At 36.0% G+C, this 57,671-nt stretch carries 50 protein-coding genes, 1 tRNA gene and 1 pseudogene (2 of these 52 only partly in view); 17 read left to right on the top strand and 35 right to left on the bottom strand.

The window, feature by feature from the left end:
* The 7 genes from AC52CF_RS12620 to holA form a co-directional block, all read right to left on the bottom strand.
* A protein-coding gene (locus tag AC52CF_RS12620; RefSeq protein WP_214589405.1) for a SusC/RagA family TonB-linked outer membrane protein crosses the window boundary here: on the bottom strand, positions 1–700 show its 5' end (the start). The gene continues 2,180 nt to the left of window position 1, outside the view; the window shows 700 of its 2,880 coding nt (coding positions 1–700); it begins with the start codon at positions 698–700; its stop codon lies off the left edge, out of view.
* Between the two features lie 94 nt (positions 701–794).
* Entirely contained in the window at positions 795–2,123 is a 1,329-nt protein-coding gene (gene xylA / locus AC52CF_RS12625) for a xylose isomerase (protein WP_076396190.1), read from the bottom strand.
* A 108-nt stretch (positions 2,124–2,231) separates the two neighbouring features.
* Positions 2,232–3,716, bottom strand: coding sequence for a xylulokinase (locus AC52CF_RS12630; protein ID WP_496517228.1), 1,485 nt, complete (start codon positions 3,714–3,716; stop codon positions 2,232–2,234).
* A 17-nt stretch (positions 3,717–3,733) separates the two neighbouring features.
* The gene (locus AC52CF_RS12635; protein ID WP_214589402.1) at positions 3,734–4,450 is read right to left on the bottom strand and encodes an NUDIX hydrolase; all 717 of its coding nucleotides are present in this window, start codon (positions 4,448–4,450) and stop codon (positions 3,734–3,736) included.
* Positions 4,451–5,371: 921 nt separating this feature from the next.
* Positions 5,372–5,456 (bottom strand) — tRNA-Ser (locus tag AC52CF_RS12640).
* 229 nt (positions 5,457–5,685) lie between these two features.
* A complete protein-coding gene (gene trxB, locus AC52CF_RS12645) occupies positions 5,686–6,627 on the bottom strand; it encodes a thioredoxin-disulfide reductase (protein ID WP_214589373.1) in 942 nt (313 codons plus the stop codon).
* A 184-nt stretch (positions 6,628–6,811) separates the two neighbouring features.
* Positions 6,812–7,849, bottom strand: coding sequence for a DNA polymerase III subunit delta (gene holA, locus AC52CF_RS12650; RefSeq protein ID WP_214589372.1), 1,038 nt, complete (start codon positions 7,847–7,849; stop codon positions 6,812–6,814).
* A gap of 7 nt (positions 7,850–7,856) precedes the next feature.
* Here holA and AC52CF_RS12655 point away from each other — a divergent pair, with 7 nt between their 5' ends.
* The gene (locus AC52CF_RS12655) at positions 7,857–8,288 is read left to right on the top strand and encodes a type I restriction enzyme HsdR N-terminal domain-containing protein (protein WP_214589371.1); all 432 of its coding nucleotides are present in this window, start codon (positions 7,857–7,859) and stop codon (positions 8,286–8,288) included.
* A gap of 839 nt (positions 8,289–9,127) precedes the next feature.
* The gene (locus AC52CF_RS12660) at positions 9,128–9,871 is read left to right on the top strand and encodes a dienelactone hydrolase family protein (RefSeq protein WP_214589370.1); all 744 of its coding nucleotides are present in this window, start codon (positions 9,128–9,130) and stop codon (positions 9,869–9,871) included.
* A gap of 48 nt (positions 9,872–9,919) precedes the next feature.
* On the opposite strand, the gene AC52CF_RS12665 is transcribed toward AC52CF_RS12660, so the two are convergent.
* The 16 genes and pseudogenes from AC52CF_RS12665 to AC52CF_RS12740 all read right to left on the bottom strand — a co-directional run bounded on the left by AC52CF_RS12665 (position 9,920) and on the right by AC52CF_RS12740 (position 27,692).
* Positions 9,920–10,150, bottom strand: coding sequence for a hypothetical protein (locus tag AC52CF_RS12665; protein WP_214589369.1), 231 nt, complete (start codon positions 10,148–10,150; stop codon positions 9,920–9,922).
* 11 nt (positions 10,151–10,161) lie between these two features.
* Positions 10,162–10,521, bottom strand: coding sequence for a cupin domain-containing protein (locus tag AC52CF_RS12670; protein ID WP_214589368.1), 360 nt, complete (start codon positions 10,519–10,521; stop codon positions 10,162–10,164).
* A 381-nt stretch (positions 10,522–10,902) separates the two neighbouring features.
* A pseudogene (locus AC52CF_RS12675) lies at positions 10,903–11,433 on the bottom strand (GNAT family N-acetyltransferase).
* 3 nt (positions 11,434–11,436) lie between these two features.
* Positions 11,437–12,042: a DUF2911 domain-containing protein gene (locus AC52CF_RS12680; RefSeq protein ID WP_214589366.1), complete on the bottom strand. Its 606-nt coding sequence runs from the start codon at positions 12,040–12,042 to the stop codon at positions 11,437–11,439.
* A 208-nt stretch (positions 12,043–12,250) separates the two neighbouring features.
* Positions 12,251–14,128, bottom strand: coding sequence for a hypothetical protein (locus AC52CF_RS12685; RefSeq protein WP_214589365.1), 1,878 nt, complete (start codon positions 14,126–14,128; stop codon positions 12,251–12,253).
* A gap of 21 nt (positions 14,129–14,149) precedes the next feature.
* Positions 14,150–15,301: an ABC transporter ATP-binding protein gene (locus AC52CF_RS12690; protein ID WP_214589364.1), complete on the bottom strand. Its 1,152-nt coding sequence runs from the start codon at positions 15,299–15,301 to the stop codon at positions 14,150–14,152.
* Between the two features lie 135 nt (positions 15,302–15,436).
* Entirely contained in the window at positions 15,437–16,327 is an 891-nt protein-coding gene (locus tag AC52CF_RS12695) for an XAC2610-related protein (RefSeq protein WP_214589363.1), read from the bottom strand.
* A 277-nt stretch (positions 16,328–16,604) separates the two neighbouring features.
* Entirely contained in the window at positions 16,605–17,036 is a 432-nt protein-coding gene (locus AC52CF_RS12700; protein ID WP_214589362.1) for an SRPBCC family protein, read from the bottom strand.
* A gap of 124 nt (positions 17,037–17,160) precedes the next feature.
* Positions 17,161–17,616, bottom strand: coding sequence for a hypothetical protein (locus AC52CF_RS12705; RefSeq protein WP_214589361.1), 456 nt, complete (start codon positions 17,614–17,616; stop codon positions 17,161–17,163).
* 39 nt (positions 17,617–17,655) lie between these two features.
* Positions 17,656–18,465 (bottom strand): tetratricopeptide repeat protein, encoded by an 810-nt coding sequence (locus tag AC52CF_RS12710; RefSeq protein WP_214589360.1) that lies wholly within the window; start codon positions 18,463–18,465, stop codon positions 17,656–17,658.
* A gap of 238 nt (positions 18,466–18,703) precedes the next feature.
* Entirely contained in the window at positions 18,704–21,883 is a 3,180-nt protein-coding gene (carB, locus tag AC52CF_RS12715; RefSeq protein WP_214589359.1) for a carbamoyl-phosphate synthase large subunit, read from the bottom strand.
* A gap of 15 nt (positions 21,884–21,898) precedes the next feature.
* Entirely contained in the window at positions 21,899–22,945 is a 1,047-nt protein-coding gene (locus tag AC52CF_RS12720) for a serine hydrolase domain-containing protein (RefSeq protein WP_214589358.1), read from the bottom strand.
* Positions 22,946–22,952: 7 nt separating this feature from the next.
* Positions 22,953–24,026 (bottom strand): carbamoyl phosphate synthase small subunit, encoded by a 1,074-nt coding sequence (locus tag AC52CF_RS12725; RefSeq protein ID WP_214589357.1) that lies wholly within the window; start codon positions 24,024–24,026, stop codon positions 22,953–22,955.
* A 240-nt stretch (positions 24,027–24,266) separates the two neighbouring features.
* Complete coding sequence (locus AC52CF_RS12730; protein WP_214589356.1) at positions 24,267–25,157, bottom strand: aspartate carbamoyltransferase catalytic subunit; 891 nt, start codon at positions 25,155–25,157, stop codon at positions 24,267–24,269.
* A gap of 345 nt (positions 25,158–25,502) precedes the next feature.
* Positions 25,503–26,684, bottom strand: a complete 1,182-nt coding sequence (gene egtB / locus AC52CF_RS12735) for an ergothioneine biosynthesis protein EgtB (protein ID WP_375181234.1) — start codon at positions 26,682–26,684, stop codon at positions 25,503–25,505.
* A 21-nt stretch (positions 26,685–26,705) separates the two neighbouring features.
* Entirely contained in the window at positions 26,706–27,692 is a 987-nt protein-coding gene (locus AC52CF_RS12740; RefSeq protein ID WP_214589354.1) for an L-histidine N(alpha)-methyltransferase, read from the bottom strand.
* Positions 27,693–27,852: 160 nt separating this feature from the next.
* Here AC52CF_RS12740 and AC52CF_RS12745 point away from each other — a divergent pair, with 160 nt between their 5' ends.
* Positions 27,853–28,314, top strand: a complete 462-nt coding sequence (locus tag AC52CF_RS12745) for an Lrp/AsnC family transcriptional regulator (protein ID WP_214589353.1) — start codon at positions 27,853–27,855, stop codon at positions 28,312–28,314.
* Between the two features lie 126 nt (positions 28,315–28,440).
* Here AC52CF_RS12745 and argH read toward each other — a convergent pair whose 3' ends face one another.
* The 8 genes from argH to AC52CF_RS12785 form a co-directional block, all read right to left on the bottom strand.
* Positions 28,441–29,745, bottom strand: a complete 1,305-nt coding sequence (gene argH, locus AC52CF_RS12750) for an argininosuccinate lyase (protein WP_214589352.1) — start codon at positions 29,743–29,745, stop codon at positions 28,441–28,443.
* 275 nt (positions 29,746–30,020) lie between these two features.
* Positions 30,021–31,103: a M20 family metallo-hydrolase gene (locus tag AC52CF_RS12755; protein ID WP_214589351.1), complete on the bottom strand. Its 1,083-nt coding sequence runs from the start codon at positions 31,101–31,103 to the stop codon at positions 30,021–30,023.
* Positions 31,078–31,872: an acetylglutamate kinase gene (argB, locus tag AC52CF_RS12760; protein ID WP_214589350.1), complete on the bottom strand. Its 795-nt coding sequence runs from the start codon at positions 31,870–31,872 to the stop codon at positions 31,078–31,080. Before argB ends, AC52CF_RS12755 begins: the two co-directional genes overlap by 26 nt.
* 55 nt (positions 31,873–31,927) lie before the next feature.
* The gene (locus tag AC52CF_RS12765) at positions 31,928–32,899 is read right to left on the bottom strand and encodes a Rossmann-fold NAD(P)-binding domain-containing protein (protein WP_290261401.1); all 972 of its coding nucleotides are present in this window, start codon (positions 32,897–32,899) and stop codon (positions 31,928–31,930) included.
* Between the two features lie 283 nt (positions 32,900–33,182).
* Positions 33,183–34,322 (bottom strand): aspartate aminotransferase family protein, encoded by a 1,140-nt coding sequence (locus AC52CF_RS12770; protein WP_214589348.1) that lies wholly within the window; start codon positions 34,320–34,322, stop codon positions 33,183–33,185.
* 307 nt (positions 34,323–34,629) lie between these two features.
* Positions 34,630–35,595 carry an N-acetyl-gamma-glutamyl-phosphate reductase gene (gene argC / locus AC52CF_RS12775; protein WP_214589347.1) on the bottom strand — a complete coding sequence of 322 codons (966 nt, stop codon included), beginning with the start codon at positions 35,593–35,595 and terminating at the stop codon, positions 34,630–34,632.
* Positions 35,596–35,848: 253 nt separating this feature from the next.
* The gene (argG, locus tag AC52CF_RS12780; protein ID WP_496517229.1) at positions 35,849–37,036 is read right to left on the bottom strand and encodes an argininosuccinate synthase; all 1,188 of its coding nucleotides are present in this window, start codon (positions 37,034–37,036) and stop codon (positions 35,849–35,851) included.
* A complete protein-coding gene (locus AC52CF_RS12785; RefSeq protein WP_185205749.1) occupies positions 37,008–37,604 on the bottom strand; it encodes a GNAT family N-acetyltransferase in 597 nt (198 codons plus the stop codon). Before AC52CF_RS12785 ends, argG begins: the two co-directional genes overlap by 29 nt.
* Positions 37,605–37,764: 160 nt before the next feature.
* Between AC52CF_RS12785 and AC52CF_RS12790 the strand changes: the two genes are divergently transcribed.
* The 13 genes from AC52CF_RS12790 (at position 37,765) to nhaA (ending at position 53,969) form a co-directional block, all read left to right on the top strand.
* On the top strand, positions 37,765–38,181 hold the full coding sequence (locus tag AC52CF_RS12790) for an IS1/IS1595 family N-terminal zinc-binding domain-containing protein (RefSeq protein ID WP_050379900.1): 417 nt from the start codon (positions 37,765–37,767) through the stop codon (positions 38,179–38,181).
* 191 nt (positions 38,182–38,372) lie between these two features.
* Entirely contained in the window at positions 38,373–39,752 is a 1,380-nt protein-coding gene (locus tag AC52CF_RS12795) for a porin (RefSeq protein WP_375181555.1), read from the top strand.
* Positions 39,753–39,989: 237 nt separating this feature from the next.
* Positions 39,990–41,570, top strand: coding sequence for an MFS transporter (locus AC52CF_RS12800; RefSeq protein WP_214589344.1), 1,581 nt, complete (start codon positions 39,990–39,992; stop codon positions 41,568–41,570).
* A 43-nt stretch (positions 41,571–41,613) separates the two neighbouring features.
* Positions 41,614–41,853, top strand: coding sequence for a DUF6814 family protein (locus tag AC52CF_RS12805; protein ID WP_214589343.1), 240 nt, complete (start codon positions 41,614–41,616; stop codon positions 41,851–41,853).
* Between the two features lie 78 nt (positions 41,854–41,931).
* Complete coding sequence (locus tag AC52CF_RS12810) at positions 41,932–42,126, top strand: hypothetical protein (RefSeq protein ID WP_214589342.1); 195 nt, start codon at positions 41,932–41,934, stop codon at positions 42,124–42,126.
* Positions 42,119–44,827 (top strand): ATP-binding protein, encoded by a 2,709-nt coding sequence (locus AC52CF_RS12815; RefSeq protein WP_214591062.1) that lies wholly within the window; start codon positions 42,119–42,121, stop codon positions 44,825–44,827. Before AC52CF_RS12810 ends, AC52CF_RS12815 begins: the two co-directional genes overlap by 8 nt.
* A 33-nt stretch (positions 44,828–44,860) precedes the next feature.
* Complete coding sequence (gene tnpA / locus AC52CF_RS12820) at positions 44,861–45,298, top strand: IS200/IS605 family transposase (RefSeq protein ID WP_214589341.1); 438 nt, start codon at positions 44,861–44,863, stop codon at positions 45,296–45,298.
* 139 nt (positions 45,299–45,437) lie between these two features.
* On the top strand, positions 45,438–45,797 hold the full coding sequence (locus AC52CF_RS12825) for a response regulator transcription factor (RefSeq protein ID WP_214589340.1): 360 nt from the start codon (positions 45,438–45,440) through the stop codon (positions 45,795–45,797).
* A 108-nt stretch (positions 45,798–45,905) separates the two neighbouring features.
* Complete coding sequence (locus tag AC52CF_RS12830; RefSeq protein WP_214589339.1) at positions 45,906–47,792, top strand: AMP-binding protein; 1,887 nt, start codon at positions 45,906–45,908, stop codon at positions 47,790–47,792.
* Positions 47,793–47,973: 181 nt separating this feature from the next.
* Positions 47,974–49,884 (top strand): acetate--CoA ligase, encoded by a 1,911-nt coding sequence (gene acs, locus AC52CF_RS12835; RefSeq protein ID WP_214589338.1) that lies wholly within the window; start codon positions 47,974–47,976, stop codon positions 49,882–49,884.
* Between the two features lie 212 nt (positions 49,885–50,096).
* Positions 50,097–50,462 (top strand): hypothetical protein, encoded by a 366-nt coding sequence (locus AC52CF_RS12840; protein WP_214589337.1) that lies wholly within the window; start codon positions 50,097–50,099, stop codon positions 50,460–50,462.
* A 112-nt stretch (positions 50,463–50,574) separates the two neighbouring features.
* A complete protein-coding gene (locus AC52CF_RS12845) occupies positions 50,575–52,785 on the top strand; it encodes a RelA/SpoT family protein (protein WP_214589336.1) in 2,211 nt (736 codons plus the stop codon).
* A 2-nt stretch (positions 52,786–52,787) separates the two neighbouring features.
* Positions 52,788–53,969, top strand: a complete 1,182-nt coding sequence (gene nhaA, locus AC52CF_RS12850; protein WP_375181553.1) for a Na+/H+ antiporter NhaA — start codon at positions 52,788–52,790, stop codon at positions 53,967–53,969.
* Here nhaA and AC52CF_RS12855 read toward each other — a convergent pair.
* Positions 53,966–54,985 carry a YihY/virulence factor BrkB family protein gene (locus AC52CF_RS12855; RefSeq protein ID WP_375181552.1) on the bottom strand — a complete coding sequence of 340 codons (1,020 nt, stop codon included), beginning with the start codon at positions 54,983–54,985 and terminating at the stop codon, positions 53,966–53,968. The genes nhaA and AC52CF_RS12855 overlap by 4 nt on opposite strands.
* A 133-nt stretch (positions 54,986–55,118) precedes the next feature.
* Between AC52CF_RS12855 and AC52CF_RS12860 the strand changes: the two genes are divergently transcribed.
* Positions 55,119–55,592 carry a 23S rRNA (pseudouridine(1915)-N(3))-methyltransferase RlmH gene (locus AC52CF_RS12860; protein ID WP_108411135.1) on the top strand — a complete coding sequence of 158 codons (474 nt, stop codon included), beginning with the start codon at positions 55,119–55,121 and terminating at the stop codon, positions 55,590–55,592.
* A gap of 25 nt (positions 55,593–55,617) precedes the next feature.
* On the opposite strand, the gene AC52CF_RS12865 is transcribed toward AC52CF_RS12860, so the two are convergent.
* The 3 genes from AC52CF_RS12865 to AC52CF_RS12875 form a co-directional block, all read right to left on the bottom strand.
* On the bottom strand, positions 55,618–56,073 hold the full coding sequence (locus AC52CF_RS12865) for a tRNA (cytidine(34)-2'-O)-methyltransferase (RefSeq protein WP_496517230.1): 456 nt from the start codon (positions 56,071–56,073) through the stop codon (positions 55,618–55,620).
* 455 nt (positions 56,074–56,528) lie between these two features.
* Positions 56,529–57,344, bottom strand: coding sequence for a tetratricopeptide repeat protein (locus tag AC52CF_RS12870; protein WP_496517231.1), 816 nt, complete (start codon positions 57,342–57,344; stop codon positions 56,529–56,531).
* Positions 57,341–57,671, bottom strand: partial view of a phosphatase PAP2 family protein gene (locus AC52CF_RS12875; protein WP_375181550.1) — the 3' portion only. It continues 236 nt past the right edge of the window; the window shows 331 of its 567 coding nt (coding positions 237–567); its start codon lies off the right edge, out of view; its stop codon occupies positions 57,341–57,343. Before AC52CF_RS12875 ends, AC52CF_RS12870 begins: the two co-directional genes overlap by 4 nt.

Raw genomic sequence — 57,671 nt, forward strand, 5'->3', positions numbered from 1 at the left:
CCGGTTTGTAATACAGCTTTTGCCAATCTGTATTGGTGTCTAATGTTTCATCTTTTCCTAATCCGTAAATATTTCCTGCATCAGCTCTTAATTTAGCCAATTTAGGACCGTCCATCATCGGAAACCTTGAAAACAAGGTCTGAACTCCTGTGAAAGAATTGTAAGTAAATCTCGGCTTCTGACCTTTGGAACCTCTGTTTGTTGTTACCAAAATAACTCCGTTCGCTCCTCTGGAACCATAAATCGCAGTTGCAGAAGCATCTTTCAGGATATCTATACTTTTAATGTCACTGGAACTGATGTCACCAAGTGATCCCACAAACGGAATTCCATCAAGAACAATTAACGGATCATTCGCATTGGGTGTTAAAGATCGTGTTCCTCTGATGCGAATCTGCATGCTGGCTCCGGGTTTTGTAGATGTCTGGCTAATATCTACCCCTGCGGTTCTTCCCTGCAATGCCTGAGTAATGTTAGCAGTAGGTACTTCTCTTAAAACATCTCCTTTTACAGATGCTACGGAGCCTGTTACGGCTTCCTTTCTTTGGGTTCCGTACCCGATTACCACTACTTCTTCTATTTTTTTCTCCTTAGCAACAGTATCTTTTTTACTCTGAGAATAGGCTAAACCGGAAGGTAATAAAGCCATTGCAAAAAAGAGCGCGGCTTTATTGGTTTTAGCTAAATAAGATCGATTCATAATTATTACGTTTAATATTAGGGTTGAATAAAAAGGCTATTAATAATTATCGTTTTGAGAAATCCTTAGTGTTTAGCAGCCTTTTTACGTTTATTTAGATATACATATTCACAATCGCTTCAAACAATTCCTGCTTTCCGCTTTTTGGCTGTGGTTCCCCAATTTCATGAGCTATCCTCTGAAGATCTTCCAAAGTAAGCGTTCCTGCTTCAAAAGCCTTTCCGTTTCCGTTATCGAAAGATGCGTAACGGTCTGTTCTCAGTTTTTTATAATCTGAATTTTCAAGAATATCTGCTGCGGCTAATAATCCTTTCGCGAAAACATCCATTCCCGAAATATGAGAAATAAACAAATCTTCAGGATCAATAGAGTTTCTTCTGATTTTAGCATCGAAGTTAACTCCTCCGTTTCCTAAACCTCCTGCAGGAAGTAACACCAGCCATGCCTGAACCATATCTAAATAATCTACCGGAAACTGATCTGTATCCCATCCGTTCTGATAGTCTCCTCTGTTTGCATCGATGCTTCCTAAAAGTCCTGCATCTACCGCCACCTGAAGCTCATGCTCGAAAGTATGACCTGCTAGTGTTGCGTGGTTCACTTCAATATTTAATTTAAAATCTTTATCTAATCCGTAATGTCTCAGGAAGCCGATCACCGTTTCAGAATCGTAATCATACTGGTGTTTTGTAGGCTCCATCGGTTTGGGCTCAATAAGGAAAGTTCCTGTAAAACCCTGCTGACGGGCGTAGTCTCTGGACATGGTAAGAAAACGTGCCAAATGGTCTTTTTCACGCTTCATATCGGTATTTAAAAGACTCATGTAACCTTCTCTTCCTCCCCAGAACACATAGTTTTCGCCACCAAGAGCAATTGTAGCATCAATAGAATTTTTAACCTGAGTTCCTGCGCACGCAACAACATCAAAATTCGGGTTCGTGGAAGCTCCGTTCATGTATCTTTCATGAGTGAAAACGTTTGCCGTTCCCCATAAAAGTTTAATTCCGGTTTCCTGCTGCTTTTGTTTTGCATATTCCACTACAGCCTGAAGATTCTTCTCGTAGTCTTTCCAGTTATCGGCAGGATCTACAAGATCGATGTCGTGAAAACAGTAATAGTTAAAACCCATTTTAGACATGAATTCAAACCCTGCGTCCATTTTATGCATTGCTCTGGTTACGGCATCGTTTCCGATGTCCCATGGATGATGAATTGTTGGTCCTCCAAACGGATCGCTTCCGTTTGCACATAAGGTATGCCACCAAGCCATTGCAAAACGTGTCCAGTCTTTCATAGGTTTTCCCATCACAATTCTTTCTGCATCATAATATCTGAAAGCCATCGGATTCCTGCTTTCTTTTCCTTCAAATTTGATTTTGTCGATACCTGTAAAAAACTCTTTTGTACCTGTTAAAGTGTTCATATATTTGTTTTAATTTTTAGTTTAATTTTAAAATTCAGCATAAAGTTTCCCTGCTCACTGATTCTGAAGAATCAATAAGTACAATAAAAAATCTTTTTGTATTGGTGATTATACTATTTCGTTAAGATGCTGTTTCCATCTTGAATAGGCTTCTAAGTATTGTTCTCTTTTTTCCAGTTGCGGTTCTATTACGGCTATTCTTTCCAGAGAGGCAAAGGCTTCCTTAGAATCTACGTAAAAGCCTATTCCCATTCCTGCGGCTCTTGCAGCACCTACCGCTCCGTCGGTATCATAAAGTTCAATAACGGCATTGCTTACTCCCGCCAGTGATTTTCTGAAAATTGAACTCAGGAACATATTGGCATTTCCTGCACGGATCACCTGAATATCCATCCCGATATTTCTCATGATGTCCATTCCGTATTCATAGGAAAATACTATTCCCTCCTGTGCGGCACGCAGAATATCTCCTTTGGTATGGATATTAAAATTAATCCCGTGAATGGAGCAATTGGTTTCTTTATTTTCGAGTACTCTTTCTGCTCCGTTTCCGAAAGGGATGATGCTTAATCCTTTGGCTCCTACCGGTGAAAGCGATGCCATGTCGTTCATGTCTCCGTAAGAAGACAGGGAGGTTGCCAGATTATGTTTTAACCAGGAATTTAAAATTCCTGTTCCGTTAATGCAAAGTAAAACTCCTAATCTCGTTAATTCTTCGGTATGATTAACGTGCGCGAAAGTATTTACTCTTGATAGTTTATCGTAGTCTAATTTATCTAAAACACCGTAAACAACGCCTGAAGTTCCTGCTGTGGAAGCGATTTCTCCAGGATTAAAAACATTGAGTGATAATGCATTATTCGGCTGATCTCCTGCTCTGTAGGAAATGGGTGTTCCTTCTTTTAAGCCTAATTCCTCTGCCGCTACGGCAGAAACTGCTGACTGAATTCCGAATGTAGGTACGATTTCAGGAAAAAAGCTTTTCGGAATCCCGTAATAATTAATGACATCTTCTGAGATGCAATTGTTTTTAAAGTCCCAGAAAATCCCTTCTGACAAGCCTTCAACCGTTATTCCGATCTCTCCGGAAAGTCTCATGGCAATGTAATCTCCTGGAAGCATTATTTTGTCTATTTTTTCGAAAATTTCCGGCTCATTCTCTTTTACCCAGGCTAATTTTGAAGCGGTGAAATTCCCGGGAGAATTTAAGAGATGAGATAAACATTTTTCTTCTCCGATTTCTTTAAAGGCTTTTTCTCCATAAGGAACAGCACGGCTGTCGCACCAGATGATGGAGGGTCTTAACAGGTTCTGATCTTTGTCTACCAAAATTAAACCATGCATTTGCCAGGTAATACCAATTCCTTTAATGTCTTCCGCATTTATACCGGCTTCATGCATTACCGCTTCATGAGCCAGCTTCAGATTTGTCCACCAGTCGACAGGATTCTGCTCTGCCCAACCGGGATGAATTGCAGTAATTTTCATCTCTTTTTTAGGTGAAAATTCGGATGCGATTACTTTTCCGCTGGATGCTTCAACGAGACAAACTTTCACAGAAGAACTGCCGATATCATAGCCTAGTAAGTACATATAGTTTTAAAAAGGTATTATTTTATTAGTTTAGTATTGTTTTTCTTGTAAATTTTGGCATCGAATTTATAATATCTGGCTGCACGATGCGATACGTTCTTTTCAATCTCATCCAATGGTATAATATAATTGAACGAGGAGATTTTTTTATGAAAGTTTTTAATATCAATTTGTTTTTCACTTAATGCACTGTACAACTGATAGAGCTGTCTAATGGTAAACTTTTTTGGAAGAAGCTCAAATATAATAGAGAAATCCACTTCTATCCATTTTCTTACCTCCCCTAAAGATTCATTAATAATTTTATTATGATCAAACGGCAGAGAAGGAACCTCATCAATGGGAAACCAATCTACCGTGCTGTATTTTGTACTGTTAATCTTATGATCAATCTTACACAGAGAAAGATAGGCAACGGTAATAATTCTGTCGATATGCTGTTTGTACTCTGTTCCCATCCATTGGATATCGTTTTCATTATTGGCTCTCATAGGATCTGCAAAACACTTAAATTGTTTCAGAACCATTTTTTTAATTCCTGTAAGCTCGTGCAGCACCCTTTCTGCAGCATCGTCCACATCTTCATCACTAAAAATGAGACTTCCCGGAAGTTTTATCTGTCTTTCTTCATCAAGATGCCTTTCTACTAATAAGATATTTAATCTGTTTTCATGGTCGAAACCAAAAACAACACAGTCAACCGAAACATAGGTATGTATAAAATTGGGGCTCATGCAAGTGTTAACATTTATGTAACATGACAAATATAAAAATTCAAATGAATAAAAAAAATAATTTTCACACTAAGACCTAAATATCAGCAATTTACATATCGATTTTTTATGAAAACATTCACATACAAATTATGATAAGGTTATCATTAAAATTACACTTATCAATATTGTAATGCATCAATTAACAAGTATTTATGATGGAGATTACAATAAGAAAATAAGTGATTTTTTTAGATAAATATTATGATAAGAATTGTAAAAAAAATAACCTAAAAAAAATACAAACAAGTGTAAAAAAAACACTTTTAAAGCTAAAAAACGTTAAAAATTGATATTTTTTTTTACCGTTTTTGCATGTAAGCGATTAGAAAATTACAAATAACAGAATTCAGCATAAATTAAAATAAATTATTTCAGGTAAAATAAAGTTTAAATATCATCTGTAGAAAATTAATTTTAGCAGCTTTCAAAATCAATAAATACAAAAACAGAAATACATCCGGAACCCTTTTTAATACCATAAGAAATTCAATTTGTAAATTCTCTTTTGCCAATGATTACCGCTTTTAAACGTCAGTTTTAGAATATCATGCTCTGTACTTCCGGGAATATTAATTTACTTTAAACTACAACTTATAATTGAGTTGAAAGTATATTGCAACTTATAAAATCTTTTAATTTGCAGATTAATTATGAACCAAATAATAATTTAACAGAAAATAAACGGATGGTACTACAGAAAATGAAGAGCTTAATCAGATAAATAACAGAACGTTTTTCTTATTCAGAGCAGCTAAACTTTTTGTATAGTCCCCAGATTTTTCGCTTGATCCCTTTTGAGCCTGATCCTAAAAACGTCTGAAATTACATATGCAGTAATAAAAAAAATCCTTCAAATTTTACTTTGAAGGATTTTTTTTGCGGAGAGTGAGGGATTCGAACCCCCGGACCTGTTACAGTCAACAGTTTTCAAGACTGCCGCAATCGACCACTCTGCCAACTCTCCAGAAACTCCGATTATATCGTTGTTTTCAGTGGTGCAAATATAGAACGTTTTTCAATTCTGACAAAATATTTTCCTGACAAATTTTAACAAAAATTAATAATGAACTAAAAATCAGGTGAATTATTTCGGTTAAAAACTCTAATTATACCCTTTTAAAAATAATTTTTGTGCGAATTGTAAACAAAAAACGCATCCCGAAAGATGCGTTTTTATATTTAATTTCTTAAGATTAATGCAATTCTGCAAGATACTTCTCTGCATCCATGGCTGCCATACAACCGCTTCCCGCAGCTGTAATCGCCTGTCTGTAGATGTGATCCTGAACATCTCCTGCTGCAAAAACTCCCGGAAGATTTGTTCTTGAAGAACCTTTTTCCGTTACAATATATCCGTTTTCATCCAGATCAATCTGTCCCACGAAAATATCTGTATTCGGCTTGTGACCAATGGCAATGAAAATTCCGTGGACATCAATGGTAGATTTTTCCTGAGTCTGATTATTAATGACTACCGCTCTTTCCACAAGGTTATTTTCTCCTTCAATACCGATTAACTCGTGGTGGAACTTCACTTCAATATTGGGCGTATTATTCACTCTGTGAACCATTGCTTTAGAAGCTCTGAATTCATTTTTTCTGACCAACATGGTTACTTTGTTCACCAGCTTTGCAAGATAAGTTGCTTCTTCTGCTGCTGTATCTCCTGCTCCTACCACCACAACATCTTTTCCTCTATAGAAAAATCCGTCACACGTCGCACAGGCAGAAACTCCTCCTCCGTTGTATTTTTTTTCGTCATCAAGACCTAAATATTTTGCAGTAGCTCCGGTAGAAATAATTACTGTTTTTGCATAAATTTCTTTATTTCCTGCGTACAGCTTATGAACTCCTCCCACTTCTTTTGAAAATTCAACTTTAGTAATCATTTCATAATGTACTTTTGTTTCGAATCTTTCAGCCTGCTTCTGCAAATCCATCATCATTTCAGGACCTGTAATTCCGTTGGGATATCCCGGAAAGTTGTCGACTTCAGTAGTTGTAGTCAATTGTCCGCCCGGCTCCAGACCTGTGTACAGTTCAGGTTTTAAGTCTGCTCTTGCTGCATAAATTGCCGCTGTGAAACCAGAAGGTCCAGATCCAACGATCACACAATCTAAAATGTTTTGCTCCATATTCTGCTTTTCAAAAAAATTTAAAATTTCCGAGTGCTAATTTCGGAATTTTTACTGTTTATTTAAAGTTATTTTAATGATAGTTGTCAATATCTAATATGTTGAATTTCGATAGTAGTTTTTAAATGCCGATTATTAGTTGATGATACAATTGAGGTCAATCAGTCAGCAACAGTTATCAAAATCATACTTTCATTTTAATTTTATCGACATTTATAATTTTGTAAACCAATTCTTTAATCAGTTCTGCTTCGCTCATATTTACTGCGCCCAATCCTTTTCCTTTCATGTCGAATTCTCTTAAAATTGAAATGACTCTGGTTGCATGTTTTAATGGATACAATCTCGCCGATTCTGCATAATCTTTTATAAAATAAGGATTTACGCCCATTTGTGCAGCAATTGTCTGAGGTGGCTGACCCATCATCGTGTTATAAATAATGACATTGGAAAAGTAATTGTATAAACTTGCCAACATCATCACAAAAGGATTGTTTTTAGGGTTTTTGCCCATAAAATGTGCAATTTTAAATGCTGCGTTGGCATTTTTTGTTCCTAAAGCTTTCTGTAATTCAAAAACATTGTATTCTTTGCTGATTCCGATATGGTTTTCGATGATGGTTCCGTCTAAAATTTCACCTTCTTTCAGGATAATTTTCAGTTTATTCAGCTCATTGGCAATTCTTGAAAGGTCGTTTCCTAAATATTCTGCTAAAAGATGTGAGATATTGGGAGCTGTTTTTATTTTTAGTGCGGCACATTCGTCTGCAATCCATTTGGGAAGGTTGTTTTCGCGGATTGATTCGCTTAAAAATAATGCTTTCGCTTTTTCTAAAGATTTGGTGACTTTCTTCCTACTGTCTAATTTTTTATGTTTGTGTGCAAAAACCAGAACGGTGGACGGAACAGGATTCTGAACGTATATTTCCAGAGCATTGCTTTCGCTTTCGGCGAGTCTTAAATCCTGCGCTTCTTTTACAATGATAACCTGTTTGTCGCCCATCATGGGAAACTGTCTCGCCAAAGAAAGAACTTCCTGATAAGTGGTATCTTTCCCATAGACTACGGTTTGGTTGAATGCTTTTTCATCTTCCGTCAGAAAGTCGTGTTCGAGAGCTTTTACAGCAAGATCTATAAAGTAGGGTTCTTCTCCGTGAAAAAAATAAATCGGTAAAACTTCTTTATTTTTAATATTTTTGAGGATTAAATCTAATTCTTTCATCTTATAAATGGAACTTCCAAAACTGAATTTTCAGGAAACTTTTGATTTTAAATTCAAGAAAGACAAAGATAAGTTTTTTATTTATGATTTGGTTCGTAAAACTTACCTTTTGCTGACTCCTGAAGAGTGGGTACGGCAACACTGGATCCATTATTATCTTACGGTACAGTCCTACTCTGCTTCTGCATTAATTACGGAAAAAAAGATTGTTTTAAATGGTTTAACGAAGAGGGTTGATCTTTTAATTACTGAAAAAGCACAGCCTAAAATTTTAATTGAATGCAAAGCTCCGCAAATTAAATTAACCGAAAAGACTTTTGAGCAGACTGCAAGATATAATTCTGTGATCGGAGCGAAAGAGATTGTTCTGACGAATGGTTTGCAGCATATTCATGCGTATTATGAGAATGAGCAGTATCTGTTTTATAAGCCGGAGTGAGGTTGAGATTGAGGTTAAGGTTAAGATTGATTGAGGTTGAGGCTAAGTTTTAGGTTGATTGAGTTAAATTGATGATGAAAATTTAAATGATAAACTTTACAACTAATTCAGAATTAACCACAAAAGCGCTCAAAAGAATAAAAATCAAAAATTTTTAAAAACTATTGTGAGCTTTTTCATTTATAATAATCAACTTTAAATAAAAAATTTAGTAGATATTTTGCAGCTTTTGCGGTTAAATAAAAAGTTTAAACAGACTCTATATCTTATTTTTATTGATTTTGAGTTATTTTTAGTAATTTAAATTCCTGATTATTTTTCAATAATTTAGAAATGCATTGTTTGTTGTTTTATGAAAAACTTGTTTAAACTTTTTTACCGCAAAATATTGTAACACTTTAGTTGTTTAAGTTTAATAATTAAATGGAAAAAAGAGCACATAAGTTAAAAAAATCAAAGATTTTTTCTCTTTGCAGACTTTTGAAATACTTTAAGTAAATTCAATAAAGTCTTTTGTCTCTTTTGCTGTTAAATTTAAAATTAGTTTAAACAAACTTGAAAATTTGGGGTTTGATTAAATGAAAAATCTTGAATTTTGAGAGAACAAAAGATGTTCATAATTTTTATTGATTAAATCTTAACAGGCAATGGCTGAATTTGGCAGAACTATTGATGGTATTGTTACAACATTGATTAACAGACAGATATTTAGCCCTGATTGAGCGGCATGTCTGAGCTCTTTTCTGAATTTCGGCGGTGGCTTCGCCACCGCCGAAATTCAGAAAAAGCGAGTAGCGAAAGCGGGAAACAGCTCCTAAAAAAAAATTAAATTACAAAATATGATACGTTCACTTTTATTGTCTTCATTTTTAATGACTTCGGTGACTTTTTTTGGTCAGAATCTGAAACCTGTGGCTTACCAGGACGGCGCGCAGAAACTTAACGGACTGGTTACTTCCAATGCGGGAAAGAAACTTCCGGGAGTTCTGATTCTTCCTGCGTGGAAAGGAATTGATGATGAAGCGAAAACAGCCGCTGCCGAACTTGAAAAACAAGGCTACGTTGCTTTTATTGCGGATATTTACGGTGAGGGAAATATTCCGACCAATATGGATACGGCTGCGAAAAATTCGGGATATTACAAGAAAAATTACGAAGCGTACCAGAAGAGAATTTCACTTGCACTGGAACAATTGAAAAAAAACGGGGCAATTCCTGAAAAAATTGCGGTAATCGGCTATTGTTTCGGAGGAACGGGAGCTTTGGAATCAGCGAGGGGAAATCTTCCTGTGGTGGGAGTTGTTTCTATCCACGGAAGCATCGGAAAAGATCAGGCGAGAAAAAACGGACCGATCTTGACAAAAATTCTGGTGGAAAATCCTGCCGATGACAGAGGGGTAAGTCCGGAAGATTACAATAATCTGGTGAAGGAAATGAATGATGGAAACGCAGACTGGCAGATTATTACGTATGCACACTCCAAACATACTTTTACTGATCCTAAATCGCCGGATTACAATGAAGTGATGGCGAAAAGAGCGTGGAACCACACGCTGATGTTTTTAAAAGAACTTCTGAAATAATTATAATCTTCATAAAAAAACGACCTCCAAAATTAGAGGTCGTTTTCTTTATAGTTCGCTTGTCGTGTTGCAGTCAGAACACCAGAAATATTCGGTTTCTTTGTCTTTAAGCTTTGTTTTTGTTTTGTTTCCACAGTTTTCGCAAATGTATTTCTCACTTTCGCTTTTCTTTGCTTCGTAATCACAATTGAAACAGCTCCAAACGGTTAGATGAGACTTTCCGTTGATAAACCATGTAAAGGAATTTTCTTTACATTTCGGACAAATTTGTAGTGCCATACTTTTATTCTTTATTCTTCCCTGTTTACAAGATCCATAGAAAAAGCCGGAAGACAGATGGCAACATATTCACATTCTTCTGAAAACGGATTGCTGTATCGCACTCTTGCTCCTTTTTCTATTAAAATACTTTGTCCTTTTTCTAAAACAACTGTTTCTCCGTCAATTTCAAATTGTTTTTTTCCTGAAATAATTAAGGTGAATTCATCAAATTCGGGAGTCTGATGCGGTTCGCTCCAGTTGGGCGGTGTAACCATGTGTGCAATGGAAATATTGGAATTTCCTGTTGAATTTCCCCAGTGTTCTTCGATGAGTTTTCCGTCTGTGGTAGGAACAACGAATGGGGATTGCTGAATTTTATATTTCTTCATATTATTTATTTTTTATTTTTTGAACACTAAGTAAACAAAGTTTTTTACTAGTGATCGCTTTTTAGTTTCACAAAGCCGTTTCACTTATAAAAACTCACGCAGATCAATAAGATCTGAATTGTTAAACCATAGGATGTTAAAACTTAATAGTTATAACCATCGCAAAGGCGCAAAATATTCATTAAATATTGTCTTATCTTAAGGCGCAAAGATTTTATCTGCGATAAAATTAAGTATCAATCCTGATTGAAAATCTTTGATTTTCTTGCGCCTTAAAGGTTTGAGATTGATAAAAATCTTGCGCCTTTGCGTTTTCCAATAAGACTATTTTTATTTTAAAAAATTTTAAACAAACTCCATATGTGAAATCTGCAAAAAAAATTAAACCCAATGATTTTCTTTTCTGATTTCATACACAAAGTTAGTTCTCGTCGGTTCTCCGAAATACGCGACTTCCTGCTCCGCAATTTTCTTTCCGCCTAATCTTTCCAAAGCAATCTGGGAACGGTAATTTTCTTTCCCGATATGAAAATGAACCACGTCTACAAACTGAAAAATATAATCGAGCATTAATTTCTTGATCTGTGGATTGATTCATTTTCCCCAAGATTTTGTTCCGTAAAATGTGTAGCCGATAAAAATACTGTTCTCTGCTTCATCATAATCATAAAAACGGCTGCTTCCTAAAACGGCTCCTGTTTCTTTTTCAATAATTTTAAAGGCACCTTTGCTTTCTATTGCTCCTCTGAAAAAATTTTCGAAAACTTCTCTTTGGAAGCGGTCTTTATTAGGATGCTGTTCCCATACTTTAGGATCGGAAGCCACTTCGTATAAAGACTCAAAATCCCCTTGTTGTAAGGGGATTAACTGATATTTTTCATTTTCTAAAACAGTCTGAATAGAAAAGTTCATTTCTTAGCCTTTTGTTTTTGCTGCGTCTGACTCGATTTTTTTGATTTCCTTCAGCTTATCTGCAATTTTACTTACTGCTTCAGGACTTGACGGTTTTAAAGCAACTTCCGCCTGAGAAAGATCCCACTTTAACACAAGGTTGGCTGAGTTTTCGCCTGTCGGATTCAGAGTAATTTCGAACCATTCCTGCTTGTCTGCTAATTTATTAACCGGAACTGTAACATCTACAACGTCCTGTTTTGCATCATATGTATAAGCTCCCCACTGCTGGAAATCTTTGTTTAAGATTACTTTCCATTCTTTTTCTGTCGGAACGATGAATAATCCATAAGTTCCTGCCGGAACAATTTTTCCGCCGAAGTTTACAGATTGTCCGAAAGTAATTTTGGTGGATGAATTCGCTCCTGCTCTCCAAACCTGTCCGTAAGGAACCAGTTCTCCGAAGATTTTACGTCCTTTCACCCCCGGTCTTCCGTAATCGATCGTGATTTTAGACATTGAAAACTGCTGCTCTACTTTCTGGCGCGGACTTGCTACCGGTACAGAATAATCCTGAGCAAAACTGAAAACTGAAGCTGATATACAAATTGCAAATAGTAACTTTTTCACTTTTTTAAATTTTGCCTAAAATTACAAAATTGAATATAAAAACCATTTTCTGACATGATAAAATTTGTTAAAATGCCATTTTTAATTTCTTGTTTAAGTAAGCTTTTTTATTGTTTCAACCTGTTTTAAGTTTAACTACAAAAGATATTTTAGAAAGCTATTTTCAAAATAATCAAAAGTTTAGATAAGTTTCAATCGTTAATGAAAATTAATTCGGCATTGCTTTCCATTTATGCAGAACAGAAGTATACAGATACATAAAGACAAATCCGCAGCATAAAATTATATAACTGAGATTGAATTCTAATGTTTTAATAATTGTAGGACAGTTATAAGACATAATATTGATCTGGTCACAGCTTCTTTCCTGATGGATATTAATGATAAAAAAGATCAGCAAAACAAAAAGAGCAAAGCCATTCATCGAGATGTTAATGAGAATTGAGGCAATAATTTTTTTAAGACTTTTCATCATTACAATTGGAAGCAGTAAAATCACCAGTCCTATAAAAAAAACAAAATAGGAAACAAAAAATTCAATTTCACTTCTACCGCCTGAAGCTGAAAATAATACTGTTACCAGAACAACTGCCAAGAATAAAACGCCTGCACTAATCACGCTGAAAAGAAGAGATTTAAGCCCTGTTATTCTGAAGCTGAAAATAATGGTAGAGAGGAAAAATGCGATCCAGATGTAAATATGAATATTTTCTGAAAAGAAATCCGTAGATTTTATAATATCTACATTATTCAGAAGATTCTGAAGATTGTCTGAATAATAGTAGTAATCTGTCGTGTTATTCTTAAAATATTCCGCCGGAGAAAGCTGGTTATCAATATCCGGATTAAAGTCTCTGATCTGAACGGAATCATTCACCACTTCACCGTCAACAACAGCAACAGCAGAATCTGCAACAGTTTCGGTGTACACATAATTTCCGTCTTCGTCCGTTGGCGGATTATTTACATCATATTCTTCACCAGGAACCGGTTTATATTTTTTAATAAAATATCTGACGTTGAAATCATTGGGATAATAGATCATTTTCACCCAGCTTTTTGAATCAAGGTTATTGTTGATTCCGAATTTTTTTGAAATATCAAGAAAACTTTTCAGCAGCTTTTCAATTTCAGCAGGATTTTTTTTATTCAGCAGATCCGTTGTAAATCTGTTGATTTCGAATCTCTTCTTTTTATAAGAGTCTTTAACCATCTGATTATATCCATCATAAGGTTCTTCAACAGAATATTGCATCCTCAAATAATCTTTTCCTGAATCATCATCACTATAAAATACATCAGAAAAATTATAATACGTTAAATCCGTGGTATTGATGTAGGATGACATATCCACGACATCTTTTTTGAAATAGTAGGTTGCAGAACCTTTTTTATTTTCTTCATACGCCAGATTCTTTTTGGTTTCACCTGACGGGAAAAGGAAATCTCCGTATTTATCTTTTTTATAAACGGTTTTTGAATATAAGTTATAGAACTGATAAACCCTGTTATAGTACACAAAATATTTCTGATTCCGGTCTATTTTATTAATATCCGTTTCGCAATACAAATCGTAAAACTTTGGAAAAGTTCTGTTATCCAAAGTATAATGCTCAAGATCCTGAGAAAGAAAAGCATTGGCTTTATTAATAACGTTGATATTTTCAGTCATTTCCTGATCGGGATATTTGTTTTTAATAAACAATTTAAAACCCGTCATATAAGAAAAATAAAAAGTAGTACCTGCAAAAAGAATAATGAAGTACTGAACAAACTGCAGGAACAATTTTCCTTTTGAAGAAGGATAAAAGTTTTTGAATGCGTTATTTTTAAACATCATAATCAGCCATCCTACCATCATGAGAACCGAAATAATGAGGTGGATAAAAATCATTCCTTCGCGGAAATAGTCATCTTTTACATTCATTTTCTGTAAAGAGACCGGATCAGCGTGAGAAATATAGCCTACTATAAAAAAGAAAATATGAAGAACTGCACTCGCCAAAAGCATCCATACAATTCTGGTATTCCATACCGTTGGATATTTTTCGAGCAGAAATTGATTAATTTTATTTATTTTTTGCATTTTTTGTTGAATTTGAGAAAATTAGCTTACGAAAAACCTTCTGGTTGAAGAAGAAATATTACGGATGTACACCACATTCATTCTGGCATTTCCAAGCGCGGACATCACCGTATGAAACTCTGTATCTGCTGAAAAATGAGCAACATAAACCCCTCCGTTGAAATTCAGTTTTTCAAGAGGGAAACCTTCAAATGCTTTTAATAAATCTTCTCTGGAGTTTGTAGTATCAATTTCGATAATCAGTCCGTCATTTTCTTCATTTACCAGTTCGGAATTGTCTTTGTACTGCCCGTTTTTCAGGAAAATAACTTTGTCTGATATTTTCTCTACCTCGTAAAGCTGCTGTGAACTCAAAATCAACGCAATAGGATTATTAACCGAATTTGCAATAGATTTTAAATCTTCCAGAATAACCTGCTGTGCCAAAACATCCAGATTGGCAAGAGGTTCATCCAGTAATAAAATTTCCGGTTTTCTCAGCAGTGTTCTGGCTAATTCAAAACGCATTTTGTAGCCGGAAGAAAGTTCGCTCCACTTCAGATGTTTGTAATTCCAAAGTCCGAGACGGGCAATCATCATTAAAGTTCGTGTTTCATTTTCTTCAGGTTTCACACCGTAATTTGACAGTACAAATTTCAGGTTGTCCTTTAAACTTCCGTACCATTTTGCCGTTCTCTGCGGAATGTAAACCAGCTTTGTACGGAGATCGTATTCATTTTTTGGTTCTTCGTTGAAAGAATAATTCAGTTCTCCTTCGTTGTGGGAAATTTCTTTTGCCAGAATTCTGAGTAAAGTTGTTTTTCCGTTTCCGTTTTCGCCTACCAAGCCGTAAACCTGTCCTTTATTCATTTCCACAGAAACAGGACCCAGCGAAAAGCGGTTGCTTCCGTAGGATTTTAAAATATTTCTGGCTCTCAGTACAGATTTTTCCAGCGATTGTTCTTTTACCGGAATTTTTTCTATTTTCTGAAGAAGATTTTTTGATTTTTCGATGAGTTCCTCCGTGTACGAAGGAAACTGTTCTTTCCAGTCAGTTAATGCGACAGCTTCTTTGTAGATCTCCATATTCTGAGTATCCATTGCACAGTCCAGTAATTTTCTAAATCCTAAAACAGTGTCTTTATTGTCGAAAAAATGATAGACTTCGGCTACTCTTTGCTGATGTTTCGTCATTTGGTTTCAGAGTTATTAATTTTCAGGTTTTAAAGATATAAAATTTCTTTTCCCCACAATTCTTTTGACTCGAATAAAAACTAATTTATTTTCCTATCACCTTTACCATAGGAAATCTTTCATAAAAAGAAAAATTTACCGGCATTCCTTTAACTTTCTCTCTACAAGCCCATGCTTTTTCTCGCTCCAGCGATAGCAGTGTTGCCCCAGTATAATCATGTTGTTATCCACCACTTTATATTCCGCGGTTGTCACCACTGTACCGGCACAGCATTGATTCCTTTCGTAAATTCTTTTTTTAGCCTGATCAAATTCCAAAGAAATTCCGCTAAAGCCACTTTCAAAATACTGCTGGGATTTTTTATCATATAAGAAGTAAATGCTGGAAGTGTTGGGACCGGCATAACTGCTTTCAAAAACGGAAAAATCCATAATTCCATCAAAATTATAATCATTTACAGCAATACTATTCAATCCCCAAGGTTGGCATTCTACATTAAGAATCTGCAACACTTTATCAGTTTTTTTCTCAATAATCTTCACTGCGGAAACTTTCGGGTAATATTCATCTTTCTTTTTGGTAAGTACAATTTTAAAATAATTATTTCCCAGAGAAACAGGCTGCAGCAGTTCTCTTCCAGACCATTCGATATTTTCACCGACATCAAAAGCATATTGTTTGGTAAGGCTGACTTTGAGTTCGGTATTGCTTTTTGTATTTTTCCATGTTCCTTCGAGGTTATCTTTGGATTTAGAAAAATTATTGATCGTTAAAACAGCTGTCGTAATATCTTTTTTTGAATTTTCCTTTTCCTGAAATATAAGATGTCCATTGTTTATTTTGCCATTGTCCAGACTTATCGGTTCATCGAAATTAGTGTAAGAGTATGTAGCATCAGCCAATTTCCCATAAGGATAAATCACCATTTCAACAGGATAATTGCCGATAAAGCCGGTGTATACAGTTTGTGCTTTTATGGTGAAAATCAAAAAGAAAAATAGAATGGAAAAGATTTTTTTGTGCATTTTTAAATTTACAGGTTTTGTTCTAAATGTACAGAATTTTTATAATTCTGAAAGATACTCCGGAAAAAATTCCGGAAAGGGTTCCAGGTTACATTTAAAGGATTTTAGACGATGAAAGAAATGGATTTAAATTTTCCGAAGAGCAAAAGGAAAGTATTAGGAAAACAAGACATAGACCTTATGAATAAAGCTCTGAAATTGAGACTTTTATTTATAAAATAAGCTCTAAATATTATAATTATAGTGAATAGATATTTTTTTTCAAAATCTTAAAATTCTATTGATTCAAATCTTTCTCCAACTTTTCCAGATATTGCGACCATGCACCGGAACAGCCGCCAAAACATTCAAATTGCGGGCTCAAGCCTTCGTGCGTGAAAACAACTTTTGTTTTATCGGCTTCTTTGAAAATCTCAAAACAAATTTTTGTTCCGGTCCATTCGTCCATTTTGTTTACGAATTTGAGTTTGCTTTCGATCACTTCCCAAACAATTTTCTCGTAAGGACTTACTTCTATAAGTCGTTGAACGGTGTGATGAACTCCATTTCCGGCATCAAAAATAAATTCATCATTCAGATTTTCAGATTTTCCGGTAATGATTTCATGATGCAGACCAATCCACCAGTTTCGGGGATTAATTAAAGTACTGAAGATTTCTTCAGGGGATTTTGAAGTAGTGAAGCTGTAAGAGAAATTTTGTACTGACATCGTTTTGTGTTTTTATGAATTTTCAAAATCATATATTTTTCTCAAAGTAGTTTTATCTGCAATCACATTAAAAGCTATATCTCCATTAAATTCATGATAACCAAAAATATAGCTTTTTGATTTATCAATAGCTTTTTGATTTATCAATAACTTTAATTCCGTTAAATTTTTCTATTTTTTCAGGATTTTGCAATTCGGAAAAACCAAATATAGTGATAAAATCACTCAATTTTTCGGCTTTTATGGAGACTGATTTTGCAAAGGGATCTGAAAGATATTTCTTATTAAAATCCACATCAACAGATAAAGTCTGAGGAAAATGACCGCCAGTTTCAGTATAAAAGAATTTGAGCTTTCCACATTTTTTACATTTCCACAAATCGGCTCCGTTCATCGGATAAGAGCCTAAAAAAATTTCTGAATCATCTGAAGATTTAAATTCCAGATAGCTTAAATATCCAAATTTACCGTCGTAAATCTCAAAAATCTTTTCATAATCCATTAAAATATTGTGATTGCAGTCAATATCTTTAATCGGATAATCAGCAAAAAATTCATTAATATTTTCCAGAGTTAACATATATGCAATTTAATATTGATATTCCTAAACTTAGAAAGATTAATTACAATAAGTTTCCATATAGGTATTTTTCTCGCCCAGTTTTTTCATTCTTAAATAATCTTTACAGGCACCTTCAGTGTCGTGTAATTCTAATTCTAAAGACATTCTATTGGAAATTGCCTGTATATGTTTCGGATCCTTATTAATTACAATCGTAAAATCGTCAATAGCATCTTTGTATTTTTTCAATAAAGCTTTTGCCTGTCCTCTTATATTGTAACCTCTTATATCCTGTGGATTTAATACTACAGATTTGTCAGCATCTTCCATTGCTTCTATATTATTGCCAACATTTATGTTAACGATAGCTCTGTTGATATATCCATCCGCATTGTTTGGATCAAGTGTAAGCGCCTTGTCAAAATCACGTAATGCTTCTTCATATTTCTTTAAATCACCATTACAATATCCTCTGAATAAATAAGACTGCGCAAAATCGGCATTCATTTCTATACTTTTATTGAAATCATTCCATGCATTTTGGATATCTTTTGAATAATATTCTGCAACACCACGATTATAAAATACTTCAAAATCATTCGGATTCAACTTAATTGATGTTGAGTAATCGGCTATCGCTCCCTTATAGTCCTTGAGATTGGCTTTAGAAGCACCACGATGATGAAAAACTACACTGCTGTTCGGATTAATGCTTATTGCTTTATCATAATTCTTTATAGCTTCTGCATACTGTTTCTGCTTTACAAGATCTCTTCCTTTTTCCGCATAATAAGTAGCTGTTTTGCTTTGAGAAAATATAAAATGACAGAATGATGCAAGGAATATTATAAGGCTTTTTTTAATCATGGTTTACTTTATAGGACCGTGTTATGGTTTTTAAAAAATCTAATGTACGGAATTATTAAATTATTATTGATTTAATTTTGCTTCAAAAAATTCTGAAAAATCTCTATAAAAAAAGCGGAAGAAAAAATCTCCCGCTTTTACTTTATTTAATTCGAAAAACAATATGAAAAACAAAACCTCACAGGTTTTAAAAACCTGTGAGGTTTGATTTATGGTAAATCATTAAAATTTCCGAAAACTACATTGTCTCCATTTTGAAACTCATGCTTTCGATAACTTTCAGGATGGCTTCTACTGTATCCATGGATGTTAAACAAGGTACGCCGTTTTCTACGCTCATTCTTCTGATCTGGAAACCGTCTCTTTCCGACTGTTTTCCTTTCGTCATCGTGTTCACAACATACTGTACTTTTCCTTTCTGAATCAAGTCGATCAGGTTGACACTCTCCTCCCCGATTTTATATCCTATTTTGCATGGAATTCCTTTTTCTTCGAAGAATTTTGCCGTTCCTTCCGTTGCCCAGATTCTGAAACCAACTTCGTGGAATCTTGCTGCCAGATCAGCCGCTTCCTGCTTGTGTTTATCTGCAACGGTAAACAAAATCGAACCGTGCATCGGAACTTTTCTTCCTGCCGCAACCAATCCTTTGTATAATGCTTTTTCCAGAGTGGTGTCTTTCCCCATTACTTCTCCCGTAGACTTCATTTCAGGTCCTAAAGAGATATCTACTTTTGTTAATTTTGAGAAAGAGAACACCGGAACTTTTACGAAAACCCCTTCTTTGTTTGGAACCAGTCCGCTTTCGTAGCCTAAATCTTTCAGTTTCTGTCCTAAAATTGCTTTTGTAGCCAGATTTGCCATCGGAACATCGGTGATTTTAGACAAGAAAGGTACGGTTCTCGATGATCTTGGATTTACTTCGATCACATATACATTTCCTTCGAAAAGAACGTACTGGATGTTCATTAATCCGATCACATTTAATCCTTTCGCCAATCTTTTCGTGTAATCAACCAAAGTTTCGATCTCGCTTTGTGAAATATTCTGTGGAGGATACACTGCAATTGAGTCTCCGGAGTGAACTCCCGCTCTTTCGATGTGTTCCATAATTCCCGGAATGATTACTGTTTCTCCGTCGCAGATGGCATCGATTTCCACTTCTTTTCCCACCATGTATTTGTCGACCAAAACAGGATGTTCAGGGCTTGCTTCCACTGCATTTTCCATGTAGTGCGCCAGTTCTGTTTCCGTGTACACGATTTCCATCGCTCTTCCTCCTAAAACATAGCTCGGGCGAACCAACACCGGATAACCGATCTCGTTGGCAATTTTTATCGCTTCTTCTTTTGAAACCGAAGTTTTTCCTAAAGGCTGCGGAATCTGCATTTCCTGAAGCGCTTTTTCGAATTTATCTCTATTTTCCGCTCTGTCCAGATCTTCCAGGGAAGTTCCCAAAATCTCAACTCCGTGAGCGGCTAATTTATCTGCTAAATTGATAGCTGTCTGTCCTCCGAACTGTACCACAACGCCTTTTGGTTTTTCCAGCTCGATGATGTTCATTACATCTTCTTCCGTTAAAGGCTCGAAGTAAAGTTTATCTGAAATCGAGAAATCCGTGGAAACGGTTTCAGGATTATTGTTGATGATAATCGCTTCGTAGCCCATTTCTTTGATTGCCCAAACCGAGTGTACTGTTGCATAATCAAACTCAACTCCCTGCCCGATTCTGATCGGTCCTGAACCTAATACGATGATTTTTTCTTTATCCGAAACCACAGATTCGTTTTCTTCTTCGTAAGTTCCGTAGAAATAAGGGGTTTCAGATTCGAATTCCGCAGCGCAGGTGTCTACCATTTTGTACACCGGCATTACTCCGTTTTCTTTTCTGAAATTGAACACTTCACGCTCCGTCACGTTCCACAGAACTGCAATATTTATATCTGCAAAACCTAGTTTTTTAGCTTCCAGTAAAATTTCTTTGCTGAATTTATTTTCTGCGATTGTCTTTTCGAAATCAATCAGTTTTTTGATTTTCCAAATGAAGAATTTATCAATTTTGCTCCATTCTACGATCTGTTCCCAGTCGTACCCTCTTCTTAAAGCATCTCCGATGATAAATAATCTTTCGTCATCACAAACTCTGATTCTTCTTTCGATTTCTTCAGCCGTTAAAGCTGCTGCCTGTTTTGTTTTTAAACCGATATGTTTAATTCCTGTTTCCAGAGAACGGATAGCTTTCTGTAAAGATTCTTCGAAATTTCTTCCGATTGCCATTACTTCACCCGTAGCCTTCATCTGGGTTGATAATCTTCTGTCCGCTGTTTCGAATTTATCGAAAGGGAATCTTGGGAATTTTGTTACCACATAGTCTAAAGCCGGTTCGAAACAAGCATAAGTCTTTCCTGTTACCGGATTCATGATTTCATCCAGTGTTAAACCTACCGCGATTTTTGCAGCGATTTTTGCGATCGGATATCCTGTTGCTTTTGATGCTAAAGCGGATGATCTCGAAACTCTAGGGTTTACTTCGATGATATAATAATTGAATGAATGCGGATCTAAAGCCAACTGCACGTTACATCCTCCTTCAATTCCTAATGCTCTGATGATTTTCAGTGAAGCGTTTCTCAACAACTGATATTCTCTGTCTGAAAGTGTCTGAGAAGGCGCCACAACGATTGAATCTCCTGTGTGAACTCCAACCGGATCAATATTTTCCATGTTACAAACCACAATGGCGTTGTCGTTTGCATCACGCATTACTTCGTATTCTATTTCTTTGAAACCTGCGATTGATTTTTCAATCAGACACTGTGTTACGGGACTGTGTTTTAATCCCAGTTCAGCAATTTCTTTCAGTTCCGTTTCGTTGGAAGCGATACCTCCTCCTGTTCCACCCATTGTGAAAGCCGGACGAACAATGACAGGATACCCGATTCTGTCTGCAAAATTTAATGCTCCTTCCACCGTGTTTACAATATCAGATTCCGGAACGGGTTCGTTTAATTCTCTCATCAGTTCACGGAAAAGATCTCTGTCTTCCGCTCTGTTGATGGCTGAAAGTTTTGTTCCCAACACCTCAACTTTGCATTCTTCCAAAATTCCTGATTTTTCCAGTTCTACCGCCATATTCAGTCCGGTTTGTCCTCCAAGCGTTGGTAAAAGTGCATCGGGACGTTCTTTTCTGATGATATGACTTACAAACTGAAGTGAAATCGGCTCGATGTAGACTTTGTCTGCGATTTCAACATCCGTCATAATGGTTGCAGGGTTTGAGTTAATCAAAATTACCTTGTAGCCTTCTTCTTTTAAAGACAGGCAAGCCTGCGTTCCTGCGTAATCAAATTCCGCCGCCTGACCGATAATGATGGGACCTGAACCGATTACTAAAATTGTTTTTATGTCGTTTCTTTTCATTTTACTTTTTAAATTTTATTTTACCAAATTGCTTTTTACGATTGTATTTCTAATTTCTTGTTCAAAATAATAAGCAATATCAAAATTATCTGTTGCCTGATTTTCCAATACTGTAACCGAAATTTTCTTCTTTGGATAATATAGGTTAACAGCTGTAAATCCTGCTGGCGGAGAAAATCCCGTATGTCCGATTTCAAAAACATCCGCTTTGTCGTTAATTCTTAATCCGTAGCCATAACCTATTTCTTTCTCACTGAAAAGTGTATGAATATCAGTAATAGAATAATGAATCATTTTCTGATAGCTTTCGTCTTTCAGAATTTTACCATTGTGAAGGAGATTGTTCCATTTTGCCAGATCTCCGGCTGTAACAATCAAATGACTTCCAGGATAAAGTTCTGCTGAATATGGAAATTCTTTGACCAGATTTGTCCCATCTTTTGTAATCGCATAACTATTAACAAGACTTTTCTGATTTATAGTATTAGGATAAAAGCTACTTTTCATTCCACATCTTCCGAAAAGTTCTGTAACAAGTTGTTCATAAGATTTTCCGGTTGCACTTTCCAGAATTTTGCCCAGCATAGCATAACCAATATTCGAATACTTGAACTGAGTTCCCGGCTCAAAAAGTAATTCTTCTTTTAATTGCCAGGCATCAATCCCTGAAGAATTGTTCAATAGATGATGAACGGTTACCTTGTTTGCCCAATCATATTTTAAATCCTTCAGATAAATATTGATTGGCTGATTAAGACTGATGGTTCCTTTTTCTACTTCCAGCATTACCAAAGTCGCTGTAATCTGCTTTGCAATAGACATTGATGAAAATCTATCGTCAGGACTAAGCTTAGTCTGATTTTTAGCATTTGAAAACCCGTAAGCTTTTTCGTAAATATTTTTTCCTTCTTTTGAAATCACAACCACTCCATTGAATGTTCTTGGATTTTTGGTTTGAACCAAACTGTCAATCTTTTGAAACAATTGTTTTTGCTCAACAACTTTTGTTGTATTACAGCTTAGTAAAATACTTGTAGCGAAGGTTAGAAAAAGGGACTTCAAAATAATTTTACTTTTTAAAGTTTTCCATTAATTCAATAAACTCATCAAATAAGTAGTTTGCATCTTCCGGACCCGGGCTTGCTTCAGGATGATACTGAACGGAGAAACAAGGGTGAATTTTGTGTTTCAGACCTTCGTTTGTTCTGTCGTTCAGGGCGATGTGTGTTTCTATTAAGTCGGTATCTTTCAAACTTTCCTGATCTACGGCGTAACCGTGGTTTTGGGAAGTGATCGCCACTTTGTTTTTCTCTACATCTAAAACCGGATGGTTTCCACCTCTGTGTCCGAATTTCAACTTGAACGTTTTTGCGCCACAAGCCAAACCAATTAACTGGTGTCCTAAACAGATTCCGAAGATCGGAACTTTTCCTAAAATTCCTCTGATCATTTCTAAAGCCTGTTGGTTATCTTCAGGATCACCGGGACCGTTGGATAACATTACTCCGTCAGGATTCATCAGTAAGATTTCTTCTGCCGTTACATCCTGAGAAACGACTGTGATATCGCAGTTTCTTTGAGATAATTCTCTGATAATTCCTAATTTGGAACCAAAATCTACAAGCACCACTTTAAGTCCTCTTCCCGGATTTGCATAAGGTGTTTTTGTGGAAACCTGCTCAACCTGATTGGTTGGGAAGTTGGTTGATTTTAATTCTGAAACCACTGTGCTTTCATCGGCATCAGCGTTTACGATTTTTCCTTTCACCACTCCGTGGTTACGAAGAATTCTTGTCAGCCTTCTGGTATCGATTCCTGAAATTCCGGAAAGGTTTTTCTTTTTAAATAGTTCATCTAAAGTAATCTGAGTACGGAAATTGGATGGCAGATCACAAAGCTCTTTTACGATAAGTCCTTTAATCGCCGGTTCAATACTCTCATAGTCATCTCTATTAATTCCATAGTTTCCGATAAGCGGATAGGTCATACAAACAATCTGACCGCAGTAAGACGGATCAGAGATCAATTCCTGATACCCTGTCATTCCGGTATTGAAAACCACCTCTCCTGCAGTTTCCAATTCTGCTCCGAAACCTTCTCCGTGAAACACTTCACCGGACTCCAGTATTAATTTTTTCTTCATTTTCTTTATTTAGATTTTCTTTTTTATTAACAGGTCGCCTCTACGAGGCTTTGATAATCTTTATCTTTTTGTTTCCAAGGTTTTACCCATGGCTATTAACAGATCGCCCTTTCAGGGCTTTGGTTATCATCTTTTTATCTTTTCCATGGGTTTGACCCACGGCTATTGTGGTTTGACCCTTTCGGGTCGGCTTACTACTTGATTCTTTTTACTGTTACTTTGGCTCTTTTACCTTGGTTCTTATTTAAAAGTATATCCTTGGTTTTCCAAGGCTTCTTTTAAGATTGCCATTCTTGCGAAAACACCGTTCTGCATTTGTTTGAAAACTCTTGAGCGTTCGCATTCTACCAAATCATCATCAATTTCCACTCCTCTGTTGATGGGTGCAGGATGCATAATGATGGCTTCTTTTTTCATGGCCTTTTCTCTTTCTTTGGTTAAGCCATATTTTTTGTGGTATTCTGAAGCAGAGAAACTCATTTTAGCATCGTGCCTTTCGTGCTGGATTCTTAGTAACATCAGAACATCTACGTCATGGATCATTTCATCAATATTCAGATAGGTTCCGTTGATTAAGGCTCCTTCATCAAACCACTGTTCAGGTCCTGAGAAATATACTTTTGCGCCTAGTCTTCTTAAAGCTTCAGCGTTGGAGTTTGCCACTCTGCTGTGTTTTACGTCTCCAACGATTCCTACTTTTAATCCTTCAAATTTTCCAAACTCCTGATAGATCGTCATTAAATCAAGCATACATTGTGAAGGATGATTTCCGGTTCCGTCACCTCCGTTAATTACAGGGATTTTTATGTTTTTCAGTTCTTCGAAATATCTGTCTTTCTTATCTCTTATTACAACAAGGTTTACCCCCAGACTTTCGATCGTTTTTATTGTATCGTAAAGACTTTCTCCTTTGTTTACGGAACTGTGGGAAGCATCGAAAGGAATAACCTGTAGTCCAAGTTTTCTTTCAGCAATATCAAAACTTGTTTTTGTTCTTGTACTGTCTTCGAAGAAAAGATTGGAACAAAAAACTTCTCCATCAATTTTGGCAGTTTTTCCGTTCGCAAAAGCCAGAGCTTCTGTTACTATACTGTTAATTCTTTCGTTGCTTAGTTCTGTGATCGTAAACATATTGTCTTTAAATTTTTTACAAAAAAAAAGCGAAGAAAATATCTTCGCTTAAAATAAATAAATATCGTAAAGGGCGTCTACGCCCGGTAATTCTAATGATATAAATACTGTGTTATTCATTAGGTGCAAAGATATAACAATTCTGTAAACTGACAAAATGAAAATTAAATTTGTAGAGAAATCCGTTACTTGTTAGCATCTAAATACAATAAATAGTAATGTTAAAATACCTTTACAAAGCGGATTGGCATGGTTTCCACCGTTCAATGTCAAGCATTTATTTTCGGAAGCAATTGTTTATTTTTTTTGGGTTGATTTTCGATATACTGTAATCATCCGAAGAAATTATTTAGCCAGCCTTATGCCTGTAAACTGCCACTGCAGTGATGTGGGAAAGAAATTTCTGTATGTTTTCCGGCTGTGTCCTTTTGGTGTTGCCAATGAAGCACCTCGCAAAACCATCTGATTGACCATAAATTTTCCGTTATACTCTCCCACTGCTCCTTCTTCTTTTGCAAAGCCGGGATACGGAAGATAAGCACTTCCTGTCCATTCCCATCGTTTTCCCCATCTTAAAAAATCGGAAGCGATTTCCCATTCTGCTTCGGTAGGCAAGCGCATTCCTTTCCATGAGGCAAAAGCAGAAGCTTCAAAAAAGTTGATGTGACAAACGGCCACATCCGGATTTGTTTCTTTTAAACCGTTTAAAGTATAATGCATCCATTGACCTTCTATGAAATGCCAGTATAAAGGAGATTTAGCATTATTTTGTTTTACCCAGTCCCAGCCTTCCGCATGCCAGTGCCTGAAATCTTCATATCCTCCTTCATTCATAAATTCAATATATTCTGAGTTGGTTACTAAGCGGTTTGAGATCTGGAAATCATTGAGGTATACTTTATGTCTGTTAAGTTCATTATCAAAACAGAATCCTTCTCCTTCAAAACCTATTTCATAAATACCTTCACCGAAAGAAAGCATTTCAGAATTTTCCGGTTCTGATTTTTCTAACGGAAAATTTTCGTTGTAAGCGGGAAATAACGGATTGTGACCCAGAATATATTTGATATCAGTTAATAACAATTCCTGATGCTGCTGTTCGTGGTTTAGACCTAATTCAAAGAGTTTTTGAAGATCATCGGATAAGCCGTTGTTTAAAAGAAAAGTTTCCATTTGTTCATCGACATATTTCCGATACTGAAAAATATCGGCAACAGAAGGCCGGCTCAAATTTCCTCTGTCAGTCCTAATAACTCTCGCACCAATGGTTTCGTAATAACTGTTGAAAACGAAATTGTATTGTGCATTAAAAACCTGATAACCATCAAGATTCGGGATCAAAATAAAAGTTTCGAAAAACCATGTTGTATGTCCTAAATGCCATTTCGGAGGACTTACATCTACAACAGGCTGAACTACAAAATCTTCCGTTTCAAGCGGTTCGCATATTTCAACGGATCGCGCTCTGATTCTACAGTAATTCTCAAACAACTGTTTTTCTTTGACTAGTGTATTCTGTTCGATCATCGTTTTAGGTTTTAATTTAAATTAGATTTTCCAGATCGCATCCACAAACCAGCCTTTGTTATCAGAAATCTGTTTCAACGGCTTAAATCCGGTCTTTCTTGCCATTATATCTATTTCCTTTTCTGAGTATTTTTGGGAAATTTCCATATACACCGCTTCATTTGCTTTAAAACTGATTTCCTGATCATCAATATGTACCTTCTGATCTTCAAGACTAATCAGATAACTTCTGCATGCTCCCGAAAGCGGATCATAGGTCTGATAATGACTAAAATGATCTATATTAAAGTCTGCTTCCAATTCTTCATTAATTCTGGTTAAAAGATTGAGATTAAAAGATGAAGTAATTCCTTCTTTATCGTTATAGGCAGCAAGAATGGTGTGGGGATTTTTCTTCAGATCAAAACCAATAAGAAGAATATCATTTGGATTGAGTTTCGATTTTAATGCATTACAGAATTCATAGGCTTCTTCAATTTCCATATTTCCAATATTTCCACCTAAGAAAAGAATGACTTTTCTGCGAGAAGAAATTTCGTTGGCCTTATCGAGCATTTCAAAGTATTCTCCATTAAGACCTGTCATTTGAAGCTCCGGAACTTTTGAAGTAAGATTTTCCTCCAAAATTGAAATAATATTTGCGGAAATATCAATCGGCATGTAGGTAAAATCAGCGTTTTGCGCTACAAGATATTCAAGCAGATACAAGGATTTTGTAGCATCTCCGGCTCCGAGTTCAACCAGATCAAAAGGCTCATCGAATGCTCGGATTGCTTTTGCAATTTCATTCTTTTTTCTTGTAAAAATTTCGAGTTCGCAATCAGTGAGATAATATTCCGGCATATTCATGATCTGTTGAAAAAGCTCATCTCCTTTTTTATCGTAGAAATATTTGGATAATAAATGTTTGGGCTCCTCACTCAGTCCGTTTAAAATTTCATTTTTAAATTTGTGATGGGTATCGTAATCAGCCAATGAAGATGTTGCCGTAGTCGTATTTCGGTTCATATTAATCTGGATTTCGTATGCAGATTACAGCAATTAGTCTGCCATTGAACAAAACAGATGTTAATATTCCGGCTGTATATCAAAAGGTTTTGGGTTTATAAAACAAAATTTTAGTTTTAATTTTTATAAAATTGTATATTTACGATTCAAAATCGACTATATGGATTTAAAAGACAGGATGATTCTCAGTATTATTCAGGAAGATTCTACGCTTTCTGTGAAAGAAATTTCGGAAAAAATTGGTCTTACCTTTACTCCAACGTATGAACGCATTAAGCAACTGGAGAAAAACGGAATTATTGAGAAATACGTAGGTCTTTTAAACCGTGAAAAACTAGGCTTGAATATTGTCGTTTACTGCAATGTCCGTTTAAAAGAACAGTCTAAAAAAGTTCTGGAAACTTTTGAAAAAAATATCATGCAACATGATGAAGTTCAGGAAATCATCAGTCTTTCCGGTGAATACGACTATATGCTGAAGATTATCGCAAAAGACATTAATTCTTATAATGATTTTACGGTGAATGTGATCTCAAACATCCCGAATATCGGTCAATATCACAGTTCTATTGTATTGCACGAGGTGAAAAAGTCTACGAAGTTTAAGATTGATCTGGGTTAAATTGAACCATTAAGATTTTAATTAAGAAATTAAGCTAATTTAAGATTTTGAAGCGAATTATATCAAAAATCCTATATCTCTTAATTTTTTTAACTCCTTAAATGAATCTTAATGGTTTAAAATAATTCAACCCAATAATTTATTTTTCAGTTTATTAAACTGATATTCTATCTTATCTAAACACAAATTTCCAATACTTCCCTGATGCGTATGGTTTAAACTTCCAGTTTCAAAATCGAATGCATTATTTTCAATCTCCTGCCCTACTTTTACGTAAGCATCCCGGAAGGAACTTCCGTTTTTTACTTCTTCATTGATTTTCTCTACGCTGAAAAGATATTTGTATTTTTCATCCTCCAAAATCCCGTCTTTCACCTGAATATTGGGTAATGTATAATTTAAAATTTCCAGACATTCTTTTAAGGAATCAATCGCAGGGAAAAGGATTTCTTTTGTAAGCTGCATATCTCTGTGATAGCCTGAAGGAAGGTTATTCGTGAGCAAAATAAATTCATTCGGTAACGACTGTATTCTGTTGCAGCGCGCCCGAACCAGCTCAAAAATATCCGGATTTTTCTTGTGTGGCATAATGCTGCTTCCTGTGGTAAATTCCTTCGGAAAACTTATGAAATCGAAATTCTGGCTTAAATACAGACAAACATCGTAAGAGAATTTTCCTAATGTTCCCGCTAAAGTCGCCATTGCCATCGACAGCATTTTTTCAGACTTCCCACGCGTCATCTGGGCATACACGGAATTGTAATTCATCGACTGAAAGCCTAAATTGTATGTTGTACTCTCACGATCAATCGGGAACGATGAACCATAACCTGCCGCAGAACCCAATGGATTTTTATTGATAATATTTTTAACTGAAAACAGCATTTCAATATCATCCAACAATGCTTCTGCATAGGCTCCAAACCACAATCCGAATGAGGAAGGCATTGCAATCTGCAAATGGGTATATCCCGGAAGCAAAACATTTTTATGCTGTTCCGCCAGTTTGATTAATATCTGAAAGAATTCGTCTGTTAATGTGGTAATTTCACGGATTTCGTCTAATAAATACAATTTAATATCCAGTAAAACCTGATCGTTTCTGGAACGCGCCGTGTGAATTTTCTTTCCGGTATCGCCTAATTTTTCAATTAAAATCGATTCAATCTGAGAATGAATATCTTCCGCATTTTTATCAATTTTAAATGTACTGTTTTCAATATCTTCTAAGATTTCCTTTAAAACAATCAACATTTGCTCTGATTCTTCAACAGAAATAATTCCCACTTCTGCCAACATTTTGCAGTGCGCCATTGAACCTTTGACATCGTATTTTGCCAAACGTTCATCAAAATCAAGATCTTTCCCGACTGTGAATGTATTGACTAATATATTGGTGGCGTTATTGTCTTTCTGCCATATTTTTTTCATAAAATTTCTTTTTTGTTTTTAAAATTTTCTTTTGTCTTAAAACAAAAGAAACAAAAATTCAAGACTGGAAACTCCGGCTAAAAATTTAAATTGAACCCTAAAATCCCCAAAACTTGCGCGAATTGAATATTTGTTCTTCGATTTGATATTCCCGTCGCACTCAAACAGTGGGATTTTCTTAACGTTCATAAAATTATTTTTCTTAACGCTCCATTTTCCTAGGTCGATATTTTTATGCTTCATAAACTTCCATCATCCCTCTTCCTACTTCCAGCCTATAAAACTTTCTCTAAAATTTGAATATAAATCTCAATCCCTTCTTCTATTTCCTTTATGTAAATGTATTCATCCACGGTGTGAGAACGGGTACTGTCGCCGGGACCGAGCTTTACGGAGGTACACGGAATGATTGCCTGATCAGATGATGTTGGGGAACCGTACGTTGTCCTCCCAATTTCCAAACCTGCTTTTACAAAAGGATGATCCATTTCAATTTTAGAAGAATTTAATCTGAACGATCTTGCGGTTAAAGTGGATTTCATCTGAGACTGTATGATTTCAAATGCTTCTTTATTAGAATATTCATCCGTAACTCTTACATCTAAAGTGAAAGTACAGGATTCCGGAACAACATTATGCTGAACTCCCGCGTGGATTCCTGACAAAGTAATTTTAACTTCACCCAAATAATCCGAAACTTTTGGAAATTTGAAATTTAAAATACGCTGCAAATCTTCCATACATTTTACAATCGAATTATCATTGTTCGGATGAGCGGCGTGAGAAGGAGTGCCTTTCATTTCACCGTCAATTACCAAAAGTCCTTTTTCTGCAATCGCCAGATTCATCTGCGTGGGTTCTCCTACAATGGCGAGTTCAATATTCGGTAATTGGGGGAAAAGCGCTTCAATACCATCAAAACCTGAAATCTCCTCCTCTGCCGTTAAGGCTATAATTAAGTTATATTGTAAATTTTCTTTTTCATAAAAATGTAAAAAAACCTGCGCCATCGAAACCAATGAAGCTCCCGCATCATTACTTCCCAATCCGAATAATTTTCCGTCTTTTTCAATCGGAACAAATGGATCCAAAGTATAAGCTTTGTTAGGTTTTACGGTATCGTGATGCGTATTCAGCAAAATAGATGGCTTGAAAACATCAAAATTTTTATTTACCGCCCAAATATTATTTTTAAAACGTTTTGTCGGAATCTGATGTTTTTTGAAAAAATTTTCAATTTCCACCGACGTGTTAAATTCATCCTTGCTGAAGGACGGAATTTCAATCAGCTTTTTTAAAAATTCAATGGCATTATCCCGCAATTCTTCTTTGCTATAAACAGATTTCAGTTCCTGCATGATGGTTTTCTATATGGTTTTTCAGTTCGGTTTCTTTAATTAAGAATACCTTATTGACATTATTTTTTACTGCTCCCAAAGCGTTTTCTAACTTTGGAAGAATTCCTTTGTGAAGTTTTCCATCTTCTTTTAAGATTGAAAATTCTTCTTCGGAGATATTTTTAATAACCGATTCCGGATTGTTTACATCTTCCAGAACACCTTCTTTATCAAAACAGTATAACAACTCCACATCATATTTTACGGATAAAGCCTGTGCAATTACCGAAGCGATCGTATCTGCATTGGTATTGAAAAGATGCCCTTTTTTATCATGGGTAATTGCCGAAAATACAGGAACAAGTTCCAGTTTCAGCAATTTTGAAATTAATTTTCTGTTCACGCTTTTTTCGGTGATATCTCCCACAAATCCGAAATCTATTTCAGCGTGTTCTCTTTTTTTGGCTTTAATTAAGTTCGCATCCGCTCCCGAAAAACCAATGGCTTTACACTTTTTCTGCTGAAGTTTTGCGACAATGTTTTTATTGATTCCTCCTGCATAAACCATTGCGACAATGTCCAACGTCTCTTTATCGGTTATTCTCCTTCCGTTTACAAGTTTTTGCTCAATTCCGAGTTTATCGGCTAAAGTTGTTGCCAGTTTTCCTCCTCCATGTATCAGGATTTTCTTTTCCTGAATTTCTGCAAATTGCTCTAAAAATTGTTCTAACAACTCCTCGTCATCAATTAATGCTCCGCCAATTTTTATGATGTATAACTTTTCTTTCATTACAAATCTTTTTTGGAAACCTCATAGGTTTTTGAAACCTATGAGGTTTGTTTTATTAAGAATTCAATTCATCTAAAATTTCAGAAAAAACAGCCTGTGCAGAGAAAATCCGGTTTTTTGCCTGCTGATAAATGATTGAATTTTCACCATCCATCACCTCATCGCTCAGTTCCACATTTCGACGAACCGGAAGGCAATGCATTACTTTTGCATGATTGGTATTTTTCAGTTTTTCGTTCGTCAGCATCCAATTTTCTTTTACTTCATGCATTTTAGCATAATCATCAAAAGACGACCAGTTTTTAACATAGATAAAATTGGCATCTTTTAATGCTTCTTCCTGATTATGAATAACTTTCACATTTTTTGTAAAATTTTTATCTAAATCATACCCTTCCGGATTGGCAATGACAAAATCTACATCCATTTCCTGCATCCATTCTGCAAAGGAATTTCCCACCGCATGAGCAATCGGTTTAATGTGAGGCGCCCAGGTTAAAACCACTTTCGGTTTACGATTTACACTGAGCTTGTCGAAGTGCCAGTTTTCGGTAATGGTGATGCAATCTGCCAGACTTTGCAAAGGATGACGTGTCGCAGATTCAAGAGAAATAACCGGAACTTTTGCATGTTGCTCAAACTGGCTTAAAATGCTTTCGTTTACATCATCTTCCTTACTTTTCATTCCTGCAAAACAACGAACGGCGATAATATCGCAATATTGATTTAATACTTCAATAGCATCTTTGATATGTTCTACTGTATCTCCGTTCATCACTGCACCATCCGCAAATTCTAGGTTCCATGCTTCCTGAGCAGCGTTTAAGGTTAAAATATTTAAGCCTAAATTCTGAGCCGCAATCTGACTGCTTAAACGGGTTCTCAAACTTGAATTTAAAAAGACAAGTCCTATTGTTTTTCCTTTTCCTTTTTCGGGTTCTGAAAGAGGATTTTCTTTAATTTGTAGAGCTTTTTTTATGATTTGCTGTAAGTTTTCAACATCGCTTACAGAGGTGAATTTTTTCATTTGGTAATTTTTATTTTTTCAATGGACAAATGGAATATCCATTTCATTTTTAAATAAATTTTAAAGATTTTTTATCTTACCTACTTGATTGAGTTTTTAACGCTGTGGTCGCGAAGTTTTTTTTATTTAACTTGAAAATATTTTCGTTCGCAAGGGCGTTCTAATCAGCTAATGATAGTTGTGTTTGTCATTCTGAACGAAACAAAGTGTAGTGAAGAATCTCTTTTTGATAATTAATAGATTCTTCCTTCGTCAGAATAACATTCCGCATAATTTTCAAATTCTAAATATTTTCTAAAACTTCTTTCAAAGCATTAATGAATAGATCCGTTTCTTCTTTTTTAATATTAAGCGCCGGAAGAATCCTTAAGACCGCTTTATCATTAGAGTTTCCTGTGAAAATATGATGATGGTACAACAGGCTGTTCCTCACTTCCGAGCAGTCTCTGTCGAGTTCAATACCAATCATCAAGCCTTTCCTTCGGATGGTTTTTATGTGTGGAAAATCTTTAATTTCATTTTCAATATATTCGCCCATTTTCTGAGCATTTTCGATAAGATTTTCATCTTTCATGACATCTAAAACAGCAATTGCCGCAACACAAGCCAAGTGATTTCCGCCAAAAGTCGTCCCCAATAAACCATTACTTGCCTGAAACTTCGGATGAATTAAAACGCCGCCAATCGGGAAGCCATTTCCCATTCCTTTTGCGGTGGTGATGATATCGGCTTCAATCTCAAATTCCTGATGGGCAAAGAAATAACCACTTCTTCCGTATCCCGACTGAACTTCATCTAAAATCAAAACAACATTGTATTTTTCGCATAATTCTTTGATTTTAGTTAAAAATTCAACTGTTGGAATCATAATTCCACCCACTCCCTGAATTCCTTCAATGATGACGGATGAAATTTTATTTCCCTGTTTTTCAAAAACTTCTTCAAGCTGTTCGATATTATTCCATTCAGATTTAATGAATCTTTCATCATAATTCACAGGAGCTACAATTTTAGGATTGTCCGTGACCGAAACTGCTGCCGAAGTTCTTCCATGAAATGAACCTGAAAAATACAGTACCTTATTTTTTCCATTATGAAACGAAGCCAGTTTTAAAGCATTTTCGTTCGCTTCTGCTCCTGAATTACACAGAAACAAATTATAATCTTCTAAACCTGAAAGTTTTCCCAATTTTTCAGCCAGTTCAGTCTGCAATTCATTCTGAACCGAGTTTGAATAGAAAGATATTTTATCTAATTGATTCTTTAACTGAGTTTTATAATGCGGATGGTTATGCCCGATAGAAATCACCGCATGACCTCCGTAAAAATCAAGATATTTTTCTCCTTTATCATCCCAAAGAAATGATCCCTGTGCTTTTACGGGATTGATGTTGAATAATGGATATACGTTGAATAAATTCATGTCTATTTATAAATGATAATTGATGTTTGATGAATAATTCATCTTTATTATATTTTTCTTTTGTCTTGAAACAAAAGAAACAAAAGTTCAAGACTTGGAAACTTCCGCTAAAAAATATTTTTGTTCTCTAAAAATTCTAAAACTTGCGCGAAATCAGCATTTGCTCTTCGGTTCTGTATTTGTTTCGCGCTTCAAACAGTAGAATTTTCTTAACGTTCACAAAACTATTTTTCTTAACGCTACATTTTCCTAAGTCGGTTTTGATTGAGTTGTAAAAATTCACGATTGACCTATTGACTATTCACGTTTAAAACGCTGTCGCTTTCAAGTTTAATCCTAAATTTTCTTCCCAGCCCATGGCGATATTCATGTTTTGAACTGCCTGCCCGGAAGCACCTTTTAACAAATTGTCAATCGCTGAGTGAATGACCGCAACATTCCCACATTTTTCAATCTGTATCACACAGCGATTGGTATTGACAACTTGCTTTAAATCAATTGCTTTTCCGCTTACCTGTACAAAAGGTTCCTCTGCATAAAAATCTTCAAACAACTGATAGATCTGTGAAAGTTCTAAATCTGTCTTTATTGTAGAACTTGTAAAAATTCCTCTCGCAAAGTCTCCTCTCCATGGAACAAAATTCAGACTGATTTCATTGGTATTAAAAGAAACTAATTGTTGTAAAATCTCATCCACATGTTGGTGTGTTAAAGTTTTATAAGCCGAAACATTATCGTTCCTCCATGTAAAATGCGTGGTTGCCTGTAAAGACTGACCTGCACCTGTTGAACCTGTGATTCCTGTTGTATACACTTCATTCAACAACCCTTTTTGAGCTAAAGGAAGCAGAGCGAGTTGAATTGCTGTTGCAAAACATCCCGGATTGGCAATGCTTCTGGCTCCGGAAAGTTGTTTTTTATTGATTTCGGGCAATCCGTAGATAAAATTTCTGTTTCCAAAGTTTCCATCGAGGCGAAAATCGTTCCCTAAATCAATCACCAATGTTTCATCTTTTATGGGATTCTGAATCAGCCAATTCTGACTTTCTTTGTGAGGAAGGCATAGAAAGAGAATATCGACTTCTTCAGACTGATCCGTTAAAATCATTTCACAAACCGTCGTTAAATCCGAGTACAAGTCTGAAATTTTTGTTCCCGAATTTGAACGGCTATATAAAAAACTCAATGACACATTGGGATGAAAAACCAACAGACGAACCAGTTCGCTTCCTGTGTAACCGTTGGCTCCGATGATTCCAATTTTCTTTTTCATTTTATTATTTTCCATAGGTTTTCACCTAAGGTTATTTATATTGAACCCTTCGGGTTCTTTGTTTGTATTGATCTTTTAATCCATAGGTTTTACCTACGGCTATTCGTATTGAACCCTTCGGGTTCATTGGTCTTTGACTCTCTTGCAGCCCGACCTGAACGGAAATCCTTTTATGAGGAGGAACGACGAATAAAAGATTGGGATCCTTCGACAAGCTCAGGATAAACTACAGGCGGATAAAGCTGCCCAAATTTTATTTATTAATCTGATGATATATGTTTAAAGAATTGCTTACAATCTTTGTGTAGCCTTTTACATCTTCGCCTGTCCATGCCCTGTTTGCTTCTCCGTAGCTTCCGAATTTGTCCGACATCAAATCATGCTGAGATTCAATTCCATTCAAAATAAATCGGTAAGGATGAAGGGTTACAAATACTTTTCCGCTGACTGTTTTTTGAGAATCAACAAGGAAAGACTCGATATTTCTCATCACAGGATCTAAGAAAAGTGCTTCGTGAAGCCAGTTCCCATACCAGTCGGATAATTGGGACTTCATCATCTGCTGATATTTTGAAAGCGTATGTTTTTCTAATAAATGATGCGCTTTGATAATCACTGAAGCTGCTGCTGCTTCGAAACCTACCCTTCCTTTGATTCCTACAATAGTATCTCCAACATGAATATCACGACCGATTCCGTAAGCGGAAGCCAATTCTTCAATTTTCTGAATTGCGTAAACCGGATGTTCAAAACTTTCTCCGTTTACAGAGATAATTTCACCATTTTTAAACTCAATCTCCAGTTCAGAGGGTTGATTTTCTTTAATTTGTGACGGAAAAGCTTCTTCAGGAAGATAATTTCGTGAAGTCAGCGTTTCCTTTCCGCCAACTGAAGTTCCCCAAAGTCCTTTATTGACAGAATATTGTGCTTTCTGAAATTCCATTTCATAACCGTGATTTTTCAAGAATTCAATTTCTTCTTCACGGGAAAGAGCCATATCACGAATAGGCGTAATGATCTCTACATTCGGACACATCACCTGAAAAATAAGATCAAAACGAACCTGATCATTTCCCGCTCCTGTACTTCCATGGGCAATTGCATCCGCTCCGATTTCAATCGCATATTTTGCAATTTCCTGCGCCTGAATGGTACGCTCCGCACTTACAGACAGAGGATAGGTATTGTTTTTCAGAACATTTCCGAAAATCAGATATTTTACACAAGAATTGTAATAATCTTCCTGAGCATCAACGCACCTGTATTCTTTTACCCCAAGATTCAGGGCTTTTTTCTCCAGTTCTTTTTCTTCATCTTTGGAAAAACCTCCGGTGTTTACAGTAACTGCATACACATCATACCCCAGTGTTTCGCTGAGATATTTGGCGCAGTAAGAGGTATCGAGACCTCCGCTAAATGCTAAAACTACTTTCTTGCTCATTATTGTATCTGTTTTCAGACTGATTATTTTCAGTGCTGTTTTTTGTATTATCGGGAACGAAAAGCATTGCTGTGCAAAGACAGTTTTTCCGTTCTTTTTTCATTAAAATATCATAATTCACGCAGCTTTTGCAGCCGTTCCAGAATTCTTCATCCTGAGTAAGTTCAGAATAAATAACGGGTTTATATCCTAAATCGCTGTTGATCTTCATTACTGCTAAACCGGTAGTTAATCCGAAAATTTTAGCGTTTGGGTATTTTTTTCGGGATAAAGCGAATACTTTGTCCTTGATTAAGGTTGCCACTCCCAAATGTCTGAATTCGGGAGAGACAATAAGCCCGGAATTGGCAACAAACTGACCGTGAGACCATGTTTCTATATAACAGAAACCTACCCACTTTCCTTTATCGGTGGCGACTACAGCATTTCCATCAGTAATTTTTTTACTGAGGTATTCTATGGAACGTTTGGCAATCCCCGTTCCTCTTCGCTGTGCAGAATCGTACATTTCCTGCTGTATTTCACTCACATACATCAGATGTATGGATGAGGAAATTTCTATTTCCATTTATTTATCTAAATTTTTTGGCAAATTTAAAATATAATTTCTTTTAAAACCAAATAAAAAAGATAATTTTATTGAATTAAATTAATATACAGGTAATTTTATCTTTAAACAAAATTAATATTTTGCTAAATTATTATATATTTGCTAAAAAGATATAGTTATGGAAAATCGCTGCCCGAAATGCAACACAGACAAAGTGGTTAAAAGCGGAATTGTAAACAACAAACAACGCTTTCTATGCAAAGACTGCAACTATTATTTTACGGTAAAAAAACTGGGAAAGCAAATAGATGATTACTACGTAACCAAAGCTTTACAGCTCTATCTCGAGGGATTGAGTTTTCGTGAAATTGAAAGAATTATAGGCGTTTCTCATGTGACGATCAGTTCATGGATCAAAAAATACAATATTACACGACCTCCTCATTCTGAGTTTCATCCGGTATATAAAATCCTAAAACAAAATGAGCTGATTGAATATATGAGTAAAGAAGAAAATCTGAAAAATTCAGGATTAATTATCACTCAGTTTGCAGACAAATATATGCTCATTAAGTGGGAAAGATTTAAAAAATAATTTCAAAATCAATTGAAAATAAATGAATTGAGAATTTAAAATTCAGCTCAACAACAATAAATTTTAAACTCAAAACTTAGAATTTTAAGATCTATCTATATACTTACCATTAATATATATTAAATTTCTTTAAATAAATTTTTAATTACAATTTGGCTTTCACAAAAAACAACGCCAAAAATTGATAATTTATGAAGAAATTAATCACTTTTATTGGATTGGCTCTAATCAGCAATTCTTTATACGCTCAAGGTTCGCCGGATTACGGAAGCGGATTAAAAATTAATCTTAATCAGCAGGGCGATAAATATGTCAGGTTCATTTTATGGGATCAGTTCTGGTTGAGGAACACGCAAATGAATCCGGGAAGTATGGTTGGCGGAGAACCGACAGACAATTCTTGGAGTCTGGGAAACAGGAGATTACGTACTTTGGCGTACGCTCAGATTTCCAAAAGATATATGATCTTAGCGCATTTTGGGATTAACAATCAGACATTTATCAATGGAGGCGGTTCGGGAACTTCAGGAACAGGAGGTTATGGAAACGGTAAAAAACCGCAGCTCTTTTTTCATGATGCATGGAATGAATACGCTGTATTTCTACCCGGAGAAGCAGGAAAATTTACCTTGTCTTTAGGGGCGGGACTGCATTATTACATGGGACTTTCCCGAATGACGATGGCTTCAACTTTAAACTTCCTTACGGTTGACTCCCCTATTTTTACGTGGCCATTAATCGATAATTCCGATCAGTTTGCAAGGCAACTGGGAATGTTTGCTAAAGGTAAATACGGAAAACTGGAATACCGTTTCAGCTTAAATAAGCCTTTTGCAACGGATTTAACTCCGGTAAATGTTACCGATCCGGCTAAAGCGGTTGCCGTAGACAATAACGGAAATCCTAATTTTTCAAAAGCGGGATATGTAGAGTATCAGTTTTTGGATGAAGAATCCAACGTATTGCCTTTCAAAGTAGGTTCTTATCTGGGAACCAAAAAAGTTTTTAATCTTGGCGCAGGATTTTACCATCAAAAAGACGGAACCCGAACTTCTATAAATTCCACTGTTGAAAAGCACGACATCACCCTTGTTGCAGTAGATGCTTTTGCAGATATTCCTTTGGGAAATGCTAAAAATAAAATGGCAGTTTCCGCGTATGCAGGTTATTACAACTATCAGTTTGGTCCGAATTACGTGAGAAATTTAGGAATTATGAATATCGCTGCTTCTGATCCGAATTTTACGGGAAGCAAAGCCATTGCAGGAGTAGGAAATCTGCAGCCAACCATCGGAACAGGGAATATTATCTACGCACAAGCCGGATTGCTATTGCCAAGTCAGGCTGAAAAACCGAAAATCAGAATCCAGCCTTTCGCGGCGTATACTCACAAGAATTTTGAAGCGTTTGACAAATCTTCGTCACAGTTTGATGTGGGCGCAAACTGGTTCATAGACGGTCATCATGCGAAAATTACCACGCAGTATTCAACAAGACCGGTTTATACAAGTCCTACGGAAAGTCCTTCTTCAAAAGGGGAATTCATTGTACAGTTCCAGATTTATTTATAAAAATATTAATCATTATTTTTTTTACAATCGCAAAGACGCAAAGCTTTTTTAAACCAGAACGTTTTTAAGACGCAAGAAAATCAAAGATTTTCAGCAAGTCCCTTTTAAATTTTATCGAAGATAAATTCTTTGCGCCTTACAACATAAAGCATATAAAATTTTCCTTGCACCCTTGCGATAAAAAACAAAAACTATCAAAATCCAATCAATTTAAACTAACATCAAAAATTAAAGCATATGAGCGATAACAATGAAATAAGCTACGAGAATATGACTGATAAGCAAAAGAATCGTACGATCTGGAGCGTCATTACAGCATCATCTCTCGGAACACTGATCGAATGGTATGATTTCTATATTTTCGGAAGTCTTGCCGTTGTACTGGCTACTAAATTTTTTCCGGCAGATAATCCTACCGCAGCATTTTTATCCACGCTTGCTACTTTTGCCGCAGGATTTGTCGTGAGACCTTTCGGAGCATTATTTTTCGGGAGATTAGGAGATCTTATCGGGAGAAAATACACCTTTTTGGTTACTTTACTGATTATGGGATTTTCTACATTTCTTATCGGATGTATTCCCAGTTATGAAACCATAGGATTTATGGCTCCTGTTTTGGTATTAATTTTAAGATTATTACAGGGATTGGCTTTAGGAGGTGAATATGGAGGCGCTGCAACTTATGTCGCAGAATACGCACAGCCCGGAAGAAGAGGCTACTGGACTTCATGGATCCAGACTACTGCAACAGCCGGACTTTTCATTTCACTTATTGTAATTATGGTGACAAAAACCACTCTTTCCACTGAGGAATTTGACGGTTGGGGATGGAGAGTTCCGTTCTGGATTTCGATATTAATGGTAGGAGTTTCTTACATCATCAGAAAAAACATGAAAGAATCTCCGCTTTTTGCCAAAGCTAAAAGTGAAGGAAAAACTTCTAAAAATCCATTAAAAGAAAGTTTCGGAAATAAACTGAACTTCAAATTTGTCCTTCTTGCCTTATTCGGAGCAGCGATGGGACAAGGAGTAATCTGGTACACAGGACAGTTTTATGCGATGAGCTTCCTTCAGAAAGTGATGAATATTGAATCGATTCAGGTGGATTATTTAATGGCAACTGCTTTGTTTTTGGGAACTCCGTTCTTCGTTTTCTTTGGATGGCTTTCTGATAAAGTTGGAAGAAAAGCAATCATGATGACCGGAATGCTGATCGCCATTTTAGCGTACAGACCGATTTATGACAGGATGTTTAAAAGCGTTGATTTAAAATCCAAAACCTTTGCAGAAAGCGGCTTGGTTGAAAAAAGAACGGCAAAAATTCATGATAAAATTGCAACGGACAGTTTAATCACCTTTCACAAAGAAACGCTTTTCACAGACGGAACTTTAGCTAAAAAAGACAGTATTGTACACTGGTCTCCGACCGGACCTGTGATGAAAGACGGAAAAGCTGAAGAAGCAAAGGTAACTCAGTCGATAAAGATCAACGACAGCACAAAATGGTATCTTGTATTTTTAGTTTTCATTCAGGTGATTTTTGTAACGATGGTTTATGGTCCTATTGCGGCATTTTTAGTTGAAATGTTCCCGGTAAGAATCCGCTACACTTCGATGTCGCTCCCTTATCATATCGGAAACGGCGTTTTCGGAGGACTGCTTCCTGCTGTTGCCACTTATCTCGTAACCACAGGAAAAGACGGAGGACATCCTGAATGGTATCTGGAAGGACTTTGGTATCCGATAGGCGTTGCCGGAGTCTGTCTTTTAGTCGGATTAATTTATCTTAAAAATAAGAACAATAATATTCACGATTAATCCCGGAATCACTTAAAAATTTATTAATTTTAAAACTACTAAAATGAACAAAATACTCAACACAATAAAAAAAATATTTGGCATACTCTGGATCGCCATTGCATTAGTTGTAGGATATTTCGGAATTACAGTAATGGGAATTCCCAAAATCACCTCAGGAAAACAGGAAGATCTGGTTTTCGGGATCATTATCCTTTGTGTACTGATGCCGATTATTTCCGGCGGAATGGCAATTTTTGGCTACTATGCGCTAATCGGGGAATATTCTGACGATAAAGTTTAATCTATTGATGATGAATGATAATTGATGCATGATACAAAAATGTCAGACCATCAATTATCATTCATTTAATTATCATATATGAAAAAAAGACACGAACAAAAACTGATCATTCTGAGCATCGGACTTCTGATTGCCTTCAGTATTCCGGTTTCACTGCTTTTCAACAATGACCGGGAAGTTTTCGGTTACCCGATGATTCTGGTTTATATTTTCGCTGTCTGGATGGTTTCCATCATTATTTCTTTTGTAATCGTAAAAAAGTATGATGAGTAGTTTCGCTTTATTCACTGTAGTTTTGTTTTATCTGGCACTTTTATTCTTAGTTGCTCATCTGGCGGAGAAAAAAAAGAGCAAGCTCTGGATCAACAATCCTTACATCTACGCGCTTTCCCTTGCTGTGTACTGTACCGCATGGACATACTACGGAAGCATTGGTGTGGCGGCAACAAGCGGGCTTAATTATCTTCCGATTTATGTGGGACCGATAATGGTGATTCCTGCATGGATTTACATCAACACGAGAATTGTACGTATTTCCAGAGTGAATAAGATCAGCAGTTTAGCCGATTTTATTTCTTTGCGATATGGGAACAGCAGAAGTTTCAGCGCGATTATTACAGTGGTTTGTCTTTTGGCAATTGTTCCGTACATCGGTTTGCAGATCAAGGCTATTTCTGAAACTTTTCATCTGGTAACCAAAACAGCAATTTCTAAAAACATTTTAACGGATAACGCAACTTTCGTTGTTGTTTTAATTGCTTTATTTTCATCCTATTACGGAACACGTTACGTTGATGCTTCCGAAAAACGTTTGGGAATAATTTCCGCTATTGCACTGGAAAGTTTTCTTAAGCTATTCTTTATTATTATTTTAGGATTATTTGTTATTTACTTTGCATTTGACGGATTCTCGGATATTTACCAAAAGGCAAGTCTTTTTAAGGATTTTAAAGAAAAAAATACGTTCAACGGTATTGAAGGTGCGATGAACTGGATGGTGCTCTGCATGATTTCGGGAACAGCGATCTGTATTCTTCCAAGACAGTTTCATACCGCGATCGTAGAAAACCGACAGGAAAAACACATCAAAACAGCCATCTGGTTTTTTCCGCTTTATTTATTGATTTTCACGATCTTCATTTTTCCTATTGCATGGGGAGGAAGACTGATTTTTAATGGACAGAACGTCAATCCGGAATTCTACTCTATCCTGATTCCGCAATATTTTGACAATACTTTAATTACAGTTTTGGTTTTTCTGGGAGGTCTGAGCTCATGCATTTCGATGATTATTATTTCCGCGATCACCTTATCCATCATGCTTTCCAATAACCTGATTATTCCTTACGGATTATTAGGAAAATTTAAATCTGAAAACGAAATTCAGAATACAAGAAATATCACCAACATCAGGAAATTCAGTATTTTCGCACTGATTATCATGGCTTTTGGTTTTTACAAATATTTTATTTTAAAAACTTCGCTGGATTCTGTCGGATTAATTTCTTTCGTTGTCATTGCTCAATTGGCACCTGCTTTTTTCGGAGCTATTTTCTGGCGTAGAGGAAGTTACAAAGGTGCTGTTATCGGTTTATTGGCAGGATTGGCAATCTGTTATTTCGGATTGATTATTCCACAATATTACTTCTCTTACAATCAAGAATTTAAAGGTGTTTTAAGAGAGCTTTACAATGCTTTTGACTTTTTCAAGATTTCCTTTTTAGGAAGAATTCCACAGATTTTCTTCTGGTCTCTTTTAGTGAATACTGCTTTATTTTCAATTATTTCTGTCAGCACTAAAGGAAATTACCGTGAAAGAAATTTTGCTGAATTGTATGTAGACATTGACAAGTACATTCAAAACCACGAAAATGCTTTTATCTGGCGCGGAACAGCCTACGTTTCGGACATTAAAAATATTCTGGAACGATTTTTAGGTAAAAACAAAACCGAACAGGCGTTAAGAATTTTTAATTTAAAATACAATATTGATTCGCAGACGGAAACCGCCGATTCAAGATTTATTAAATTTTCCGAAAATCTTCTTGCGGGTAGAATCGGAACGGCTTCTGCTAAAATTTTAATTGAAGGCGTTACCAAAGAAGATAAAATCTCATTAAAAGAAGTTTTAAACATTCTTGAAGAATCAAAAGAAACCATCACGCTTAATAAAAAGCTTACCGAACAATCGGAAGAGCTGCAAAAGTTATCCGATGATCTGAGAAATGCCAATGAAAACCTCATCATTAAAGACCGTCAGAAAGATGATTTTCTGGATTCTGTTGCCCATGAACTAAGAACTCCGATTACCGCCATCCGTTCCGCCGGAGAAATTTTAGCTGATGATGACGATATTCCTCTGGAAATTAAAAAGGAATTTTTAAACAACATCATTACAGAATCCGACAGGCTGAGTGAAATCATCAACGATATTCTGTATCTGGACAAATTGCAGCATGGCGAAATCGTACTGCACATTCAGGAAAATAATATTCTTGAAACGTACAAAAAAGCAGTAAACCCTCTTATGCATCTTATTCAGCAGAAGAATATTCATCTGAGTGAGGTCAATCTTCTCAATCAGTTTGTATTTAAATATGATGAAGCAAGAATGATTCAGCTTTTTCAGAATATTTTAGGAAATGCTTTGAAATTTACGGATGAACAGGGAACTATTCAGACCAAATTATCAGAAACGGAAGATTGGTTAATCATTAAAATCTTCAATACCGGAAAGCATATTCCCGAAGAGGATCTGGAAATGATTTTCGATAAATTTTATCAGTCGAAAAATCAAAACATTTTGAAACCAACGGGAAGCGGACTAGGACTTGCCATTTCAAAAAAAATCACAGAAGCTCAGGGCGGAACCATAAAAGCAGAAAACAGCGGATTGGGCGTGACTTTTACGATTGCTCTGCCAAAAGAACAAGAAGGAGAACCCGAAGGGTTCAATTTAAATAGCCGTAGGTAAAACCTATGGAAATAAATAAACACAAATGAGAAAATGGGAACATATCGACAAATATTTTATCATATTGTTTTCGGAACCAAACATCGGGAACAAACAATTAATGAAGAAAATGAATCAGAGCTATACAAATATATTTGGGGAATTTTAAAAAATAAAAAGTGTAAATTATATAGAATTAACGGAATGCCAGATCACATTCATATTTTTTGTGACGTTCATCCGAATATCACTCTCAGCAACCTTGTAAAAGATATAAAAGTTGCATCCAATTTATGGATGAAAGAATCGGGATTATTTCCTGAATTCTCAGGGTGGCAGGAAGGATATGGAGCATTTACCTATTCATTAAAGGATAAAGAAACAATAATAAATTATATAAAAAATCAAAAACATCACCATAGAACAGAGACTTTTGATGACGAATTTAAAAAGCTTTTAGCAGAACATGGAATCGAGCCGGAATTCAATTAATAAAATTCAACCCTTACGGGTTGATTTGATGCGAATCTTTATTCCATAGGTTTCACCTACGGCTATTTAAATTGAACCCTTCGGGTTCCCCAAAAGAAACAAAAAAAATAATGCAGTTGAACAAAAAGACAATCACAATATGAAGAAGATAATCATTGCCGATGACGAGCACAAAATATTAATGTCGCTGGAATACAGCTTCAAGAAAAACGGATACGATGTATTTATTGCAAGAGATGGAACAGAAGTTCTGGAATTTCTGAAAACAATGACGCCCGATGTCATTTTATTGGATATTATGATGCCGAATCTCGATGGATACAGTACCCTGGAACTAATAAAACAGGATGAAAAACTGAAAGATACAAAAGTAATTTTTCTGAGTGCCAAAAACAATCCGAAAGACATTGAAAAAGGTCTGGAAATGGGAGCCAATGCTTACGTTACAAAGCCTTATTCAATCAAAAAACTCATGCAGCAGATTGAGGAAATGTTTTAATACATTTTACAAACCGTCATTGCGAACGAAGTGAAGCAATCTCAACAAAATATTAAAAGATTGCTTCGTCACTACGCTCCTCGCAATGACAAAAACACAAAAACTAATATGAGTACAGATATTTTATTTAAGCAAAGTATAGAAGACAAGGAGAACTTCTGGAAAGAACAGGCTCAGGAAATAAGTTGGTTTGAATTCCCGAAAACTATCACTTCTAATGACGAAAACCAATACAATCAGTGGTTTCCGGACGGAAAACTCAATATGTGCTATTTATGCATTGATAAACATATTGAAGATGGTTTTGGAGATCAGGTTGCGGTTATTTACGATTCTCCGGTAACGAACCAAAAGCAAACCTACACCTTCAATCAAGCCAAAGAAGAAATTTCGAGATTGGCAGGAGGATTAATTTCTTTAGGTCTAAAAAAAGGCGATACTGCTGTCATTTATATGCCGATGATTCCGCAGACTTTGTTTTCCATGCTTGCGTGCGCGAGAATCGGAGTCATTCATAATGTGGTTTTCGGCGGTTTTGCACCACATGAACTCGTAGTGAGAATTGACGACTGCAAACCAAAAGCATTAATTACGGCAACCGCTGGAGTTGAAATTGCAAAAAGAATCCCTTATCTGCCTTTGGTAGAAAAAGCGATCGAACTGGCACAAGATAAGGTAGATCACATCATTGTGTACAACAGAAAACTGGTTGATAATCAACATGAAATGTTTGATGGATTAATTGATTACGAAGAATTGATACAGGATTCAGAACCTGCGGACTGTGTTTCGGTGCAATCCACTCATCCACTCTATTTGCTGTATACTTCCGGAACGACAGGAAAGCCAAAAGGCGTTGCAAGAGATACAGGAGGCTATGCAACTGCGTTGAAGTTTTCGATGAAATATATTTATGGAATCGAGCCGGGAGAAACTTTTTGGGCAGCTTCCGATTTCGGATGGGCAGTTGGTCACAGTTATACCGTCTACGGTCCTTTAATCAACAGAAATTCGACGATTATTTTTGAAGGTAAACCTATTATGACGCCCGATGCCGGAACATTCTGGAGAATTATTTCCGAATATAAAGTAGCAGCCATGTTTACCGCTCCTACCGCAATCAGAGCCATCAAAAAAGAAGATCCGAACGGAGAATTGGTGAAAAATTACGATTTAAGCCACTTCAAAAAGCAGTTTTTAGCAGGAGAAAGATGTGATGTTGCCACTTTAGACTGGTTTGCAGAACATATCGGCGTTCCGGCAATCGATCACTGGTGGCAGACAGAATCAGGTTCGCCAATGCTTGGTTTAATGACTTTTAATGAAGACTACAAAATCAAAAGAGCTTCCGCAGGAAAACCAATTCCCGGCTATGATATTAAAATTTTCGATGAAAACGGTTATGAACTGGATGCGCATCATGAAGGTTATTTAGTTATAAAATTACCGCTTCCTCCCGGAGCTTTACTGGGAATATGGAAAGATTATGACCGTTTTGAGAAAAGCTATCTCTCGCAGTACAAAGGCTATTATTTTTCCGGAGACGGAGCCATAAAAGATGAGGACGGCTATATTTTCATCACAGGAAGAGTGGATGATGTAATTAATGTTGCAGGACACCGCCTTTCCACTTCCGAAATGGAAGAAATTGTTTCTTCTCATCCCGATGTTGCAGAATGCGCTGTTGTAGGAATTGATGATGAACTGAAAGGACAGATTCCTTTTGCAACGGTTGTTTTAAAAAACGGATCCGCTGTTTCCGAAGATCAGGTAGAAAAGGATATCGTAAAAACAGTCCGTGAAAAAATAGGCGCCGTTGCCTGTCTTAAAAATGTGATGGTTGTAAAACGCTTACCTAAAACCCGTTCAGGAAAAATTTTAAGAAAGCTGATCCGAACTCTACTGGACGGAAAAGAATTCCAGATTCCTTCAACGATTGATGACGAAAAAATCATTGAAGAGATTCAGGAGAAAATTGGAGATTACAGAAGATAAAATATAAAATTGTTTAAACTATTTCAGGATTAACCACAAAAGTCGCAAAAGACAGTATTAAAGTGAATTTCTATAATAATTAAAGCGCTCAAAAGAATAAAAATCAACTTTAAATAAAAATTTAAACAGACTTTAAAAGAGACTAAAAATTTAAATAATAAAATTTCAAAAAAGAAAGGATATGAGAAACTATCAGATAGAAAACCTACCGCAATATTTTGAAGAGTATAAAAAATCTATCAAAAATCCTAAAAAATTCTGGGACAAAATTGCAGATGAAAATTTCGTGTGGTATCAAAGATGGAGCAAGGTCGTAAAATACGATATGAATGAAGCAAAAATTTCGTGGTTTAAAAATGCTAAATTAAATATTACCAAGAATTGCATCGACAGACATTTAGCGGTAAGAGGCGATAAAACGGCAATCATTTGGGAACCCAACGATCCGAAAGAAGAAGCACAGCATATTTCTTACAACGAACTCTACAAAAGAGTCAACAAAACCGCCAATGTTCTTCGTGAAATGGGCATCGAAAAGGGCGACAGAGTCTGCATTTATCTTCCTATGATTCCGGAATTGGCAATCACAATGCTGGCTTGTGCAAAACTGGGAGCCGTTCATTCCGTTATTTTTGCAGGATTTTCGGCTTCAGCCGTTTCTTCAAGAGTAAATGACTGCGGCGCAAAAATGGTCATCACCTCAGACGGAAGCTACAGAGGAAACAAAGTTCTGGATCTTAAAAGCATTGTAGACGAAGCACTGGAAAAAACGCCAAGTGTAGAAAAAGTTTTGGTGGTAAAAAGAACCAACAATGAAGTGAAAATGAAGGAGCACAGGGATTTTTGGATGGAAGATCTTTATGAAAATGCCTCTCCGGATTTCGTTACCGTAATTATGGATGCGGAAGATCCGCTGTTCATTCTTTATACTTCCGGTTCTACGGGAAAACCTAAAGGAATGCTTCACACCTGCGCCGGATACATGGTGTATACTGCGTATACTTTTAAAAATGTATTCAATTATAAAGAAAATGATATTTATTGGTGTACTGCCGATATTGGCTGGATTACAGGACATTCCTACATCCTTTATGGTCCGCTTTTAAACGGTGCAACCACTGTCATTTTCGAAGGGGTTCCTACTTATCCTGAACCTGACAGATTCTGGGAAGTGATTGAAAAACACAAAATTACACAGTTTTATACGGCTCCTACTGCGATCCGTTCTCTGGCTAAAGAAAGTTCAGAATGGGTAGACAAACACGATTTAAGCTCGTTAAAAGTGATCGGTTCTGTTGGAGAACCTATTAACGATGAAGCTTGGCATTGGTTCAACGATCATGTAGGTAACAAGAAATGTCCTATTGTAGATACTTGGTGGCAGACAGAAACCGGAGGAATTATGATCTCTCCTCTTCCTTTCGTTACCCCTACAAAACCAACGTACGCAACACTTCCTTTACCGGGAATTCAGCCTGTTCTGATGGATGATAAACGCAACGAAATTACCGGAAATCAGGTAACAGGAAATCTGTGCATCCGTTTTCCATGGCCGGGAATTGCCAGAACGATCTGGGGAGACCATCAAAGATACAAGGAAACCTATTTTACCGCTTTTCCGGGGAAATATTTCACAGGAGACGGTGCTTTGCGTGATGAGGTTGGCTATTACAGAATTACAGGCCGTGTAGATGATGTGATTATTGTTTCCGGACACAATTTAGGAACTGCCCCAATTGAAGACAGCATCAACGAACATCCAGCTGTAGCGGAATCTGCAATCGTAGGGTATCCTCACGACATCAAAGGAAATGCTTTGTACGGTTTCGTGATCCTGAAAGAATCCGGAGAAAGCAGAGATAAGGACAATCTTAAAAAAGAAATTAATCAGTTAATTTCAGACCAGATCGGTCCGATTGCCAAGCTTGATAAAATCCAGTTTGTTTCGGGACTTCCGAAAACGCGTTCCGGAAAAATTATGCGTAGAATCCTCAGAAAAATTGCGGAAGGAGATTTCAGCAACTTCGGAGACATCACTACCCTTTTAAATCCTGAAATTGTGGAAGAGATCAAAAACGAAAGGATTAACTAAATTATATAAACTGATGTATCAGGGAGCGGGCTTTTAGTCCGCTTTTTCTTATTTGCACTCTGACATACTTACTAAATATTGATTCAATAGACAGTTTCAAAGAAACATACAAATTTTATAGATTTTACATTAAAATAATAATTTATTTGAATTTTCACTAAAATATTTCACCTATAATAGCTAACTTTATATACTCATTAAAACCAATGCTTATGTCAAATATATTAGCTGGATTATTTGGACATCACAGCGATTATAAAAAAATAGAAGCAGACCTTGAAAACTCAGGTTTCAAAGATTCAGAATACATTGTATATCTTCATGATGATGAATTACACTCCCAATATCTGGTAAGTGTTGTCGTGAAAGATGAGCATCAGACCGATAGTGCTTCCGGTATTTTCAGTGAGAATGATGTTTTAAAGACCTATCTTTTTGAAAATATGGAAATTGAACAGGCAAATTACATGAACATCAAGAGATTTATTGATGCCAGAAACAAAGCAGAAATCCACAACAGTCCCGATGTAAAGATTAAAATCTCTACCGCCGGAATAGATTCTGAAGTAAAATTTTAACCATTAAAGATAAAAATTAATAACCACCGATCCGCAGAGCGTTCTGCGGATTTTTAATGCTGAAAACTGCAAAAAAATTCGTATTTTCGTGTAAATATAGGCTTTTACACAAATGAGTTACGACTTAGAACAGGAAAACAAGGAGATCCTTGCAAGGTATAAGGATCTGATTTCGAATACATACAGAACTTTGGATGAGGAAAATAACAAGCTCATCCGTAAGGCATTCGATATAGCGCTCGATGCGCACAAAGATCAGCGAAGAAAATCTGGTGAACCCTACATTTACCATCCTATTGCTGTTGCCAAAATTGTAGCAACGGAAATCGGTTTGGGAGCCACTTCCATTGCCTGCGCCTTACTGCATGATGTAATTGAAGATTCCGACTATACCTACGAAGATCTGAAGAAAATTTTTGGGGAGAAAATTGCCAATATCGTGAATGGACTTACTAAAATTTCCATTATGAATCATCAGAATATTTCGGTACAGTCTGAAAACTACAGAAAGCTTCTGTTAACGCTGTCTGAAGATTTCAGGGTGATTCTGATCAAGATTGCAGACCGTCTTCACAATATGCGTACTCTGGAAAGCATGGCACCGGACAAACAGAAGAAAATTGCTTCCGAAACCGTATATATTTACGCTCCGATGGCGCACCGTCTCGGATTATACAACATCAAATCTGAGCTTGAAGACCTTTCTTTAAAGTATAACAATCCGGATGTTTACAAAGAAATTACCGAGAAATTAGAACTCGCCAAAGAAAGCCGCGAAAAATATATTGAGGAATTTAAAAAAGAAGTTTCTGAGAAATTAAATGAAGAGGGATTAAATTTCAAAATTAAAGGACGTGCAAAAGCCATTTCTTCAATTTACAGGAAAATGCTGAAACAGGGAGTTTCTTTTGAAGAAGTTTTCGACAATTATGCCATCCGAATTATTTATAAATCGGATGCCAAAAACGAAAAATTCCTTGCATGGAAAATTTACTCCATTGTAACGGATGTTTATCACAGTAATCCATCCAGAATGCGGGACTGGATTACACAGCCGCGTTCTACAGGATACGAAAGTTTACACTTAACGGTTCTCGGTCCTGATAAAAAATGGATTGAAGTACAGATCCGTTCCGAAAGGATGGATGAAATTGCGGAAAAAGGAGTTGCAGCACATTACAAATACAAAGAAGGCTATAAACAAAGCTCTGAAGACCGGAATTTTGAAAACTGGGTAACTGAAATCCGGGAAGTTCTGGAACAGCAGCAAAACCTTTCTACATCTGAACTTTTGGATAATATTAAGCTGAATTTATATTCAAAGGAAGTCTTTGTATTTACGCCAAAAGGTGAGATTAAAATTTTGCCGACCAATGCAACCGCTCTGGATTTTGCATTTTCCGTTCACTCCGATCTGGGAATGAAATGTTTAGGCGCAAAAATCAACGGAAAACTGGTGCCGATCTCTTACGTTTTGCAAAATGGAGATCAGATTGATATTTTATCTTCCCAAAACCAGAAACCAAAATCCGACTGGCTGGAATTCGTTGTTACTTCAAAAGCCAAATCAAAGATCAAGAGTTACTTAAACTCACAAAAAAATCAGTTAGTAGAAGAAGGAAAAGAAATTTTGCAGCGAAAACTGCGTCATGCGAAAATTAACTTTAACGATGAAGAAGTAAACAAACTTCAGAAGTTCTTTAACCTTAAAACTTCTCAGGAGCTTTTTCTTAAATTTCAGTCCAACGATCTGGATGCAAGCAGTTTAAGGAAATACATTGAAAGTAAAAACGTATTCAACAACCTGCTTTCAAGATTCAGAAAATCACCTGCGAAAAATACAACTTTTGTAGAGCCGAAAGAGCAGAATCTTGACATGATTGTCTTTGGAAAAGATGAAGAAAAACTGAACTACAGCTATGCAAAATGCTGTACAGTAATTCCGGGAGACAAAATTTTCGGATTTATCACGATTTCAGACGGGATCAAAGTACACAGCGACAATTGTCCGAACGCGATCAACCTTCGCGCACAGTACGATTACAGGGTAATTCCTGCAAAATGGGTAAATGCGGAAAGCTTTAAGAACAGAGTGAAAATAGAAATTGAAGGACTCGACAGAATGGGAATGATTAATGATATTACCACTGTCATCAGTGGAGCGATGGGAATGGATATGAAAAGTATGTCCATCGAATCCAATGACGGAATTTTTACCGGAACGATCATTCTCGAGGTAAAAAATAAAAGCCAGCTTGAACAGACCTTCACCAAACTGAATGATATTAACGGCGTTTCCAGAGTGAGACGACTACAATCTTAGATATGAATTTAACGGTATATTTTAAAAAATTTTTCGAAAGCAGTCAGGCTTCAGGAATTATCCTGATTTTCTGTGTTTTAGTTTCCTTACTTATTGCCAATTCCTCTTTTGCGGAAAGCTTTCAGCACTTTCTGGACAGAGAAGCAGGAACAGAAATTTTTCATTTAAAATATCCCGTTAGTATCTGGATTAACGACGGTTTAATGGCTATTTTCTTCCTTTTGGTGGGGTTAGAAATTAAAAGAGAAATGGTAGAAGGCGAACTTTCTTCATTTAAAAATGCTTCTCTGCCGATATTTGCGGCAATCGGCGGTATGCTTGTTCCGGCAGCTATTTACAGCTTTTTCAATTTCGGAACCTCATACGGAAACGGATGGGGAATTCCGATGGCAACAGATATTGCTTTTTCATTGGCTATTATTTCCATGTTGGGAAAGGGAATTCCAAACTCGATTAAAATTTTCCTTGCTGCTTTAGCCATTGTAGACGATTTGGGAGCGATTCTGGTCATTGCAGTATTTTATACAGAGCAGATTCACTGGAACTATTTACTGCTGTCTTTAGGGATTACCGCTTTATTATTTTTATTGAATTTTCTGAAAGTTACCCGAATTATCTTCTATCTGATTCCGGGATTATTTTTGTGGTATTTCCTTCATCATTCAGGAATTCACGCTACTATTGCAGGAGTTTTACTGGCATTTACCATTCCTACCAATGTTTCCAATGTTGAGATTTCGCCTTTAGAAAAACTGGAGCATCAGCTTCATTTCCCGGTAAGTTTCATCATTATGCCTGTTTTTGCTTTAACCAATACCAACATCACTTTCAATAACGAAATGATCGGAGGTCTTACAAGCACTTTAGGTTTGGGAATTATTATCGGATTAGTTGCAGGAAAATTAGTCGGAATCAATCTTTTTTCTCTGATTGCCATAAAGCTGAAAGTAAGTTCACTTCCTCAAAACAGCACATGGATGCACATGATCGGCGTAGGATTGCTTGCTGGAATTGGTTTTACGATGTCTATTTTTATCGCACTCTTATCCTTCAAGGATGAAATTCCGATTCAGGATGAGGCTAAATTTGCGATTTTAATAGCTTCTTTTATTGCTGCCGTTTCAGGTTTTTTAATTCTGAAAATAAGTTCTAAAAATGATATTATCGAAGACGGGGAAAACTAATTTTCTTTGTCTTTTTTATCGGTCAATTTCCACTTATGATTTTCATCGCCTTCCAGATCCGGCTCAGAATTTTTTGCATGATAGCCTTTTGCTTCTTTCTTCAGTTCGTCGGAAAGCAGTTTTTCGATTCTCACTTTTCTTATTGCCATATTGAGTTCATTTCCGAAAAGTAAGAGATAAACATTTACATTTACCCAAACCATTAAAAGAATCATACTTCCGATGGAACCGTAAAGAACGTTGTAACGGGCGATATTCTTCACATAAAGCGCGAAACCGTAAGTAGTGAGTACAAATAAAACCGTTGTTAAAATAGCTCCCGGAACCGCCTGTCTGAATCTGGCAATTCTTACCGTTCCCAGCCAGTAAAATAAAGCCAGTAAGATAAAATAAAAGATAGGGAATGATACAAATCCGATGATTTTGGAAAGGTTATCCACCAGCCACGAAATATCCTGAACCGGCGTAAACAGTTTAAGCACAAATTCTGAATAGTAGACTCCGAAAAGGGCTAGAAATACAATCGTAATAAACCCGATAGTGATGAAAAAAGACAGGATAAATTCTTTAACGTCCGACATTTTTTCATCTGTATTTTCATTAAATCCGTTGATGAGTGAAAAGGTTCCGTTTGTTGCGAATATCAAAGCAAAAACTATGGTTAAATTACTGATTCCCTTCATATTGGGAACAATACTGGTTTCTATATAATTTCGGACATCACCTTCTATATTGGAAGGGAAAACATTATGCAGCAACACTTCGAAAATATAAAACTGAAGCTTATCATAATGAGGCATATACGGCAAAACCGAAAGCAGGAACAGAATAAACGGAAAAAGACTGATGGTAAAACTCCACGAAATTGCCGCAGCTTTTCGTCCGATTTTATCTTTAAAAATACCGCTGATATAGATCTGAAACATCTGCCAAAGCGATATTCCCAAAAAAGGAATATGTATATCGTCGAAAAATTCTTGAATTTTCAAGATGAATTTAGGAAGTTTTATGCCCATATTTATTTACTTCATCATAAAGGTGCCATACAAAAATAATGATTTTTTTAAACTTGAAAATCTGATGCCAATTTTCAGATGATGAGATTCTTTAATTTATGAATATCTTTGCTGTCTAAACTTAAAATAAAAAATGCAGATTAATTTGCTTTGCATCGGCAAAACTGACGATAAGGAAATTTCTTCTTTAATCAATTACTATCTGAAACGTCTTCCCAAACACTGGAATTTTGAAATCATTGAAATCCCTGATGTAAAGAACGCCAGAAATCTCTCCCCTGATCTTCTTAAAAAGGAGGAAGCTAAACTTTTTATGAATCATATCGACAGAACAGATTCCGTAATTATTCTCGATGAAAAAGGAAAACAGTTTACCAGCAGAGAGTTTGCCCAGAAAATTGACAACTGGATGAATTCTTCCGTGAAAAAAATTCATATTCTGATTGGCGGAGCTTATGGTTTTTCAGAAGAAATCTACAGCAGAGCGAATGAAAAAATGTCATTATCCAAAATGACTTTTACGCACCAGATGATCCGATTATTCATTGTGGAACAATTATATCGAGCAGACCAGATTTTACAGGGAAAACCTTATCATAATGATTAAATAGGATAAGGTTTTAAAAATAATATTAAACTTTTAAGCCAATCTGTCTTTTTGCTTCGCCCACCACAAAAGCAACGGAATTGGCAATATTAAAACTTCGGATCAATTTAGACATCGGAATGGTAAGATGATTTTCAAAACGATCAAGCACATCTTTGCTTAAACCTACACTTTCTTTTCCGAAAACCAGCCAGTCTCCATCCTGAAATTCTGTTTCCAGATAGGACTTTTCAGCATGCGAACTCATCAGGAAAACTCGGGACAAATCCGGAATATTTTTAACCCATTCGTCAACATTCTCGTATTCGGTAACATCAAGATGAATCCAGTAATCCAGACCGGAGCGTTTCAGGTTTTTATCATTAATGACAAATCCAAAGGGATGAATTAAGTGTAATCTGCTTTCGGTTCCTACACACAATCTCCCGATATTGCCTGTGTTATTGGGTATTTCCGGTTCTACGAGAACGATATTTAACATGACGTATTTTTAAGGGTTCAAAAATAATTAAGTTTTACTAAATTCTGCTATTGATATAAAAACTTGTTAAACTAATTTTAGAATAAACCGCAAAAGCTGCAAAAGACCTTTATACTGCAATAATCAGAATTTAAAAGAATAAAAATCGAAGATTTTTTTAAAACTGTACCTTTTTCATTTGCAGCCACTAGCTTTAAATAAAGTTTCACGGCTAAATAATAGTTTAAAGATTTAAAAATAAAAACGGACCATCTGATCCGTTTCAATTACATTTCTATCTATTTTGTTCTTAGAGCCTTTTCAAATATTTCTAAATGAAAGTATAGCTTTTTCTTAATTTAACATTAAGAAATTAAGCTGGTTAGAGTGATTTTTATTAAAGAATTAAGAAATCAATAAATTGATTTTATTAAGTTTTTTAAGCTAAAGAGGCATAATCTATTAATGATTAAAATTTATTTTTTAACCTCACATTTAGAATAATAATCCATCAATAAAGGCTTTTCATATCCTAAGCTTACTGCTTTATCTAAACTTGCACATGCTTCTTTAGGCTTTGCTGTTTCAAATAAAATCAAAGCTTTGTTCACATGAGCCTGAGCAAACTTTGGATCTATAGAAATCGCTTTATTAACGTCCGCAAGAGCTTCTTTGTTTTTTTTCAGCCTAAAATAAACGTCTCCTCTTCCACTGTACAGTAAAGATTCAGGTTTTTCGGAGATAAGCTGGTTGTAATCTTTTAAAGCCCCTTCAAGATCTCCGCTGTTTTTTTTCAGATTCGCGAGTCCGGTTCTTGCATAAATATTATCGGGTGCAAACGTAAGAATTTGGTTCAGATCTTTCATGGCAAGATCTTTTTTGCCTAAACTTTCGTAGACTTTTGAACGGGTAAGGTAAATATCTGCGTTTTCAGGCTCAATCTGAAGCCCTTTGTTGAGATAATCGATTGCTGCCTGTTTATTTCCTTTCTGTCCGTGAATGGAGCCTAAATTGGCGTATACAGCAGCAGACATAGGATTTGCTTTTAAGGCGGATTCGTAAGATTTAAAAGCCATTGAAGTTTTGCCAAGTCTTCTCTGGGCAGTTCCTAAATTGTTGTAATATTCCGACTGTAATTTCTGGATTCTTTCACTCTGAGCCAGTTTAGAATATTGTTCTTCCGCACATTTATAGTCCGCTTTCTGAAAGCAGTCTTCAGCTATTTTTTTGTCCTGTGCGTTAAGATTGAATGAAGTAAATACTGTTGCTAAAAGGAATAAAGATTTTTTCATGAAGTTATTTTTTGTTTGTTGATTACTTTTTTTGCGAGCGCACTGAAAACCACTCCCAATAAAGATCCAACAAACGCCCCCACCAAAATATCTATCGGGAAATGCACTCCTAAATAAATGCGGCTGTATGCAACTACTGCCGCCCATACAAATATAACATAAGGAAACCATTTAAGATTCTTTTTTAATAAAATACTTAAATAAGTTGCCAGAAAAAATGTATTAGAAGCATGAGCAGAGTAAAAACCATACTGTCCGCCACATTTCACAATTCTCATGTGATGTTCTAATGTGGGATCATGACAAGGTCTTAATCTGGCAACGCCA

It is taken from the genome of Chryseobacterium sp. 2P (assembly GCF_059579425.1).

What these genes read in the sequence shown, in the direction of transcription:
- xylA (WP_076396190.1), bottom strand. Translation starts at nt 2,123, where the DNA reads ATGAACACTTTAACAGGTACAAAAGAGTTTTTTACAGGTATCGACAAA.
- AC52CF_RS12630 (WP_496517228.1), bottom strand. Translation starts at nt 3,716, where the DNA reads ATGTACTTACTAGGCTATGATATCGGCAGTTCTTCTGTGAAAGTTTGT.
- AC52CF_RS12635 (WP_214589402.1), bottom strand. Translation starts at nt 4,450, where the DNA reads ATGAGCCCCAATTTTATACATACCTATGTTTCGGTTGACTGTGTTGTT.
- trxB (WP_214589373.1), bottom strand. Translation starts at nt 6,627, where the DNA reads ATGGAGCAAAACATTTTAGATTGTGTGATCGTTGGATCTGGACCTTCT.
- holA (WP_214589372.1), bottom strand. Translation starts at nt 7,849, where the DNA reads ATGAAAGAATTAGATTTAATCCTCAAAAATATTAAAAATAAAGAAGTT.
- AC52CF_RS12655 (WP_214589371.1), top strand. Translation starts at nt 7,857, where the DNA reads ATGGAACTTCCAAAACTGAATTTTCAGGAAACTTTTGATTTTAAATTC.
- AC52CF_RS12660 (WP_214589370.1), top strand. Translation starts at nt 9,128, where the DNA reads ATGATACGTTCACTTTTATTGTCTTCATTTTTAATGACTTCGGTGACT.
- AC52CF_RS12665 (WP_214589369.1), bottom strand. Translation starts at nt 10,150, where the DNA reads ATGGCACTACAAATTTGTCCGAAATGTAAAGAAAATTCCTTTACATGG.
- AC52CF_RS12670 (WP_214589368.1), bottom strand. Translation starts at nt 10,521, where the DNA reads ATGAAGAAATATAAAATTCAGCAATCCCCATTCGTTGTTCCTACCACA.
- AC52CF_RS12685 (WP_214589365.1), bottom strand. Translation starts at nt 14,128, where the DNA reads ATGCAAAAAATAAATAAAATTAATCAATTTCTGCTCGAAAAATATCCA.
- AC52CF_RS12690 (WP_214589364.1), bottom strand. Translation starts at nt 15,301, where the DNA reads ATGACGAAACATCAGCAAAGAGTAGCCGAAGTCTATCATTTTTTCGAC.
- AC52CF_RS12695 (WP_214589363.1), bottom strand. Translation starts at nt 16,327, where the DNA reads ATGCACAAAAAAATCTTTTCCATTCTATTTTTCTTTTTGATTTTCACC.
- AC52CF_RS12700 (WP_214589362.1), bottom strand. Translation starts at nt 17,036, where the DNA reads ATGTCAGTACAAAATTTCTCTTACAGCTTCACTACTTCAAAATCCCCT.
- AC52CF_RS12705 (WP_214589361.1), bottom strand. Translation starts at nt 17,616, where the DNA reads ATGTTAACTCTGGAAAATATTAATGAATTTTTTGCTGATTATCCGATT.
- AC52CF_RS12710 (WP_214589360.1), bottom strand. Translation starts at nt 18,465, where the DNA reads ATGATTAAAAAAAGCCTTATAATATTCCTTGCATCATTCTGTCATTTT.
- carB (WP_214589359.1), bottom strand. Translation starts at nt 21,883, where the DNA reads ATGAAAAGAAACGACATAAAAACAATTTTAGTAATCGGTTCAGGTCCC.
- AC52CF_RS12725 (WP_214589357.1), bottom strand. Translation starts at nt 24,026, where the DNA reads ATGAAGAAAAAATTAATACTGGAGTCCGGTGAAGTGTTTCACGGAGAA.
- AC52CF_RS12730 (WP_214589356.1), bottom strand. Translation starts at nt 25,157, where the DNA reads ATGTTTACGATCACAGAACTAAGCAACGAAAGAATTAACAGTATAGTA.
- egtB (WP_375181234.1), bottom strand. Translation starts at nt 26,684, where the DNA reads ATGATCGAACAGAATACACTAGTCAAAGAAAAACAGTTGTTTGAGAAT.
- AC52CF_RS12740 (WP_214589354.1), bottom strand. Translation starts at nt 27,692, where the DNA reads ATGAACCGAAATACGACTACGGCAACATCTTCATTGGCTGATTACGAT.
- AC52CF_RS12745 (WP_214589353.1), top strand. Translation starts at nt 27,853, where the DNA reads ATGGATTTAAAAGACAGGATGATTCTCAGTATTATTCAGGAAGATTCT.
- argH (WP_214589352.1), bottom strand. Translation starts at nt 29,745, where the DNA reads ATGAAAAAAATATGGCAGAAAGACAATAACGCCACCAATATATTAGTC.
- AC52CF_RS12755 (WP_214589351.1), bottom strand. Translation starts at nt 31,103, where the DNA reads ATGCAGGAACTGAAATCTGTTTATAGCAAAGAAGAATTGCGGGATAAT.
- argB (WP_214589350.1), bottom strand. Translation starts at nt 31,872, where the DNA reads ATGAAAGAAAAGTTATACATCATAAAAATTGGCGGAGCATTAATTGAT.
- AC52CF_RS12765 (WP_290261401.1), bottom strand. Translation starts at nt 32,899, where the DNA reads ATGAAAAAATTCACCTCTGTAAGCGATGTTGAAAACTTACAGCAAATC.
- AC52CF_RS12770 (WP_214589348.1), bottom strand. Translation starts at nt 34,322, where the DNA reads ATGAATTTATTCAACGTATATCCATTATTCAACATCAATCCCGTAAAA.
- argC (WP_214589347.1), bottom strand. Translation starts at nt 35,595, where the DNA reads ATGAAAAAGAAAATTGGAATCATCGGAGCCAACGGTTACACAGGAAGC.
- argG (WP_496517229.1), bottom strand. Translation starts at nt 37,036, where the DNA reads ATGAGCAAGAAAGTAGTTTTAGCATTTAGCGGAGGTCTCGATACCTCT.
- AC52CF_RS12785 (WP_185205749.1), bottom strand. Translation starts at nt 37,604, where the DNA reads ATGGAAATAGAAATTTCCTCATCCATACATCTGATGTATGTGAGTGAA.
- AC52CF_RS12790 (WP_050379900.1), top strand. Translation starts at nt 37,765, where the DNA reads ATGGAAAATCGCTGCCCGAAATGCAACACAGACAAAGTGGTTAAAAGC.
- AC52CF_RS12795 (WP_375181555.1), top strand. Translation starts at nt 38,373, where the DNA reads ATGAAGAAATTAATCACTTTTATTGGATTGGCTCTAATCAGCAATTCT.
- AC52CF_RS12800 (WP_214589344.1), top strand. Translation starts at nt 39,990, where the DNA reads ATGAGCGATAACAATGAAATAAGCTACGAGAATATGACTGATAAGCAA.
- AC52CF_RS12805 (WP_214589343.1), top strand. Translation starts at nt 41,614, where the DNA reads ATGAACAAAATACTCAACACAATAAAAAAAATATTTGGCATACTCTGG.
- AC52CF_RS12810 (WP_214589342.1), top strand. Translation starts at nt 41,932, where the DNA reads ATGAAAAAAAGACACGAACAAAAACTGATCATTCTGAGCATCGGACTT.
- AC52CF_RS12815 (WP_214591062.1), top strand. Translation starts at nt 42,119, where the DNA reads ATGAGTAGTTTCGCTTTATTCACTGTAGTTTTGTTTTATCTGGCACTT.
- tnpA (WP_214589341.1), top strand. Translation starts at nt 44,861, where the DNA reads ATGGGAACATATCGACAAATATTTTATCATATTGTTTTCGGAACCAAA.
- AC52CF_RS12825 (WP_214589340.1), top strand. Translation starts at nt 45,438, where the DNA reads ATGAAGAAGATAATCATTGCCGATGACGAGCACAAAATATTAATGTCG.
- AC52CF_RS12830 (WP_214589339.1), top strand. Translation starts at nt 45,906, where the DNA reads ATGAGTACAGATATTTTATTTAAGCAAAGTATAGAAGACAAGGAGAAC.
- acs (WP_214589338.1), top strand. Translation starts at nt 47,974, where the DNA reads ATGAGAAACTATCAGATAGAAAACCTACCGCAATATTTTGAAGAGTAT.
- AC52CF_RS12840 (WP_214589337.1), top strand. Translation starts at nt 50,097, where the DNA reads ATGTCAAATATATTAGCTGGATTATTTGGACATCACAGCGATTATAAA.
- AC52CF_RS12845 (WP_214589336.1), top strand. Translation starts at nt 50,575, where the DNA reads ATGAGTTACGACTTAGAACAGGAAAACAAGGAGATCCTTGCAAGGTAT.
- nhaA (WP_375181553.1), top strand. Translation starts at nt 52,788, where the DNA reads ATGAATTTAACGGTATATTTTAAAAAATTTTTCGAAAGCAGTCAGGCT.
- AC52CF_RS12855 (WP_375181552.1), bottom strand. Translation starts at nt 54,985, where the DNA reads ATGGGCATAAAACTTCCTAAATTCATCTTGAAAATTCAAGAATTTTTC.
- AC52CF_RS12860 (WP_108411135.1), top strand. Translation starts at nt 55,119, where the DNA reads ATGCAGATTAATTTGCTTTGCATCGGCAAAACTGACGATAAGGAAATT.
- AC52CF_RS12865 (WP_496517230.1), bottom strand. Translation starts at nt 56,073, where the DNA reads ATGTTAAATATCGTTCTCGTAGAACCGGAAATACCCAATAACACAGGC.
- AC52CF_RS12870 (WP_496517231.1), bottom strand. Translation starts at nt 57,344, where the DNA reads ATGAAAAAATCTTTATTCCTTTTAGCAACAGTATTTACTTCATTCAAT.